Source organism: Indolivaga alginatilytica, from assembly GCF_003201355.1.
GTDB lineage: Bacteria > Bacteroidota > Bacteroidia > Bacteroidales > Dysgonomonadaceae > Dysgonomonas_A > Dysgonomonas_A alginatilytica.
Window position 1 is genome coordinate 1 of record NZ_QICL01000016.1, and the last position, 57671, is coordinate 57671.

The 57671-nt window shown below is 37.2% G+C and carries 49 protein-coding genes and 2 pseudogenes (1 of these 51 running past the window's edge); 27 read left to right on the plus strand and 24 right to left on the minus strand.

Features of this window, described 5'->3' with window-relative positions; translation table 11 throughout:
* Nucleotides 1-216: 216 nt before the first annotated feature.
* From CLV62_RS12455 to CLV62_RS12500, 10 genes and pseudogenes are all read right to left on the minus strand, one after another.
* Complete coding sequence (locus CLV62_RS12455; RefSeq protein ID WP_110311117.1) at nucleotides 217-1374, minus strand: hypothetical protein; 1158 nt, start codon at nucleotides 1372-1374, stop codon at nucleotides 217-219.
* 74 nt (nucleotides 1375-1448) lie between these two features.
* Nucleotides 1449-2336 carry a HEPN domain-containing protein gene (locus CLV62_RS12460; protein ID WP_110311118.1) on the minus strand — a complete coding sequence of 296 codons (888 nt, stop codon included), beginning with the start codon at nucleotides 2334-2336 and terminating at the stop codon, nucleotides 1449-1451.
* Between the two features lie 13 nt (nucleotides 2337-2349).
* A complete protein-coding gene (locus CLV62_RS12465) occupies nucleotides 2350-4416 on the minus strand; it encodes a tetratricopeptide repeat protein (protein ID WP_110311119.1) in 2067 nt (688 codons plus the stop codon).
* Between the two features lie 239 nt (nucleotides 4417-4655).
* Entirely contained in the window at nucleotides 4656-7046 is a 2391-nt protein-coding gene (locus CLV62_RS12470) for an exopolysaccharide transport family protein (protein ID WP_110311120.1), read from the minus strand.
* 30 nt (nucleotides 7047-7076) lie between these two features.
* A complete protein-coding gene (locus CLV62_RS12475) occupies nucleotides 7077-7841 on the minus strand; it encodes a polysaccharide biosynthesis/export family protein (RefSeq protein WP_110311121.1) in 765 nt (254 codons plus the stop codon).
* Nucleotides 7842-7843: 2 nt separating this feature from the next.
* The gene (locus CLV62_RS12480) at nucleotides 7844-8623 is read right to left on the minus strand and encodes a polysaccharide biosynthesis/export family protein (protein WP_110311122.1); all 780 of its coding nucleotides are present in this window, start codon (nucleotides 8621-8623) and stop codon (nucleotides 7844-7846) included.
* A gap of 5 nt (nucleotides 8624-8628) precedes the next feature.
* On the minus strand, nucleotides 8629-9192 hold the full coding sequence (gene def, locus CLV62_RS12485) for a peptide deformylase (RefSeq protein ID WP_110311123.1): 564 nt from the start codon (nucleotides 9190-9192) through the stop codon (nucleotides 8629-8631).
* On the minus strand, nucleotides 9189-9620 hold the full coding sequence (gene ruvX, locus CLV62_RS12490) for a Holliday junction resolvase RuvX (protein WP_110311124.1): 432 nt from the start codon (nucleotides 9618-9620) through the stop codon (nucleotides 9189-9191). The genes def and ruvX overlap by 4 nt, the downstream gene beginning before the upstream one ends.
* A gap of 134 nt (nucleotides 9621-9754) precedes the next feature.
* Nucleotides 9755-10486, minus strand: a pseudogene (gene lptB / locus CLV62_RS12495) (LPS export ABC transporter ATP-binding protein); the annotation flags it as partial.
* 58 nt (nucleotides 10487-10544) lie between these two features.
* The gene (locus CLV62_RS12500) at nucleotides 10545-11564 is read right to left on the minus strand and encodes a branched-chain amino acid aminotransferase (protein WP_110311125.1); all 1020 of its coding nucleotides are present in this window, start codon (nucleotides 11562-11564) and stop codon (nucleotides 10545-10547) included.
* A gap of 321 nt (nucleotides 11565-11885) precedes the next feature.
* On the opposite strand from CLV62_RS12500, the gene CLV62_RS12505 reads away from it, so the two are divergent.
* From CLV62_RS12505 to CLV62_RS12585, 17 genes and pseudogenes are all read left to right on the plus strand, one after another.
* Nucleotides 11886-12236 carry an NADH-quinone oxidoreductase subunit A gene (locus CLV62_RS12505; protein WP_050708458.1) on the plus strand — a complete coding sequence of 117 codons (351 nt, stop codon included), beginning with the start codon at nucleotides 11886-11888 and terminating at the stop codon, nucleotides 12234-12236.
* Entirely contained in the window at nucleotides 12227-12790 is a 564-nt protein-coding gene (locus CLV62_RS12510) for an NADH-quinone oxidoreductase subunit B (RefSeq protein ID WP_110311126.1), read from the plus strand. Before CLV62_RS12505 ends, CLV62_RS12510 begins: the two co-directional genes overlap by 10 nt.
* Nucleotides 12791-12903: 113 nt before the next feature.
* Nucleotides 12904-14532 carry an NADH-quinone oxidoreductase subunit D gene (locus CLV62_RS12515; protein WP_110311127.1) on the plus strand — a complete coding sequence of 543 codons (1629 nt, stop codon included), beginning with the start codon at nucleotides 12904-12906 and terminating at the stop codon, nucleotides 14530-14532.
* A 147-nt stretch (nucleotides 14533-14679) separates the two neighbouring features.
* The gene (nuoH, locus tag CLV62_RS12520) at nucleotides 14680-15801 is read left to right on the plus strand and encodes an NADH-quinone oxidoreductase subunit NuoH (RefSeq protein WP_110311128.1); all 1122 of its coding nucleotides are present in this window, start codon (nucleotides 14680-14682) and stop codon (nucleotides 15799-15801) included.
* Nucleotides 15802-15803: 2 nt separating this feature from the next.
* A pseudogene (locus CLV62_RS12525) lies at nucleotides 15804-16274 on the plus strand (4Fe-4S binding protein); the annotation flags it as partial.
* A 193-nt stretch (nucleotides 16275-16467) separates the two neighbouring features.
* The gene (locus tag CLV62_RS12530) at nucleotides 16468-16968 is read left to right on the plus strand and encodes an NADH-quinone oxidoreductase subunit J family protein (protein ID WP_110311130.1); all 501 of its coding nucleotides are present in this window, start codon (nucleotides 16468-16470) and stop codon (nucleotides 16966-16968) included.
* A 100-nt stretch (nucleotides 16969-17068) separates the two neighbouring features.
* On the plus strand, nucleotides 17069-17407 hold the full coding sequence (nuoK, locus tag CLV62_RS12535) for an NADH-quinone oxidoreductase subunit NuoK (RefSeq protein ID WP_110311131.1): 339 nt from the start codon (nucleotides 17069-17071) through the stop codon (nucleotides 17405-17407).
* A gap of 127 nt (nucleotides 17408-17534) precedes the next feature.
* Complete coding sequence (gene nuoL, locus CLV62_RS12540) at nucleotides 17535-19472, plus strand: NADH-quinone oxidoreductase subunit L (RefSeq protein ID WP_110311132.1); 1938 nt, start codon at nucleotides 17535-17537, stop codon at nucleotides 19470-19472.
* A 58-nt stretch (nucleotides 19473-19530) separates the two neighbouring features.
* Nucleotides 19531-21000: a complex I subunit 4 family protein gene (locus CLV62_RS12545; RefSeq protein WP_110311133.1), complete on the plus strand. Its 1470-nt coding sequence runs from the start codon at nucleotides 19531-19533 to the stop codon at nucleotides 20998-21000.
* A 12-nt stretch (nucleotides 21001-21012) separates the two neighbouring features.
* Nucleotides 21013-21507 (plus strand): hypothetical protein, encoded by a 495-nt coding sequence (locus CLV62_RS12550; RefSeq protein ID WP_110311134.1) that lies wholly within the window; start codon nucleotides 21013-21015, stop codon nucleotides 21505-21507.
* 112 nt (nucleotides 21508-21619) lie between these two features.
* A complete protein-coding gene (locus CLV62_RS12555) occupies nucleotides 21620-23053 on the plus strand; it encodes an NADH-quinone oxidoreductase subunit N (protein ID WP_110311135.1) in 1434 nt (477 codons plus the stop codon).
* A gap of 228 nt (nucleotides 23054-23281) precedes the next feature.
* Nucleotides 23282-23992 carry a MotA/TolQ/ExbB proton channel family protein gene (locus CLV62_RS12560; protein WP_110311136.1) on the plus strand — a complete coding sequence of 237 codons (711 nt, stop codon included), beginning with the start codon at nucleotides 23282-23284 and terminating at the stop codon, nucleotides 23990-23992.
* A 51-nt stretch (nucleotides 23993-24043) separates the two neighbouring features.
* Nucleotides 24044-24451, plus strand: coding sequence for an ExbD/TolR family protein (locus CLV62_RS12565; protein WP_110311137.1), 408 nt, complete (start codon nucleotides 24044-24046; stop codon nucleotides 24449-24451).
* A 205-nt stretch (nucleotides 24452-24656) separates the two neighbouring features.
* Nucleotides 24657-27347, plus strand: a complete 2691-nt coding sequence (locus CLV62_RS12570) for an outer membrane beta-barrel protein (RefSeq protein WP_110311138.1) — start codon at nucleotides 24657-24659, stop codon at nucleotides 27345-27347.
* A 266-nt stretch (nucleotides 27348-27613) separates the two neighbouring features.
* Entirely contained in the window at nucleotides 27614-28069 is a 456-nt protein-coding gene (locus tag CLV62_RS12575; RefSeq protein WP_110311139.1) for a DUF3836 domain-containing protein, read from the plus strand.
* A gap of 114 nt (nucleotides 28070-28183) precedes the next feature.
* Entirely contained in the window at nucleotides 28184-28621 is a 438-nt protein-coding gene (locus CLV62_RS12580; protein WP_110311140.1) for a DUF3836 domain-containing protein, read from the plus strand.
* A gap of 29 nt (nucleotides 28622-28650) precedes the next feature.
* Nucleotides 28651-29067 carry a DUF3836 domain-containing protein gene (locus CLV62_RS12585; RefSeq protein ID WP_110311141.1) on the plus strand — a complete coding sequence of 139 codons (417 nt, stop codon included), beginning with the start codon at nucleotides 28651-28653 and terminating at the stop codon, nucleotides 29065-29067.
* Between the two features lie 67 nt (nucleotides 29068-29134).
* Here the strand turns inward: CLV62_RS12585 and CLV62_RS12590 are convergent, their stop codons facing one another.
* Nucleotides 29135-30430, minus strand: coding sequence for an O-acetylhomoserine aminocarboxypropyltransferase/cysteine synthase family protein (locus CLV62_RS12590; RefSeq protein ID WP_110311142.1), 1296 nt, complete (start codon nucleotides 30428-30430; stop codon nucleotides 29135-29137).
* A 110-nt stretch (nucleotides 30431-30540) separates the two neighbouring features.
* Nucleotides 30541-31488 carry a cysteine synthase A gene (cysK, locus tag CLV62_RS12595; RefSeq protein WP_110311143.1) on the minus strand — a complete coding sequence of 316 codons (948 nt, stop codon included), beginning with the start codon at nucleotides 31486-31488 and terminating at the stop codon, nucleotides 30541-30543.
* 314 nt (nucleotides 31489-31802) lie between these two features.
* Between cysK and CLV62_RS12600 the strand changes: the two genes are divergently transcribed.
* The 4 genes from CLV62_RS12600 to CLV62_RS12615 all read left to right on the plus strand — a co-directional run bounded on the left by CLV62_RS12600 (nucleotide 31803) and on the right by CLV62_RS12615 (nucleotide 37131).
* Nucleotides 31803-33092 (plus strand): UDP-N-acetylmuramoyl-tripeptide--D-alanyl-D-alanine ligase, encoded by a 1290-nt coding sequence (locus CLV62_RS12600; protein WP_110311144.1) that lies wholly within the window; start codon nucleotides 31803-31805, stop codon nucleotides 33090-33092.
* Between the two features lie 107 nt (nucleotides 33093-33199).
* On the plus strand, nucleotides 33200-33994 hold the full coding sequence (locus tag CLV62_RS12605) for a S1/P1 nuclease (protein WP_170120054.1): 795 nt from the start codon (nucleotides 33200-33202) through the stop codon (nucleotides 33992-33994).
* A 100-nt stretch (nucleotides 33995-34094) separates the two neighbouring features.
* A complete protein-coding gene (gene typA / locus CLV62_RS12610; protein WP_110311146.1) occupies nucleotides 34095-35894 on the plus strand; it encodes a translational GTPase TypA in 1800 nt (599 codons plus the stop codon).
* Nucleotides 35895-36063: 169 nt separating this feature from the next.
* Entirely contained in the window at nucleotides 36064-37131 is a 1068-nt protein-coding gene (locus CLV62_RS12615; RefSeq protein ID WP_146212736.1) for a hypothetical protein, read from the plus strand.
* A gap of 78 nt (nucleotides 37132-37209) precedes the next feature.
* Here CLV62_RS12615 and floA read toward each other — a convergent pair whose 3' ends face one another.
* From floA to CLV62_RS12630, 3 genes are all read right to left on the minus strand, one after another.
* The gene (gene floA / locus CLV62_RS12620) at nucleotides 37210-38202 is read right to left on the minus strand and encodes a flotillin-like protein FloA (RefSeq protein WP_394337206.1); all 993 of its coding nucleotides are present in this window, start codon (nucleotides 38200-38202) and stop codon (nucleotides 37210-37212) included.
* A 13-nt stretch (nucleotides 38203-38215) separates the two neighbouring features.
* Nucleotides 38216-38722 (minus strand): NfeD family protein, encoded by a 507-nt coding sequence (locus CLV62_RS12625; protein ID WP_110311149.1) that lies wholly within the window; start codon nucleotides 38720-38722, stop codon nucleotides 38216-38218.
* A 98-nt stretch (nucleotides 38723-38820) separates the two neighbouring features.
* Complete coding sequence (locus CLV62_RS12630; RefSeq protein WP_110311150.1) at nucleotides 38821-40239, minus strand: tetratricopeptide repeat protein; 1419 nt, start codon at nucleotides 40237-40239, stop codon at nucleotides 38821-38823.
* Between the two features lie 681 nt (nucleotides 40240-40920).
* Here CLV62_RS12630 and CLV62_RS12635 point away from each other — a divergent pair.
* From CLV62_RS12635 to CLV62_RS12660, 6 genes are all read left to right on the plus strand, one after another.
* Nucleotides 40921-42822 (plus strand): glycoside hydrolase family 35 protein, encoded by a 1902-nt coding sequence (locus CLV62_RS12635; protein WP_110311193.1) that lies wholly within the window; start codon nucleotides 40921-40923, stop codon nucleotides 42820-42822.
* Nucleotides 42823-42967: 145 nt separating this feature from the next.
* Complete coding sequence (locus CLV62_RS12640; protein ID WP_110311151.1) at nucleotides 42968-43651, plus strand: O-methyltransferase; 684 nt, start codon at nucleotides 42968-42970, stop codon at nucleotides 43649-43651.
* Between the two features lie 92 nt (nucleotides 43652-43743).
* Nucleotides 43744-44304, plus strand: coding sequence for a cob(I)yrinic acid a,c-diamide adenosyltransferase (locus tag CLV62_RS12645; protein WP_110311152.1), 561 nt, complete (start codon nucleotides 43744-43746; stop codon nucleotides 44302-44304).
* Nucleotides 44305-44365: 61 nt separating this feature from the next.
* Nucleotides 44366-44587, plus strand: a complete 222-nt coding sequence (locus CLV62_RS12650; RefSeq protein ID WP_026626020.1) for a DUF2795 domain-containing protein — start codon at nucleotides 44366-44368, stop codon at nucleotides 44585-44587.
* 154 nt (nucleotides 44588-44741) lie between these two features.
* Nucleotides 44742-44993 carry a hypothetical protein gene (locus tag CLV62_RS12655; protein ID WP_146212737.1) on the plus strand — a complete coding sequence of 84 codons (252 nt, stop codon included), beginning with the start codon at nucleotides 44742-44744 and terminating at the stop codon, nucleotides 44991-44993.
* Between the two features lie 100 nt (nucleotides 44994-45093).
* Complete coding sequence (locus tag CLV62_RS12660) at nucleotides 45094-45978, plus strand: DMT family transporter (RefSeq protein WP_110311154.1); 885 nt, start codon at nucleotides 45094-45096, stop codon at nucleotides 45976-45978.
* Between the two features lie 84 nt (nucleotides 45979-46062).
* Here CLV62_RS12660 and CLV62_RS12665 read toward each other — a convergent pair whose 3' ends face one another.
* From CLV62_RS12665 to CLV62_RS12705, 9 genes are all read right to left on the minus strand, one after another.
* Nucleotides 46063-49044 (minus strand): golvesin C-terminal-like domain-containing protein, encoded by a 2982-nt coding sequence (locus CLV62_RS12665; protein ID WP_245904085.1) that lies wholly within the window; start codon nucleotides 49042-49044, stop codon nucleotides 46063-46065.
* A 63-nt stretch (nucleotides 49045-49107) separates the two neighbouring features.
* Nucleotides 49108-49929 carry an N-acetylmuramic acid 6-phosphate etherase gene (gene murQ / locus CLV62_RS12670; protein ID WP_110311155.1) on the minus strand — a complete coding sequence of 274 codons (822 nt, stop codon included), beginning with the start codon at nucleotides 49927-49929 and terminating at the stop codon, nucleotides 49108-49110.
* Between the two features lie 238 nt (nucleotides 49930-50167).
* Nucleotides 50168-51010, minus strand: coding sequence for an ATPase (locus CLV62_RS12675; protein ID WP_110311156.1), 843 nt, complete (start codon nucleotides 51008-51010; stop codon nucleotides 50168-50170).
* Entirely contained in the window at nucleotides 51007-52176 is a 1170-nt protein-coding gene (locus CLV62_RS12680) for an acyltransferase family protein (protein WP_110311157.1), read from the minus strand. Before CLV62_RS12680 ends, CLV62_RS12675 begins: the two co-directional genes overlap by 4 nt.
* Before the next feature lie 28 nt (nucleotides 52177-52204).
* On the minus strand, nucleotides 52205-53431 hold the full coding sequence (locus CLV62_RS12685) for an exo-beta-N-acetylmuramidase NamZ family protein (RefSeq protein WP_110311195.1): 1227 nt from the start codon (nucleotides 53429-53431) through the stop codon (nucleotides 52205-52207).
* Nucleotide 53432: 1 nt separating this feature from the next.
* Nucleotides 53433-55298, minus strand: coding sequence for an MFS transporter (locus CLV62_RS22045; RefSeq protein WP_110311158.1), 1866 nt, complete (start codon nucleotides 55296-55298; stop codon nucleotides 53433-53435).
* Nucleotides 55299-55310: 12 nt separating this feature from the next.
* On the minus strand, nucleotides 55311-56051 hold the full coding sequence (locus tag CLV62_RS12695; RefSeq protein ID WP_110311159.1) for a phosphodiester glycosidase family protein: 741 nt from the start codon (nucleotides 56049-56051) through the stop codon (nucleotides 55311-55313).
* Nucleotides 56052-56097: 46 nt separating this feature from the next.
* On the minus strand, nucleotides 56098-57402 hold the full coding sequence (locus CLV62_RS12700) for a SpoIID/LytB domain-containing protein (RefSeq protein WP_170120055.1): 1305 nt from the start codon (nucleotides 57400-57402) through the stop codon (nucleotides 56098-56100).
* A gap of 107 nt (nucleotides 57403-57509) precedes the next feature.
* Nucleotides 57510-57671 carry the end of a DUF4922 domain-containing protein gene (locus CLV62_RS12705; protein WP_394337207.1) on the minus strand. Its footprint extends 774 nt past the window's final position, so the window shows 162 of its 936 coding nt (coding positions 775-936); the start codon falls outside the window, past its right edge; it ends in the stop codon at nucleotides 57510-57512.

Sequence of the window (57671 nt, forward strand, 5' to 3'; positions counted from 1 at the left end):
CTAAGATACGTAAAATCAAGGTCTTTTCAAAATGAAAAATCACTTATTATCAATAAATTACCTGATTTATTGCTCTTTTTTTGTCATGTACTGAGCAAAAGTGACACTTTTTACCCGCTTTTTATCCTGCCCCTACAGCCAAGTTCATTGTTACTTTTTTGAGTGTTTTTTATACTTAAAGCCTTTGTTAATAGATAAAAGCGCTTTAGATGCTGTTTAATAAATTTCTTTGTGCATTATTAACGGCATAACCTTCTCATTAAAATTGTCACGGTTAATTCCAATAAGTTTTTCAATAGAAATAAAATAGTTATCATCTCCCTGTCCGCAGTTCAATAGTTCAATGATTCCCTCAGTTCCTTTTATCCGTTCTATTTCATCACAGATAACCCCTGATATAGTTGATTTGGGGGATATTCGTTCCGAGTAACTGAAAAAACGTGGATTACTATTAAATATATCCAATAATGTTTCACTGGGATGATCTTTAAGGTATTGTCGCAATTCAAGTATCAGATCACTTTGATTGGGTATATATCCGTTTATATCCGTGTAATATGCATCTCCCCATGTATACGCTAATCCTTCCTCTGCGGTAACATTACGTTTATCTCTTATTTGGTAAGCATACATATGCAGTGCATCATGCGAGAAATCTTCATTTCCTCTGACGACGAATAATGTGTTGGGATTGACAATATATCCCCGATTAATGATACCGTTATTCCCATACTCATAATCGACCCCCAAAAGGTTAAGAGATTCCTGATAATTATTTGTTACATAAACTTTGTAGTTGATTATAGGCAATCCGAATTTTGATGCCATAGCTCTGTTCTTTTGTACAAAATTAGATGCACGTTCCATGTTTAGGTTGTCAGGATAATAAAAAGTTATCTCATCAATATCCTTTGATTTCCATGACCTTGTTCTATGTTTCAATGGTGTTGAGAATACAAATTTTCCGTTGTTTTTTGTTGCAAAGAATGTATATATACCATAGATGGCAGGAGGAACAGAATCGTTCTGCGATTTACTGTAAGCCAGTGTAATATTATAGTCGTCACTTGCTGTTAGTTTATAGATATTAAGTATTTGCGGATGCGGATAATTGGATGTGGTATCGGGTCTGGTAATCCATCCCAGACTCTTGAAATAATTCGTGTTGAAATCAATATCCCGATTGTCAAGTAAATTTGTGGGAATATTTTCGTTTGCGATACCTTCAAAGAGTGTGTTCAATAAAGTTATGATTTCATTCTTTACCGAATCAGGTATTTCGGAATATAAATTCTCAGGGGTATAAAAATTTTGTTGTGAATAGCTTCCAAAGCTAACGAAAATAAGCAAAATAAGAGTGTATATCTTATTCATAATTAGTTGGTTAATGTTGATCCGTCAAGGTTATATTAAGATGAAAGGTTATTAATTAGCTCTATTTTAGCCTTTTACTCCATTTCCCCATATTCTTTGATCTTCTGTTCACAAATACGTTTGGTAATATCTCTCAGTAGTTCTATTTTCGGGATCAAAGTATCTATATCGTCTTTGGTGACTACAAAATCGGGGTCGTATCTGCCGTTTACATAAGCAGCTTTGACAAGCTCGAAAAGGCGTTTTTCTTCGGGTGTATCTTGTGGAAAGACTTTTATAAACTCATGAGAATATTTCTTTACTGAGTTTAGTAGTTTAGTGAGATTATGTTGTTTTGGATTTTCTAATGTAAAAACCAACCGGATAGCATATATATAATTTTCACAAGCTTGATGTAGCATAAAAGAGGCTGTTCTATATTCTTTTATACCATAATTGAATAATGTGTTTTGGATAAAAACATCTCCGCTATGATATTTATCATCGAAATATTCTTGAGCTTGTTGCTTTATTTCTTCAAAACTAAGTTTGCGTCTTCGGGCAAGCTTGTGTTTTCCGCTATCATATAATACAACACCTTCTTGTTTTATTTGGGTGTAAAAATACCTACCTTCTTTCAGATATTTGTTCAGCTTTTTCATATCATCGCTGATAAACTGAACGGGTGGTTGCCTATCGGGGTCTTTCGCCCTGTCATAATACATATCTTCCACATTGCTGAGAGCTCTGATTGCAACACCGTCCGAAACTCCACTTGTTACAACCAATATATCATAATCGCTTACATAGAACTGTATTTTGCCAAACTCATACTTTTCATCATATGCCACATAATCATTACGGGCATAACTACCGAAAAGGATTATCATTTCGGTCTGTTTGATCCGTGTCAGGATAGATTCAACAATATAATGCAAATCCCGCTGATTGGTAGATGGGAGATGTGATATAGACTTTTTCATCCGATCAGTTTATTTATTCGGTCATTCTTTTAATGATACTATATGCACTTACCATTCCCAGTTCACCTGCTTTGCGGAGATCATCCAGACCTCGGTCGGTATCCTTTACCTGCAATCTGCTTAAGCCCCTGTTATAGTAAGCCTCACTAAATTCAGGATCGCGACGCAATATCTCGTTATAATCAAGAATTGCTGATCTGAAATCTTTTTGCATCGATTTTATTTCGGCTCTGTTGTAATAGGCAAAAGTAAAATCGGGAGATAACTCTATAAGCTGGTCGTAACTTTTCAGAATAGATTCATATTCGAGTCTCGAACGCATAGCTTTCGAATCTGCATCCGAATTTGTTCCTGATGTGGTAGTCACGGATTTGTCTGCTCCGAGTTTCATATTGATACTTAATTCCGACTGAGGAGCCTGATTGTACAACTCAGGGAAAATATCTTTGGATTTTAACTGCTTGGTGTATGCCACTGCCAAATTAAAATAGGCAAGTGTAAACTTAGGATCGATGACTGTTGCTTTTCTGAAATCTTCAATCGCACTGTTGAAATCCTGCACCAGCATATAATCGATACCTCTGGCAAAATATAAGATTGCTTTTTCCGGTTGTTCATCAATCAATTTCGAATATTCGTTGATAGATGTAAAATGTGTTGCAATCTGTGCACTATCCAATGCTACTTCCTGATTCGTAATAATCAGTTTTCTGCTGAGAATATTTTGTTTATTGAGGTTCTCAAGATCTTGGTTGTAGTGGATGAATTTTTGCAAATCATTCACTTTCTCATAATACGATACAATGAATGTCGGAGCCAGTTCAGTATTAACTTGCTTGTTTTGAACTTTTCCACGGGTTTCACTATTGTATTTGCTCTTTTCTTCCTCTTCCTTGTCTGCTACAACAAGCAGGTTGAACTTGTCAATCGTTTTATCCGATTTCTCCCTCGTTTTATCCGACTCTTTGTCTTTTCCTGCAAATGCATCTTTCTTGGTTTGTTCTTCTTTTCGTCGGGCATACAGATAATCCTGTTCCGCATTGCGTAAATCGTTTTGTTTACGTTTAATCTCGGATCTCAGATAAAATCCCTGATAGAAATCAGGATACTCTTTCAATACTATATTTATGTCGTTCAATGCACCTTTTATATCACCGATATTGTTTTTCAGTATACCTCTGTTCATATAAGCAATGAAGTTGTCAGGCTCGTTTTGTATAACAAAGTCAAAATCGGCTATCGCTTTATTGTCATCTCCAACCTGAGCACGTAAAAGAGCCCTGTTGAAATGTGCTATGTGATTCTTAGGTTCTATATCTACCACGTGATCATAATCTGCCATCGCTCCTCTCAGGTCGTTCTTGTAGTATTTGGTAAGCCCGCGGTTGATATAATTGCCCGTTATCATAGGATCGAGCTTTATGGCCTCATCAAAATCGGTAAGGGCTTTCTCGTATTCCTTCTGTGCAAAATAGGTGGATGCACGCATAGAATAAGCAGGAGCAAAATACTTGTCTTTGTCAATTGCCTTGCTGTAACTTTCTAAAGCCTTAATGGTATCGCCTCTTTCCAGATACAAACTTCCACGGGTTAATATCCCCTGTGTATAATTCGGATTCGTTTGAACCAATCTGTCCAAGTTCTTTTCGGCTTCGTCATAATCTTTCTTTTCGATATTGACTATACCCATATTTATCAGGATAAATTTATCATCCGGATTATTTTTGAGGCTTACTTTATAGTCTTCTAAGGCTCCGTCGTAATCTTTTTGATTCTGACGGGCATCAGCACGTAGTTGATAAGCATTGGTGAAAAAGGGATTTCGCTCGATACATTGCGAGCAATCTTCGTCCGCTCCTTTGAAATCGTCAAGATAATATTTGGCAACCGCTCTGTAGAAATAGGGTTCGGCCAGATATGGTTTCGATTTGATTACCTGATTAAAGTATTGTATTGCAAGGATATAATCCTCAAAATACAATGCATTACGTCCGATTAATGTAACTCTGTCTGTGTTAATCTGTGCAGAGAGTATTATCGACTGAAAGAGCGTAAAAAGTATTAATAGATATTTCTTCACGATTCTATAAAATGTTAAGGTCACAGACCTATTTATTGCTTTGGCAAGTATAGTTAAATAGTTACAGGTTGCAAGTAGACAAGTTGCGAACAGACAAGTTTTGTTTACTTATCAACCGGTTTGCTTATTTACTAAAAACGATCATTAAATACTTGCTTTTACTTATTCAAGGCAAATATATAAATTCTATGTATATAAACTAAAAGAGAGGCATTTGAAGCCTCTCTTTTTATATATTTTTATTTTTCAAAATAGTCGTCATGGTAATACGAGTTCCGTTTCAGGTAGTAGGATTTATCACCGTAGTACCTCGATGTTCCATAATATCCCTCTCGTCCTTTTACATCATTAAAGACTAATGCAGCATGTTCTAAGCCGTCATTACGCATCTGGCTGACAACACTCTTGAAAAAGGCCTTGTTCGTTTTACCTCTGCGGACAACAAATAGAGTTGTATCCACATATTTCGATAGGATATATGCATCGGAGACTAACCCTATGGGGCTACAGTCTACTATCACATAATCGTATTTGCTCTTCAAATGATCTAGCAGATCCTTTGTCTTTTTAGTTTTAATTAACTCACTCGGATTCGGAGGCAATGTTCCTGCCGTAATTACATCAAACTCATATTCGGGGTGAGTTATCGTTATTTCATCCAGAGTAACCTGTCCTATCAGGTAGTTCGACACTCCTTTTTTGCTTTCTATACTTAGTAGTTTTCCTACTGAGGGACGTCTTAAGTCAAAGTCAATTAAAACTACCTTCTTTCCGGTTAATTGGTATACCGAGGCTATATTTCCTGCTATAAATGTTTTACCATCGCCGGGTTCGGCAGATGTTATCAAAGTCGAGATACCCGTTTCTTTCTGGGCTATATACTCTATCCTGATTCGCATATTCCGAAACGATTCGGCAAAGCTGGATTTAGGGAAGTTTTTAACCAGAGTTGTTGAACCCGAAGAGGAGAGCTTCTTAGATATATTTTCGATAGTACCTATTACCGGCAGACCCGATAGGCGTTCGCAATCTTCTTTGGTCGATATGACAAGATTAAATATTTCCTCTTTAGCAATCACAAACAGTAACGGCAAACCTAATCCGATAAAAAAGTAAAATGTGTAATTTTTCCTTTTTTCATCTCCATTTACAGGGCCTCCTTTTTGTCTGGGTGCTTCCATTATAAAGTTATCAGGTATGTTAGATGCTTTCTGTATTGTGGCCTCATACCTTCTTTGTCTCAAATAGGTATAATAAGCATCATTTACCTGATATCTTTTTTCGTAGCGGATATATTCCCGCTCCTGAGCAGGCAGAGTGGCCATTTTATCCTCAATTTCTTTTGTGTTATTGTCTAAGCTTTCTTTTTTATTTTGTACTCGATCCTGAAGAGCTCTTAGTTCTTCAAGTATGTTAATTCTTAAATTTGTTAAAGACTGCTCACTCTTTGCATACATAGGATGTGCACTTCCCATGCTTGAGAGTTTATTTACCAGATTGTTGTATTCGCCTATCGACCGTGCTAATTTAGGCTCATTTAATCCTAAAGCTGTAGGGTCTATAAGCTCTGTTTTGTTTAATATAGAATTACTGATTTCATCGGTGAGCCTTAGTATTAAATCTTCTTGAGCTTTAACCTCTCCGATCGATTTCATAACTGATTCCAACTCAACCCGACCATCAGACTTTGTTATTCTATATAATCCGGTCTCATCCTGAAAATCCTTGAAAATTATTTCCGATTGTTGCAATGAATCGGCTATGATTCCCATCTGTTTGTCTATAAAGGCAATTGTTCTGTCGGCAGCTTCGTTTTTCAATGTTAAATTATACTCCTCAAACTCTTGCAATAGTGCACGTAAGAAATCAACATCCTGCGCCGGGCTGCTTCCGAATATAGATATACCTAATGCGGTAGAGCCGTCTCTAACCAAGCCGGATGATATTCTGCCCGAATAACGTCCGATTAGTTCTTCCTTGGACACAAATCTAAAGCTGAAAGGTTCAAAATTTGGTGCAAATCGAGGAGATTTGGTTATTTTTATATAAAAACGAGGTTCTTGAACAAATTGGTCATAAGGAACTTCCATAGAGAATGGCTGCGTTGTTTCCGACCCCTCATAAAAAATTCTGCATTTTTCACTGTTTATGGGTTCTATTTCGAAAACAATACTATATGCACTGGGTGCAACGTATTTGGCCTCAATTGTTACAGGAGTTACTCCATACCAGTTTTCAACTTTAAATTTGCTTTTCTTAAAGTAATCCACTCGCATTTGCGGTAACTTGGCAACGGCACGAACAACCATATCGTACGAATTGAGTAGCATTTGCTGATTTATCGAGTTCTGAACCAGCGTACCCAGCTGAACAGATCCGATTGCAACTCCCGCGTTTCCCCGGCTTTCCATCATAAGAACTGCTCCCGACTGATATAATGGTGTCCAGCTCTTGTTCTTGATATAGGCATAACCTAAAAAGAGAGCTAATGATAAAGCAAATAAATACCAGTATTTAAGTATTCGATAGAACCATAAAACAAAATCAAAAGTAAATTTTGTCTTTGCTTGGACTTCATCAAAGTATGGGTCTGTGCCAAAGTCGGCTGGCCTGTTTATATTTTGTTCCATGATTTCGTAAAATCCTTAAATTATATTGGTTTAATTTAGTCGATTGGAAATAGCTATTATTGAAAGTACAGCAAATATTGGAGCTGTTATTGTTGTGATCAATCCTGTGACAGAAGTTATGCGGAAGAAAGCTCTTTTACTGGTTGCATAATAAATCATATCATTCGGTTTGATATAGTAAAATTCAGATTCGATAATTGATTCGGCTCTCAGGTCAAATTCTTTTATGATTGATCTTCCTGTTTCATCAAGCCGTATGATTTTTACTTTCTCTAATTCTAAATCCGGGCCTGGTTTTCCATTTATAGCCAACGCCTGAAATATAGTCATATTATCTTTATATATTTCTCGGCGTCCATTCTGTTGACTTGAAACAATATAATAGTAATTATTGTTCAAAAAAACCTTAACCTGAGCGTCGGGTATAGCTTGTCTCATTTTATTCTGAATAACGTCTTCTGCTTCAGGAATTGTTAGTCCAAGAATTTGAACTTCTCCAAAAAAAGGAATTGAGATGTCTCCTGTTTCGACTATCGCGTAAGTTGCTCTGTTGCCTCCTATGCTAGTTGACACAACTCCATTGAACACATCAGAAAAATCTTTATTGCTCGTTAGTATCGAACACGATATCTCATCATTTATTTGAAGTTTATAATCCTCAAAAGGTTTTGCTGCGTATAGAGGGCCTTTATCTTGCAATAAATTGGTCGTTTTTGGTGATGTACACGAGCTGTGTAATACCATTGTTAATCCAATAATTAAGCAATAATAAAAATATGTGAATTCTTTTTTCATTTTTATAATCTTGAAATTAAAGCTATTAATCCGGTTATTGTACCGAGAAGTCCGACTAAACCTAAGACTCCGGTGAAAGAGGTTATACGTCCGAAGAAGAATGTATTGGTTTTTTCCGATACATATATAACGTCATTCGGTTGTATGTAGTAGTATTCTGAATCAACGATGTCTTTAGATCGTATATCAAAAGTTTTGACTTCTGTTCCATTGGGTGTCTGTCTGATAATTTTGACTTTCTTATGGTCTCCGAAAGTCTTTATAGGCCCTGTCATTGCCAACGCCTGAAATATCGTAAGCTTAGGGAGGTTCATTGCAACTCTGCTTTGTCCGGCTTCCCCGAGTACACTAAAGAAACGGTTTTGTAAGTTTAATTCAATCACGATGTTAGGTGAAAAGGTGGAAAACCGCTCTTCTATAATCTTTTTTGCTTCGTTCGTGGTGTAACCTTCCACTAAAATTTTACCCAAATAGGGGATTTTGACAGTTCCATCTGAGTAAACATTCAGGACATTCGGACTCGTTTGACTTGAAGAGGCACCGCTTATTCCTGAAGATTGATTCACGATATATACAGCAAAGAGTTCTCTCATACTTTCATCAAGTGTATATATCCGAAGTACAAGTTGATCTCCTATGATGATCTTATAATCATTGTTCAGATTTACATCGATAGGATAGTCCTTCTTTATATCTTGAAGAAGATTAGTGTCTTTGGGCGTAACGCAGGAGCTCAACAGAGATATTATAACTATTTGCAATAATAGCAGTTTAATTTTCATAAGTCTCAAGGTTTGTTTTGAATAGCTTTTGTTCTGTAAGAGCAATTTACTCGCCCTTTTATAAGATTATTTAACTTCGATTTTATTAATTGTTTTCTGATACCTGAGATTTTATCTATAAATAGTTTGCCCTCTATATGATCATATTCATGTTGGATACAGCGTGCAAAAAAATCTGAGTATATCTCTTCATGTTCAACGAAATTTTCATCAAAATATTTGATTTTAATCGTTTCTTCTCTGGGAACACTTTCATTGATACCTGGAATACTGAGGCATCCTTCCTGAACAGATGTTATTTCTCCGGTCCTTTCAATAATCTCAGCATTAATGAATGCTTTTTTAAATCCGTGATATTTTTCATTATCTTCAGCCAAGGGTTCTAAGTCAACAACAAAAAGACGGATATCCAATCCTATTTGTGGTGCAGCTAATCCGACTCCATCTGCATTGTACATTGTTTCGAACATGTTTTGAACAAGCTCACTTAGATTTGGGTAATCTTTTTCTATATTGTGAGCCACTTTTCTCAATACCGGTTGACCGTAGAGATATATTGGAAGTATCATAAATTCTTATTTTTGTATGTAAGACTTTCCATGTAGTCTTGTAATATAATAGTTGCACTAATTTCGTCAATAATCGCTTTGTTTTGACGGTCTTTTTTTTTCATCCCACTTTCGATCATCGATCTTTGAGCTATTACAGAAGTAAAACGTTCATCGTAATATTCGATAGGAATGTGGGGAAACTGAGCACCGAACTTTTTCACAAAGGGTTCTATATGCCTCATGTTTTCGGAAAACTCATTGTTCATTTGTTTAGGCATGCCGATAATTACATAATCGACAGGCTCTTTTCCGAAATAGTCTTTTAAATATGTTAATAGTGTATGAGTTGGTACTGTTGTTAGTCCTGTTGCAATAATTCTTAAGGGATCTGTGACAGCTAATCCTGTACGTTTTGTTCCATAATCTATTGCGAGTAATCGTCCCATATTGAAAGGCAAAGATATAAAAAAATATTTTCCTTTGAATGAAATCAGTTAAATGCTTATAAAAAGAGGTCAATACCGCCCTCTATAATATCGGATACTCCGGTTTGAGGAGTGTCCGATTCTTTTAGATGCTCAAAACTTCTACGTTTTAGCTGGAAGTCCCGACCTAGATATTTTTCTCTTACTATTTCGTTTTCGGCCAATTCTTGGGCTGTGCCTTGAAATAAGACTTTACCCTCGAATAACAAATAAGCACGGTCTGTGATACTTAGGGTCTCATCTACATTATGATCGGTGATTAGAATACCAATATTTTTGTATTTTAATTTTGCTACAATCTCTTGAATGTCTTGTACGGCTATAGGGTCTACTCCCGCAAAAGGTTCATCGAGCATAATAAACTTGGGGTTTATGGCGAGGCAACGGGCTATTTCGGCACGTCTTCTTTCCCCCCCCGAAAGTCTGTCTCCCAGATTTTTACGGACTTTGTGCAGTCCGAATTCAGAAATAAGACTTTCTAGTTTTTCTTTTTGATATTCTTTAGATTGTCCTGTCATTTCCAGGACTGATTTGATATTGTCTTCTACTGTCAGTTTTCGAAATATAGATGCTTCCTGCGCCAGATATCCGATTCCGTTTTGAGCACGTTTATATACAGGGTATTTCGTTATCTCCTGATCATTGAGGAATATACGTCCCTGATTCGGCATAACTAATCCTACAGTCATATAGAATGTTGTAGTTTTACCAGCTCCATTTGGACCAAGTAAACCTACAATTTCTCCTTGCTTAACTTCTATTGAAACATGATTGACGACCGTTCGGGATTTGTATTTTTTCACCAAGTCCTCTGTTCGTAATATCATTTGTGATTGCTCTGGCTGCATTAATTTAACCTATTGATTCGTGAAATAGTTAAAATACTTATTCAAGTATAGTGACCCAATTGTGTGTGTCGGGCTCATCTCCGTATTGTATTGCTCTCAGTTTATTGTAAAGAAGAGTGGATACCGGTCCGGCTTGTCCGTTTTTAACAAAAGAGTAAGATTTGTTTTCTTCTAAATCATCAATTCTTTCAACCGGACTGATTACTGCTGCTGTTCCACAGATGCCGGCTTCTTCGAAAGAACCCAATTCGTCTTCGGGTATTGGTCGTCGCTCAACCTTCATTCCTAAATCCTCGGCCAATTGCATCAGGCTATTGTTAGTAATAGATGGAAGTATCGAAGTTGACTCAGGTGTTATATAGGTATTGTTTTTTATAGCAAAAAAATTGGCGGGTCCACCTTCGTCTATATATTTTTTCTCTTTAGGGTCTAGATACAATACTGCTGAGTAACCCATCTCGTGGGCTTTGTGGCCGGCAGTTAAACTTGCGGCATAATTTCCGCCTATTTTATAAGTGCCCGTGCCTAATGGTGCAGCCCTGTCGAAACTTCTGAAGATAACAAGAGGGGTTGGTTTGAATCCTTCTTTGAAGTAAGGACCTACAGGGGTTACGAAAACTACAAATAGATATTCGGATGAAGGCTTTACTCCTACTTGTGGACTAATACCTATTAGTAGAGGGCGTATATATAAGGCTGCTCCACTTTCGTAAGGTGGAACAAATTTTTCATTGAGTTTGACTGCTTTGAGAACCGATTCTTCAAAAACCTCATTGGGAAGTTCCTGCATCATAATACCTCGGCAAGAAGACTGCATGCGGAGAGAATTTTCTCTCATCCTGAAAATTCGTATTTTACCATCCTTGCCTCTGAATGCTTTTAATCCTTCAAAGGCCTCTTGACCATAATGCAGGCAAGTTGCAGCCATGTGAAGTTCGATTGTTTCGGATGAGCTTTCTGTAGGAGTGCTCCACTTTCCGTCTTTGAAATAGCTCCGAACATTAAAGTCGGTTTTTAAATATCCAAAAGATAAATTTGCCCAGTCTATTGTACCCATATCTTAGTATTCTATTAATAATGTCTGTAACCAACAATAATTTAACCCGCGTGTTTTATTTGTGAGTATTCGCAAAAGTACAATTTTAGTTTATTAGTTGATTGTTTTAGTTTAAATATTCTTAAAGATTAATCTTGATTTACATATATTTCGGATAGTTATAGATTGAATCTATGAAAGATGTACTTTTGTGGGTATTTATTTTGTTCATTAAAAAAAAGACTTACTTTTGCATCGATTATGACAAGTGCAGTTGATACTTTTGCCCGTCATTTGTCTTTTCGATCTTATAATGTATAGCCTTTTTGAATAATCAAGTATATGAATTCTGCTTTATTTTTAGTTGTTTTTGTTACTGGACTGCTTCTGGTTTGTGCCGGTTTAGGGATGGCAATTTTATTGTCTCCCAGTTCTTTTAATGCGCAAAAGGGACAAGCGTACGAATGTGGTATCCCAACAAAGGGAACGTCTTGGATGCAATTCAGGGTGGGTTACTATTTGTATGCGATACTCTACTTAATGTTTGATGTGGAAGCTATTTTCTTATTTCCCTGGGCTACTGTAGTTCGGGATTTAGGTATGGCAGGATTGTATAGTATATTATTTTTCTTGTTGATTCTAGGTTTAGGATTAGCTTATGCCTGGAGGAAAGGAGCATTGCAATGGAAGTAAAGAATGTATATATAAAAGGAATTCCTAACGAAGAATTTCGTGATAACGAGTATCTTGAAGATTATGTAAAAGAACTTCAGGCGAATGGAGTCGGAATAATTGTCGGTAAGTTAGATGATCTTATTAATTGGGGTCGTTCAAATTCAATCTGGCCTTTGGCCTTTGCAACCAGTTGTTGTGGTATCGAATTTATGGCAACAGCAGCAGCAAAATACGATATAGCACGTTTTGGAATGGAAGTTACCCGTAATAGTCCCCGTCAGGCAGACTGTGTTGTGGTAGCCGGAACTATTGTACATAAAATGGCTCCACTTTTGAAGCGTATATATGATCAGATGGCTGAGCCTAAATATGTAGTGGCTATGGGTAGTTGTGCTATTTCGGGCGGACCTTTCATCGACTCTTACCACGTGGTAAAAGGAATTGATGAATTTATTCCCGTAGATGTGTATATACCCGGTTGTCCTCCTCGTCCCGAATCGTTGCTTTATGGCTTGATGCAATTGCAACGTAAGATAAAACTGGAACGTTTTTTATTTAAAGTGAAAAAATAAATTTGATTGCCCATATCTGTTATTAACAAATATGGATAATCGATTAACTATAACCGGCTATAGCCACGCTTTTACCAAAGTAATAAAAAGGTCTGAGGCCTTATAAGTGATCAATGGAGAATATCAAGAATTTAATCTTAAATACGGTACCTGAAGCAGTTATTGAAGACAAGAAGGTCTTGACTGTGACTGTAGAGTCGGACAAACTGCACCACTTGGCAAAAACGTTACGTTATAACGCCGAGTTTCCTTTTGATTTTCTTGTTCAATTAACAGGGGTCGATAGAGGTGAAATGTTAGGTGTTAACTATTTGTTGTCATCTTCTAAGGATGTCTCCGTAGAGATACTTCTAAAGACAAGTACTGCTGATAGGGTTAACCCTTTATTGTATACAGTTACCGATCTTTGGGAAACTGCCGATTTTAACGAAAGAGAAGTGTATGCTCTATTAGGGATAAGATTTATAAATCATCCTGATATGCGTAAATTTTTCCTGAATCAGGATTGGAGAGGTTATCCTTTAAGGAAAGACTATGATGCTGATCCGGCGTTAAATCCTGTTACGGTTGAAAGTAAGGATATGGTTGATACTGCTCCTCGTATCTATGAAACGCCTCAAGGTTTGAAGGAAGAGGTTGTTAAGGTATTTGAAGACGATGATTATATTATAAATATTGGACCGCAACACCCTTCTACCCACGGTGTAATGCACTTTAGAGTAGCCTTAGAGGGTGAAATCGTGAAGAAGATTGATGTTCATAGCGGTTATATTCATAGAGGTATAGAGAAGTTAAGCGAAAATCTTACTTATCCCCAAATACTACACTTTACAGACAGACTAGATTACCTTTCTTCCAATATTAACCGTCATGGTTTGTGTATGTGTGTGGAGAAAGCCGCAGAAATAGAAATTCCCGAAAGAGCACAATATATCCGTACTATTATGGATGAATTGAATCGTATTGATTCTCACCTGATAGCATGGGGTACTCTGTGTATGGACCTGGGGGCTACTACTGCTTTTATTTATGGAATGCGTGAGCGTGAACGTATCCTCGATATTTTTGAGAAAACATCGGGCGGTCGTCTTATAATAAACTATAACGTTGTCGGTGGTGTAATGTTCGATATACATCCCGATTTTCAGAAAGACATCAAAGCTTTCATTCCCGAGATGAGAGAACGTCTAAAAGAATATGATAAACTGGTTACAGGCAATCCTATTATTATTGGTAGGTTAAAAGGAATTGGTATTTTGTCAAGAGAAGATGCTATTTCTTATGCTGTTACCGGACCTGCGGGTCGTGCTTCCGGCTTTGCTTGTGATTTGAGAATACATCATCCATATGCTTTATACAATAAAGTAACATTTAAGGAGGTGATTCGCCACGAAGGTGATTCATTCTCCCGTTACTTAAATCGCTTGGATGAGATTGAACAATCTTTACAAATATTAGAACAATTAGTAGACAATATACCTGACGGAGATTTCTTGGCAAAAGTAAAAGCTATTATAAAATTGCCTGAAGGGGAATATTCACAACGAGTGGAAGCTGCTCGCGGAGAATTCGGTGTCTTTATTGAAAGCCGTGGAGATAAAACTCCTTATCGTTTGAAATTCAGATCACCATCGATGGCTCTGGTTTCTGCAATGCCAACTCTTTGTGCAGGAGAAAAACTTTCGGATCTAATCGGTATTGGTGGATCGATGGATTATGTGATACCCGATATTGACCGTTAAAGGTCGTACCTTTTGTAGAGTCGGATTAAGTATATGATCCTATTTAATGATACATTTTAAGTTATAACAAATTGTAGTTGTTATACTAGCCAAAGCAATAAAGAGGTCTGAGACCTTTAATAGATTAGTTATTATATTTAAAGATATATGTTGGAACTTTCACGTTTGACTGCCTTAATCGATAGCTTACTTCGGGAAACTTGGGGATTATCCGAGTTTTGGGTATTATTTATCGAATTTGTATTGATAGGTGCTGCTTTATTGACAGCCTATGCGGTATTAGCTTTAATCTTAATTTATGTAGAACGGAAAATTACCGGATTCTTTCAATGTCGTTTAGGACCTAATCGCGTTGGGAAATATGGTATGGTGCAAAGTGTTGCCGATATGGTTAAGATCCTTTTGAAGGAGATTATTCATGTTGACAATGTAGATAAGTTCCTTTTCTATGCTGCTCCATTCTTTATGATTGTTGCTTCGATGCTGACATTTGGAGCCATCCCTTTCGGGCGAGGTTTGCAAGCTGTCGACTTTAATATCGGAGTATTCTACATTGTTGCAGTATCATCACTAGGTATTATCGGGGTTCTGTTGGCAGGATGGTCGAGTAACAATAAATATTCGATGATTGGTGCTATGCGAAGCGGGGCGCAGTTTATCAGTTACGAATTGTCTGCAGGTTTTGCTTTGATAACGATGGTTGTACTATCGGGATCGATGCAATTTTCTACAATAATCGAAAGCCAAACATATTGCTGGAATCTATTTAATGGGCATATTGCCTCGGTGATAGCATTCGTTATATATCTTATATCGGGACACGCCGAAACAAACCGTGGACCTTTTGACTTACCGGAAGCTGAATCGGAACTTACAGCAGGATATCACACCGAATATTCGGGTCTGCAATTCGGATTCTTCTATTTGGCTGAATATTTGAATATGTTTATTATTGCAGCGATTGCTACAACTGTTTTTCTTGGAGGGTGGATGCCTATTCAATTAAAAGGGTTCGATGGATTCAATGAAGTAATGAATTATATTCCTTCTTATATATGGTTCTTTGGTAAAGCAGGATGTCTGGTATTTCTAAGCTTATGGGTTAGATGGACATTCCCTCGTTTACGTATCGACCAATTATTGAATCTTGAGTGGAAGTACCTGTTGCCTATTAATATGTTTAACCTACTGCTTATGGTAATTATCGTACTAGCAGGTCTAACATTAGAAGATATATTTCCTAGTATATTTAAATTTATAGCTGAATAAAGATGAGTTCTGTATCACAATATTTTAAAGGTTTATTTCAAGGTATTGGTGCCCTGCTTACGGGTATGTCAGTAACTTGGAAGGAGCTATTTACTAAAAAGATCACACAACAGTATCCTGAGAACAGAGCTACTTTGGTTATTTCGGATCGATTTCGTGGAGAGTTGGTAATGCCTCACGACCAAAATAACGAGCATGCTTGTACTTCTTGTGGCATCTGTCAGATGAATTGTCCGAATGGAACAATCGTAATCAAGTCTAAGACAATCGAAACAGAGGAAGGTAAAAAGAAGAAAATTCTTGATGAATACTACTACAATCTGGGTTCTTGTACATTCTGTAACTTATGTGTGTTGACTTGCCCTTCGGATGCTATCAAATTTGATAATACATTTGAAAGTTCGGTATTTACCAGAGGTAAGCTGAATATGAAATTGAATCATATTGGATCGAAACTTCGTGAAAAGAAAAAGCCAGAGCCTAAACCTGTAGCAGAGAAACCTGCTGCGGTCGAAACCCCTCCGGCTGAATCTAAACCAGCCGTTGCTCCATCTGCACCGGTAGAATCAGAAAAGAAAGAGAATATCATAAATCAGGAAAGTGCAGACAATGCAACTTCTGATAATGTAACAAAAGAATAATAATCAAAATACGTAAAGGTTGATTATGGCAGAGTTTATTATATTTGGTGTGTTAGCAATTGTAATTGTCGTATTTTCATTACTGGCAGTTACTACTCAAATGATTATCCGTTCGGCAACTTATTTGCTGTTTGTGTTGATAGCAACAGCAGGTCTGTATCTGTTGATGGATTATCAGTTTTTGGCAGCAGTGCAGGTGGCGGTATATGCAGGCGGTATTATGGTCTTGTATATATTTTCGATCTTATTGACTAATGATCCCGGTGTGGAAGTGAAATACGAAAAACCCGGTCGAATGATATTAGCTGCTCTTGTGGCAGTAGTCGGTTTAGGCATTTGTGGTCATATTATCTATTATAACGTTTCTCGCCTTTATACTTATGCGGATTCGGCGATAGACATGACTCAATTGGGTACAACTATGATGGGTACTGAGAAATATCAATACCTACTTCCTTTCGAAGCTATCAGTTTATTGCTGCTGGCTTGTATAATAGGTGGTATTATGATTGCCCGTAAAAGATAAAATAGTAAACAAGATGACAAGTAAACGAGTAAACAAGCACATAAGGATTAATCCGTCAACTTGTAAACTCGTCAACTTGTAAACTAATTAATATACAATTATGAATGAATTTCTAGTAGAAACCTTTTCCGTTCCCATGGAAGCATATTTGACAGTAAGTACACTTATGTTTTTTATTGGGGTATATGGTTTTCTGTCTCGAAAAAACATGTTGATGGTACTGATGTCAATGGAATTGATGCTGAATGCCGCAGACTTGAATTTTGTGATTTTTAACCGGTTTTTATATCCCGGTCATTTCGAAGGGCTCTTCTTTGCTCTGTTCTCTATCGCTGTAGCCGCTGCAGAAACAGCTATCGCTATTGCCATTATCATAACTATATATCGCAACGTGAAGAGCGTATATATAGATGAGAACATAACAAATATGAAACATTAATAAGGTCGCTGACCTAATTTTAAATAACAGTAGGTATCTATGCAATATTGTTCAATTATGACTAGCAGTTGTACTTATACTTACCAAAGTAATAAAAAGGTCTGAGACCTTAAATAACGATATAGATATGTCTTATACATTATTAATCATCGTACTACCGGCAATCATGTTCCTTATATTGGGACTGTTGGGAGGTAAAATGAAACCAATCATTGCCGGAACTCTCGGTACCTTGTCTCTGGCAGTTATGACGGCATTGTCGTACTTTACTGCTTATGAATACTTTTTCAGAATAGGAAAAGGTGCTTCGGGAGCCTACGAAACATTAATGGCTGTTGAGCCTTACCAATGGTTGAAGTTTACAGACAAATTGCATATCGATTTGGGAATCATGTTAGATCCTATTTCGGTGATGATGCTTGTAGTTATTACTACAGTTTCGTTAATGGTGCATATATATAGTCTCGGCTATATGAAAGGAGAGAAAGGTTTTCAACGTTATTACGCTTTTCTTTCTCTGTTTTCTTTTTCTATGTTAGGATTGGTAGTTGCTACTAACATCTTTCAAATGTATATATTCTGGGAGTTAGTGGGAGTTTCTTCTTACTCACTTATCAGTTTCTATTATACTAAACCTAGTGCGGTGGCTGCTTCTAAGAAAGCATTTATTGTAACTCGTTTTGCAGACTTATTCTTCCTTGTAGGTATACTTATATTGTCATATTATTCGGGAACATTCGACTTCCAAACTTTAACTGCTTTGGATGCTCCGTATTTATCCAGTTTTGTGGGAGCTTCGTTCTTAGGGATATCAGCTTTAACTTGGGCAATGTTATTTATATTTATGGGTGGTGCCGGTAAATCGGCAATGATGCCTTTCCATATTTGGTTACCCGATGCGATGGAAGGACCAACACCTGCTTCGGCACTGATCCATGCTGCAACGATGGTTGTTGCAGGGGTATTTCTTGTAGCACGTTTATTCCCTATATATCTTTTCGGTGCACCTGAAGTGCTGACCATTATCGGTTATGTTGGAGGTATAACCTCTGTGTATGCTGCTATAGTGGCTTGTACACAGACGGATATTAAACGGGTATTAGCCTTCTCTACAATTTCTCAGATTGCATATATGATCACAGCATTGGGAGTATCGGGTTACTCCGGTCACGATGGATTAGGTTATATGGCATCTATGTTTCACTTGTTTACACACGCATTCTTTAAAGCATTGCTGTTCTTAGGTGCAGGAGCTATTATTCATGCGGTGCATAGTAATGAAATGGACGATATGGGTGGACTGAAAAAGTTCCTGCCTATCACACACATTACATTTCTGATTGCTTGTCTGGCTATTGCGGGTATCCCTCCATTTTCGGGATTCTTTAGTAAAGATGAAATTTTAGCTGCGGCTTTACACCACGATAAATTCTTGTTTGCATGTTTATTCTTAGGTGCAGGTCTTACAGCATTTTATATGTTCCGTTTGTATTACAGAATATTTTGGAATGATACTAACAAGCATTACCACCATGCTCCACATGAGGCAGGTGCAACAATGACAATTCCATTAATCATATTAGCAGTATTCTCGGTGTTCTCGGGATTTGTTCCTTTTGCCGATTTTATATCAGCGGACAGAATGCCTTTTGAAGCACATATCGATATGTCTGTGGCTATTTCGAGTGTACTGGTAGCTCTTCTTGGTATTGGTATTGCAACTGCAATGTATTTCAAGAAAACGGATATGCCTGATAGAGTTTCGAATGGAGTCGGAAACTTTTACAAATGGGCTTATCACAAATTCTATTTCGATGAATTGTGGTTGTTCGTTACACGCAAAATAATATTTAATTGCATATCTAAGCCTATTGCTTGGTTTGACCATACTATTGTTGACGGATTTATGAATGCCTTGGCTTTTGTAACCAATAGCACTTCCGATAAAATCAAAGGATTGCAATCGGGAAGAATACAACAATATGCCGGCGTTTACTTGTCGGGAGCTTTAGTTATTGTTGCCGTGTTTGCGTTCTGTTTAGTATGTTATATCTGTGGTTATTAAGTAAACTAGTATACCTGTCAACTTTAAATAGGTCTATGACCTCTTAAATTATAAAACAATGAATATTCTTTCATTATTTGTCCTGATTCCCGTTCTGATGTTAATTGCATTTATTCCATGCAGAAATATCAAGCAAGTAAGAACTGTTGCTGTCATTGGAACGGCTATTGAACTTATTTTTTCGGTGGTTTTCTTATTTATGTTCCTGGGAGCAAGAGAAGCTGACCCTTCAAGTGCCATGTTATTCCAATATGATGTAGTTTGGTTTAAAGCACTCAATATTCATTATGCTGTCGGAGTCGATGGTATATCGGTATTAATGTTGTTACTTACTGCTATCATCATGTTTACCGGAGTATTTGCTTCATGGAATATGGATCCGCTGCCTAAAGATTTCTTTATGTGGCTTACTTTGCTTGCCGTGGGAGTATACGGATTCTTTATTTCGTTGGATATGTTTACTATGTTCTTTTTCTACGAAATAGCTTTGATTCCTATGTACTTATTGATTGGTCTTTGGGGAACAGGAAAAAAAGAATATTCGGCAATGAAATTGACCCTGATGCTGATGGGCGGGTCTGCTTTCCTTTTAGTAGGTGTATTTGGTATTTACTTTAATTCATCTGCAACGGGCGAATATACATTCAATATATTACAGATTGCTCAAAATAGTGCTATTCCGGTAGAAGCTCAACGATGGATATTCCCATTGACATTCTTAGGGTTTGGCGTACTTGGAGCATTATTTCCATTCCATACTTGGTCTCCTGACGGTCATGCTTCGGCACCTACCGCAGTATCAATGCTTCACGCAGGGGTTTTGATGAAACTGGGGGGATACGGATGTTTCCGTATAGCCATGCATTTGTTACCCGAAGCTGCAAATGAACTCTCTTGGATTTTCTTAATCTTAACAGGTATCAGTGTAGTTTACGGTGCGTTTGGTGCTATTGCTCAAAACGACTTGAAATATATTAATGCATACTCTTCCGTTAGTCACTGCGGGTTGGTATTATTCGCTATTCTGATGATGAATAATACCGCAACTACAGGTGCTATCATGCAAATGCTTTCTCACGGATTGATGACAGCTTTATTCTTTGCATTGATCGGTATGATATACGGACGAACTCATACCCGTGATATCAGACAGTTAGGTGGATTAATGAAGATCATGCCTTTCCTATCGGTTTGTTATGTGATTGCCGGTTTGGCTTCATTGGGACTTCCGGGGTTGAGTGGATTTGTCGCAGAAATGACTATATTTGTTGGATCATTCCAACATCAGGATATGTTTCACAGGGTGTTAACGATAATGGCATGTTCGTCAATTGTGATTACTGCTGTTTATATACTTAAGGTTGTTGGGAAGATATTATATGGTCCAGTCGTAGACGATCATCACTTGGAACTTACAGACGCAGTTTGGTATGAAAAAATTGCAGTTGTAGGTTTAGTTCTAAGTGTTGCCGGAGTGGGATTATTCCCCGGATGGATCTCTGATTTAATCCATACATGCTTACACTAAACATTAAACAACATGAAAAAGATCGTTAAATTATTTTTCCTTATTGCATTTATCACAGCATCAGCTTTAGCTTCTGCTCAAAGTTTTACTTTAGCTGAATTAGTTGATTTGGCTCCAAACGGAGATGAGTATTTTTCGAATATAGTAACAGCAAAAGGGTATAGTAATCACGAGGTTGGGGCAAGTGCCTTGTCTAATAATTACACTTATACCAATTCGGAAAATTCGAAAATAACATTAATTACACCTTCTTTTGATAGTGATGTAAGAATGGTTTCTTGGGAGTTTAAGACTGTTGCATCTTATAATGCTTTAAAAAGCGAATTGGCAGCGAGCAAGTACAAACTGACAAATACCGAGAGAAGAAACGGAGGCAAATATGTTTCTCTGTTTTATTCGAGACCGGGTATTGAAGTTATATTGACAACTGATAAGACGGTTGACCCTAACGGTATTTATATCGCATCGGTAAAGTACACCAATGCTGCTAAATATATTGTAAAATAAGGTCTGAGACCTATTGTCGATTTTGTAAAATTCAGAATAACGCCTGATAAAATTGGAAAATAGGGTGTAATTACCATTTTCCTATACTCAAACAAATAAAGATATTGAAGAAATGAATTTGAGCAATTATTTGTTGATGAAGCCTGAATTATCGCTGATCGCGGTATTTCTGTTATTGATCTTTTATGATTTGTTTGCTTCGGACAACGCAAAAAAGTACTATTTTCCTATAGCCTGTTTGCTATTCCTTGTGCATACTGTTTACTGTTTCTTTATAAGTAAGGATGTTCTTACTGCTTTTGGGGGAATGTATGTTACTGGAGCGGCTCAAATAACGATGAAAAGTGTACTGAATATAGGTGTATTCCTTATATTCCTGCAAGCTAACGAATGGTTGAAAAAGCCCGAATCGATATTTAAACGCGGTGAATTCTTCATGCTTACGATACTAACCTTGTTGGGTATGTATCTGATGATTTCTTCAGGAAGCTTTATGATATTCTATATTGGTCTAGAGATGGCTTCCTTACCGGTAGCAGCCTTAGTTGCTTTTGATAAATACAAGAACAACTCAGCTGAAGCAGGAGCTAAATATATCTTTAATGCGATATTCTCATCTGCCATTATGGTGTTTGGTATCTCTTTCCTTTATGGAGCATGCGGAACATTGTATTTCGACGATATGTTTCAAAGTATCTACTCATCGCCATTAATTATTATGGCTATGGTATTTTTCCTTTCAGGCTTGTTTTTCAAAATCTCATTGGTTCCTTTCCACTTATGGGCACCCGATGTTTATCAGGGGGCACCAACCAATGTTACTCTTTATTTGTCAACCATATCAAAAGGTGCAGCAGTATTTGCCCTTATGATTATCTTATACAAAGTATTCCCTGCATTAGCAGGAATATGGCAGCCTATTATCTGGATTCTTATTTTATTGACTATAACAATAGGTAACTTATTCGCCCTAAGACAAAAGAATTTGAAGCGTTTGCTTGCATTCTCTTCTATTTCTCAGGCTGGATACATCATGTTAAGCGTATTTTCGGGATCATCGGCAGGAATGTCGGCAACTATATTCTATGTATTCGTTTATGTTTTCTCTAATCTGGCTGCATTTGGAGTTATTTCAGCTATTGAAAATAAAACAGGCAAAGTGAATATGGATGATTATAACGGTCTTTACCTTACCAATCCTAAATTGGCTTTGGTAATGATGGTTTCAATGTTCTCCTTAGGAGGTATACCATTCACCGCAGGATTTTTCAGTAAACTGTTTGTGTTTATGGCTGCAATGGAATCGGGTAATCCTTGGAATACAGTATTGGTATTTTTGGCATTGGTAAATACGGTTGTATCCTTGTATTATTATTTACTTGTGGTAAAAGCGATGTTTATCAATAAGAACGATTCTCCTATTGAAACATTAAATACAGATAGTTATTTGAAAATTTCATTAGTAGCTTCGGTTGTTGGTATCTTCTGTATTGGAGTAATTAATTGCTTCTACGAGTATATTAATACAGTAAGCTTTGGTTTTTAACAATATTTGTTCAAAATAAAACTAATTCGATAAATACTTAGTCTTAACTTTGTATTTATCGAATTAGTCGTTTATACCTCTTCTGATTTCTAAAAGAGGCACGACGTTAGGTGTTCTTTAATAGCAGTAAGCATAGTATCTAATATAACGTTATTCAGTGTAACAGTCAGTAATACTTGTCTTACCAAAGTAATAAATGGGTCTCAGACCTTAATCTGCTTTTGATATATGAATTTATTTATTTTACTACAATCAGTAACTACAAATCTGGAACAAGTAGCACCTGCACCGGCTGAAAATTACTTCAGTTTGATACTTAAGGGAGGTTGGGTCATGTTGCCTATTGCAATTCTTTCAATTCTTGCTGTTTATTATATCATTGAACGGACTTTGATTATAAAAAAAGTTGGTAAATCCGACTCAATCTGGCAATCGCGTATAGTTGAACTTATCTCTGAAAATAAGATCGAACAAGCACTTAAATTCTGTTTTGATAAGCCTTACATCTTAGGAAAGGTTATTTCTGCCGGATTAAAAGATAAGGAAGATTCTATTGCCGAAATCGAAGAAACGATGGAAGTGGAAGCTCGTCAACAAGTGTCGAAGTTAGAAAACCATATGAATTATTTAGGAATTATTGCGTCTATAGCTCCCATGTTAGGATTTTTAGGTACTATCTTTGGGGTAATTAATATTTTCTACAATATCTCTCAGACTGCCGATTTAGATATAGCAACTATTTCGGATGGTCTATATCAAAAAATGATTTGTTCGGGAGCCGGCTTACTTGTAGGTATCGTTGCTTATGCAGGCTACTATGTTTTAAATGGGAATATAGACAAGATTGTAACTAATCTGGATAGAGATTCAAATGAAGCATTAAGAGCTATCAGATTGTATAAAAAGAACCAGAATGCTATTAGTCTTTTAAAGGATTAAATACAATTCTGAAAGCAATAAAAAGGTCTGTGACCTTAACAGCCAAAAATTATGAAGATTCAACGTCGTAAAAATAGAGCCGCAGAAGTTTATACAGCATCCTTGAATGACATTATGTTTTTCTTGCTGTTATTCTTTCTCATCGTTTCGACGATGGTTACTCCTGCTGCCATACGGGTATTGCTACCCAACTCGTCGACTGCTGAAAAGGTAGCGACTAAAAAGAATATCAATTTGATTGTAACTTCCGATCTTACTTATTATGTAAATGATAAGCAAGTGCCTTTTGAAGCTCTTGAAGGAGAATTATCCACTGTAATAGGAGAGCGTCATGAAGAAGATGATATTAATGTTCTTTTACAAGCAGATCGTGCTCTTAATCTACAAGATATAATCAATGTAATTGATATAGGAAATAAGCTTCGAGTAAAGATGGTACTCTTTACTCAAAAGGATTAAGTACAATAAGCCGATTGCGGTTTTACAATATAGAAAAGAAGGGCTATCATAATAGAAGCTCTTTTTTTTCGTTATATAGCTGAGACATACATACTGTAAAATAGCCGTTTTTGCCTTCTTGGGCATAGCATATTTTACTTATTAGTAATAAACAGGTTTACGATCAAGAGCATCAGGTAAACCTTTATAGAAAACGAAATATTCATTGAGAAGCCTTTATTGTCTTTTTATACTTTTATGCATAACTATTGTTTCTTATGCCCAGTCTGTTACAGGTATAGTCCGTGACAGTCTGCATCATGAACCTATTAGTTATGCATCTGTGCGTATACTCAATGTTAATGATAGTGCTTATATCACAGGGGCGGTTACAGCTTCTAACGGGAAATTTACCATCAATCAAATTAAAGGAGATTATATCATCGATATCTCCTATGTGGGGACCAATAGATATATCCGCAAAATCAGCTTAGAAGGAAAAGAAACTCTTGATTTGGGGACTATCTATTTGGGAGAAGCTTCTTATTTGTTAGGTGAGGCAGTAATAGTTGCTCCTGTGCCCGATATTGTTGTAAGAGGAGATACCATAGAATATAATGCTGATGCCTATAGGGTGGGAGAGGATGCCTTGCTGTTGGATCTGGTTCGAAAGATGCCGGGCATTGATATTACTTCGGATGGAAAACTGATGGCTAATGGCAAAATTATTACTAAAATTCTAATTGATGGAAAAGAATTTTTTGGTAATGATATTGATTTGGCATTAAAAAATCTGCCTGCTTCGATGATAAATAAATTGCAATTGTTTAAGGAGCAATCCGAGATGTCGCGAGTAACGGGCTTTAATGACGGAAATGCAGAACAAGTTCTAAACCTGACAGTAAGAGAGGCGTTGAAGCAAAGTGTATTTGGAGAAGGGCGATCCGGTTATGGTAGTAATGGTCGATATTCCAATAAACTGAATGCTCATTATATGATGGACGATAACCAATATTCGTTGATTGGAAATCATAAAAATATCACGGATGATTTTGAATATAGTGGAGCTTCCAGTCAATACGATGGTATCACTAAAAATAGTGAAATCGGTTTTAACTTTAATGCTCTAAATAGTGACAAGGTTAATGTCGGAGGAAATTTACATTATGATAATAATGATAATGTATTCAAGATGGATAGTAATACGAAGACTTTCATTGAAACAGGTAATCGGCTGAGTACCCAATCGTCCGAGACCCGAAGTATAAAAAGAGATTTATCTCTTGGCTTAAATATGAAATGGAATCCCGATTCGGTAACAACTATTTATGCCCGAATGAATGTTAATACAGGAACAAGTGACGATATAAGGAACAGTAATTATTTCTCATATGTTCAAGGCATACAAGATACAACAACTGCATGGACGAAATATAATACAAAGGGTGATACGCATAACTTGAATGCTTCTTTTATATTCGGACGTAAGTTGAATAGCGCTGGACGAAATATTAGCTTTAGCTTGAATGGGGGAATCCGTGGCGGAACAAGCAGGGGTACTAACTATTCTCCGGTTTTTTACCATGCTTCCAATAAAACAACACTTATAGATCAGGAGTTGTCTATTGACAATACGGGGAATAGCTGGGGATTTATAGCTTCATATGTTGAGCCGATAACCAAGCACAATTCGATAAAGGTGGCTTATTCTTATCGGCGAGATTATTCGGATAGAAACAGGCTTACTTTCCGTCGTGATGGAGAAGGGGAGTATACTGTTGTGGATACTGCTTTTACGAGGCATACTACGTCTCAATATACCACTCAGAGAATGAACGTAGGATTTCAATCGGCAATGAAGAAATATGAATACAATATCGGCTTTAATGTTGACCCTTCAACTTCTACTTCGAAGACGATGATGCAGGATTCTATCATTGAAAATCAGAAGCAGACTGTGGTGAATTTTTCTCCGACCTTCAAATTTACATATACACCACAGAATAATGTAACTTTCGACTTTGATTATTATGGATCTACAGAACAACCGACATTAAAGCAGATATCAGCAGATACTATTATACTGGACGCTCTTAACCGAACGTATGGGAATCTTGATTTAAAACCAAGTTTTGACAATACAGTGAGTTTGTATTTTCAGAAATCGAATTACGAGAAAGGTTCATTCTTTATGATCACCGGTGGAGGTAATTATATTGTGAATAAAATAGTTGATTATAATACGATTGATGAATTCGGGAACGTCGAAAGCTCGTATCGCAATGTCAACGGTAATTGGGGGTTAAATGGGGGAATCATGTTTAATACTCCGTTGAGAAATAAAAAGTTCACAGTAGATAATAGTTCTTTTGGTTATTTCGTTCGTAATATAGGATTTTCGAATGGAGCCAAGAGTGTTACCTATAATTTGACAATGAGCGAAACCTTTTCTGTAAACTATCGGTCTGATAAGTTCGAGCAGCGTTTACAAGCTAATATCTCCTATAATATAACAAGAAATAACCTTCCTAATCAGGAGGGAATGAATACTGCGAATTATGGACTCAAATCATCTACTTTGATGAAACTTCCTTATGATTTTGTTATTCAGAATGAGATGAGTTTTATCTATAACCAAGGGTATGCTGAAAGTTTCCGAAAATCGGAGATGCTATGGAACCTGTCTATTGCCAAGCTTTTCTTGAAGAAGAAACAGGGTACAGCCAAGTTTCAATGCTATGATATTTTGGATGACCGTAATAACCTGATGCGTGTTGTTTCAGGAAACTACATTTCAGATACGAAGACTAATATGATCGGGCAATATTTTATGTTTAGTTTGGGTTATCGATTTAACATAACAAATAAAGCTGCTCGAAATTCGACTGATACTATGGGGGTAGATGATTATAATTGATTCGGATATAAAAAAATAGAATAAAGAACATTCCCTAAACGGATGCTGATTGTAGAATCGGTGTCCGTTTTTTTTATATCTGTAATTCTCCGAAAATATTTAATATGTAAAAATAAATACTGTTGTGTGTAAATAAATTTTACAGATCCGGATATCCTGTAAAAAGTGTTGTGTTTTGATTATCAGATGATTATTTGTCTTGGCACGGCTTTGGCATTATATATAGTAGAAACGTAAAAAATAAAAACAAATAAATATACAACATTATGAAAGCAACAATTATCACACTAGCAGTAGCAGCATTATTATCAGTAAGCAATTCTTTTGGAAGCAACACAATCTATAAGAGTGTTGAGACTAACGATCAGGATCGTACTACCACTACTACTGTTTGCCAAGGAGAAAGCGAAAAGTACTTATCACCAATTAAAAGATATGTTATTGTATCAGACTCAAATGGTAATCCGGTAGAAAAGAAAATATATGAGTGGAGCTCGGATAATCGTAGCTGGGTAGCTATCCAAAAATATAATTATGATTATAATGCTGATGGCAAATTACTATCTCTTTCTTTTACCGAATGGAATAAGATTACTGCTGCTTGGGCAGAAGATGTACAATTTGCGATGTATATAAATGATGCAAATGAAGAAAACCTTTCTGTAAATTATTTAGATACTAAAATTACTTCAGAAATACACTTAGCACATTACTCATATTAATCAATCTTATCGGATACCGGTTGAGAAATCGGTATCCGATTAAAAAAACTGAAACAACTGTAACCAATCACTAAAATAATACGTCTTAAATATAAAGCAAATAATAACAAGAATATGAAAACATCAATTATTACAATAATAGCAGCTTTTTTGTCAATCAGTACTTCTTTTGGAGGCAATACAATACACAAGAATGTAGAAGGCAGTAAAGAAGAGGGTACTGTTACAACAACGGTTTATAATGGTACCGATAATACAGGCTTGATTCCCTTTAAGCAAACGGTTTTTGAATATAATACAGATAAGAATCTGAAAGAACGAATCTCTTATAAATGGGAGTCAAATACACAACAATGGCTTGTAGTAAGTAAATATAAATACGAATACAATATAAGCGGCGAGTTGATTAATATTTCATATATGTCATGGAATGAATCTTCTAAGTCTTGGAACAAAGATGTTCAGTATGCCATGTATATTTATGATAAGAGCAACGAGTCTTCTCCTATAAAATACTTATCAGTAACAGATAGTAAGAATAAAAAATATTAACTGTATAACAATCAAATAATAGTAGGATCATGAAAGCAATAATAGGAACTTTAGTAATCGCATTCTTTTTATCAATAAGCAATTCTTTTGCAGGTGATAAATTATATAAGAATGTAATTGATAATAAAGAAAAGCGTACAGTAACAAGTACTGTTTGTAAAGGAAAAAACGATATGAATCTGGTTCCATTAACCGAGTGTGTGCTCCAGTACAATGCAGATGGAAGTCTTAAGGAAAGAATTTCTTATAAATGGGAGTCTCATAAAAAAGCATGGATTGCTCACCAAAAATATATGTATGAATATGATAAGGGAAGTCTTACAGCCATATCATATGTTGAGTGGAATAAATCGACGAAAGCCTGGGGAAACGATATTCAGTATGTAATGTATATATATGATTCGAAAACGGATTTACTGACTGTAATCAATAGTTCACAAAAGTAAGGTACTCCAATAAGGTTTATCCGGTTAAAATAAAAAGAGACGTAAAATTTACGTCTCTTTTTATTTGTTATATTTTTTTGAATGCTTGATCCAAGTCTGCCTTGATGTCTGCTATGTTTTCTATTCCGACAGAGATTCGTAATAATCCGGGAATAGCACCCGTTGCAATCTTATCTTTCTCATCGAGTTGTTCGTGAGTAGTTGCTGCCGGATGTATGATCAATGATTTGGCATCTCCCACATTGGCTAGATGACTGATCAGTTCGAGACTGTTGATCAATTTATCTGCTTGCTCAGCACCGCCTTTTACTTTGAAGGACAATACTCCTCCAAAACCATTCTTTAAATATTTTTTGGCAAGGTCGTGATATTTGCTACTCTTCAATCCCGGATAGTTCACATATTCCACTTGTGGATGTTGTTCTAACCATTCGGCAATTGCAAGCGCATTATCCACATGACGTTCTACACGCAACGAGAGTGTTTCGAGACCTTGTATGAGTAACCATGAGTTGAGGGGACTGATTGCGTTACCCCAGTCTCTCAATCCTTCTACACGAGCTCGTATAATGAAGGCGATATTACCAAATGGGCTGTTGGCGCCAAAAGTATCCCAGAATACTAATCCGTGATAACTGTCTGATGGTTCTGTGAATTCCGGAAATTTGCCATTTCCCCAATTGAATTTTCCACTATCGATAATTACCCCACCTAATGATGTTCCATGTCCGCCAATCCATTTGGTTGCGCTTTCTACAACAATAGTTGCTCCGTGTTCCAGTGGACGGAATAAGTATCCGCCTGCACCAAAAGTATTATCTACAATAAGAGGGATGTTGTGTTTATCTGCAACCGCAGCTATTGCTTCAAAATCAGGGATATTTAAATCGGGATTTCCTATTGTTTCAAGATAAATAGCCTTGGTATTATTGTCTATCAGTTTCTCAAACTCTTCGGGAGTATCATTGGGTGTGAATTTTACTTCTACACCTAAACGTTTGAACTGGTTTTTGAATTGATTATATGTACCACCGTAAAGATGTGAAGTCGAAACGAAATTATCTCCGGCTGAAACAATATTATTAAGAGCTATAAATTGAGCCGATTGACCTGATGATGTTGCTAAAGCAGCTATACCACCTTCTAAAGCAGCTATGCGTTTTTCGAAAACATCAGTTGTCGGATTCATTAAACGGGTATAGATATTTCCGAATTTTCTCAATCCGAATAAATCTGCACCATCTTGTGCATCTTCGAATACATACGAACTTGTTTGATAAATGGGTACTGCACGCGAATGAGTCGTTGGATCTACTACTTGTCCTGCATGTACTTGGAGTGTTTCAAATTTATAGGTGCTCATAAATGATATTGTTAAATGGATTATGAAAGATAGAGAGCTATTTTTACATAGCTCTCGGGTATAATATAGTACACTTTATTGGTTGCAATCAAAGGTCACAGACCTTTTTCTTATAATGGATATTCTTCGAAAGAATAAAGAACAGTCGATAAATAACGCTCTCCTGTATCAGGTAGTATTACTACTATGTTTTTACCTTTGTTCTCGGGACGTTTTGCCAATTCTGCCGCAGCGTAAACTGCTGCACCTGATGAAATACCAACTAATAAACCTTCTTCTCTAGCCAGAAGTCTGCTGGTAAGTATAGCATCATCGTTCTTTACTTGAACGATTTCATCAACTACCGATTCATCGTAAGTTTTAGGGATGAAACCTGCACCTATTCCCTGTATCTTGTGAGGACCGGGTTTTCCGCCTGATAATACAGGTGAATCGGTTGGCTCTACAGCTACAATTTGTATTTTAGGATTACGTTGTTTCAAAACTTCACCTACCCCGCTTACAGTACCACCTGTTCCCACACCGGCAACAAAAATATCTACTTGTCCGTCGGTATCTCTCCAAATTTCTTCGGCCGTAGTTTTACGATGAATAGCAGGGTTCGCAGGATTTTCGAATTGTTGAAGTATAACTCCGTTAGGAGTACTTTCTTTCAACTCCACAGCCTTTGCAATAGCTCCTTTCATTCCATCAGGTCCGGGAGTTAAAACAATATTTGCACCAAGAGCTTTCAATAAGTTTCTGCGCTCAATACTCATCGTCTCAGGCATTGTAAGAGTCAGTTTATATCCTTTAGCAGCTGCAACAAAAGCTAAACCTATTCCGGTGTTTCCACTGGTTGGCTCAATAATAACACTATCAGCTTTTAATATTCCTTTTTCTTCGGCATCTGTAATCATTGCAAAAGCAATTCGATCTTTTACACTTGATGCGGGATTAAAATATTCTAACTTTGCAATGATTTTTGCATTGATATTGTGATTTTTTTCGTAATTTGATAGCTCCAATAAAGGCGTGTTACCTATCAGGTCTGTAAGTTTTTTTGCTATTTTAGTCATGACCAATATATTTTTTTGTTTTATTATTAATTAATACAAAATTACGTGCTTCAAACCATAAATAAAATACCATAAATGGGGTATTTTTGCAAAGTATTTATATAAGCGAAAGATACAAAATAATACTAAGTTTTTAATGCTACATTATAAGCAATTATAGTAGCAGATTAGACTTAATATCAGCCGAAATAAAAAAAAGGTTTCAGGCCTTAAAAAATTTAAGGAAGATTATTGCTTTTCAGGTCAACAAAATTGATTGCTGAGGTGTTCCTTATCAAGCATAAGTTTTATTTATTACAACATATACGCAATTTATGGAAATATCTCAATTGTACGAAATATTTAAACAATATCCGTCAATAACTACCGATACGCGCAATTGTGCGAAGGATTCTATTTTCTTTGCTTTGAAAGGTTCCAATTTTAATGGAAATCTATATGCAAAAAAGGCTTTGGAGCTGGGTTGTAAATATGCAATCGTAGATGAAGCCGAATTTGCCGACGAGTCTCAAAATATATTTTTAGTGGATGATTGTTTAACTATGTTACAGCAACTGGCAAGTTTTCACCGTAGTAAATTATCTATTCCCGTAATAGGTGTGACCGGAACTAATGGTAAAACAACATCCAAGGAATTGATAACAGCAGTGCTTTCTCAGGAATTTAACGTGTTGTCGACTCATGGTAATCTGAATAATCATATCGGGGTGCCTCTTACTCTCCTGAAGATGACTAAAGCGCATGAGATAGCTGTTATCGAAATGGGAGCTAATCACGTGGGTGAAATAAAAACACTGGTAGAAATAGCTCGACCTAACTATGGTCTTATCACTAATGTTGGTCGTGCACATATCGAAGGTTTCGGCTCATTTGAAAACATTATAAAAGCAAAAGGTGAACTTTATGATTTCCTTCGGGAACAAAAAAACAGTAAAATATTTATAGATAATGATAACCCATACTTAAAGAATATATCTGAGGGTATAGCCACAATAAGTTATGGCAATGATGATTCTCTTTTCGTTTGTGGAAGGGCGGTTTCAAATGATCCATACTTAAGTTTTGTGTGGAAATTCTCTAAGAATGATCACATTGTGAAAACGAACTTAATAGGTGAATATAATCTTTCGAATGCATTGGCTGCTGTTGCTATTGGTAAATATTTCGGAGTGAAAACAGCTAAAATATGCAAGGCTATTGAAGAATATGTTCCCAATAATAATCGTTCACAATTAAAAAAGACCGAAAAAAATACATTGATCATAGATGCCTATAATGCAAATCCGACCAGTATGGGTGCTGCTTTGCAGAACTTTACGAAAATGGATGTTCCTAACAAAACTCTTATTTTAGGAGATATGAGGGAGCTTGGTAATGATAGTGAGGCAGAGCATCAAAAGATAGTTGATTTTATTGCTTCAAATTCTATTGATAATGCCTTTTTTGTAGGAGATAATTTCAGCAAGACAAATACAACTTACCCTTGTTTTGCAACGTTAGACGATTTTACAAACTTCCTGAAAGCAAATCCGATGGAAGATCGCTTTATTTTAATTAAAGGGTCAAGAGGTCTTCAACTGGAAAAATGTGTAGATTTGTTGTAATTTTCGAATAATTTAAACTGTTCGTTACTTGGTTTAATAATTAGTAGCTAATTAATTATTGTCTTACCAAAGTAATATAAATGGGTCTGTGGCCTTAAATGTCTGATATGAAGAAGTTTTTAATAATTAGTGTTCTTGCGGTTTCTATTTTATTGCCATCTCAATTATTGGCTTGGGGGATGACAGGACATAGAGTGGTGGCTCAAATTGCCGATCAGAATATTAAATCGGGTACACGTAAAAAGATTAACCGGTTGCTAAATAATATGCCTGTTGCATATTGGGCAAATTGGCCTGATTTTATTAAATCGGATAAAACCGGAGAGTATGATCATACTCATACCTGGCACTATGTGAATGCTCCGGGCAATTTGTCAAAAGAAGATTTTGTGGCTTATATCAAGAATATTGAGCAAGATAATATCTACAAAGAGATCCCTAAATTGGAGCAGATTATAGCCGACAATGTTTCGTCTGTTGAACAAAAAAGAGTTGCACTCTATTTCCTGGTGCACCTTATGGGGGATGCACATCAACCTATGCACGTGGGTCGTGAAGAGGATCTGGGAGGTAATCGCATTTCTGTATTGTGGTTTAGTGATAAAAGTAACCTGCATTCTGTTTGGGATGGTAAGTTGATTGATTACATGAAATATAGCTATACCGAATATGCTAATCTGTTGAATACTATATCTAAAGACAAGAAGAAAGCATTGGAGGCCGGAACATTGGAAGATTGGTTGTACGAATCCCATTGTCTGGCTAATGAAATTTATTCGTCAGTAAACAATGAAGATAGATTGTCTTACGATTATGCTTATAAGTATACTGATGTTGTAGAATTACAACTGCAACGAGGCGGTTTACGATTGGCTGCTGTTTTAGATCAAATATTTCGATAAAGAAATAATCATTATAAACGAATTAAATATCGACAGTATTCTCATAGAATGAGAAGATTGTCGATATTTTGTTGTATCTTTGCAGCCTCAAAAAATAGGTATGCAAAATATTAGAAATATCGCGATTATCGCACACGTTGACCATGGCAAGACTACAACGGTAGACAAATTGTTACTTGCCGGGCAGCTTTTCAGGGACAATCAGACTGCGGGTGAATTAATTCTAGACAATAACGACTTGGAGCGAGAGAGAGGAATAACTATCCTTTCCAAAAACGTTTCGATAAATTATAAAGGAACCAAAATCAACATTATTGATACTCCGGGTCACGCTGACTTTGGTGGAGAAGTAGAACGGGTATTAAACATGGCCGATGGCTGTTTATTACTGGTTGATGCCTTTGAAGGTCCAATGCCTCAAACTCGATTTGTACTTCAAAAAGCAATCGAAATAGGCTTGAAGCCCATTGTTGTAATAAACAAAGTAGATAAACCCAACTGTCGTCCTGATGAAGTGCACGAAATGGTTTTCGATCTAATGTTTAGCTTAGATGCTACAGAAGAGCAACTTGATTTTCCTACAATCTACGGTTCAGCTAAAAATGGCTGGATGTCGAATGACTGGAAAACTCCTGCGGAAGACTTTACTGCATTGCTTGATGCTATTGTAGAGCATATTCCTGCTCCCGAAATTCTACAGGGAACTCCTCAAATGTTGATTACATCACTTGATTATTCAAAATATGTAGGTCGTATTGCTATCGGACGTGTACATCGTGGAGAGATAAAAGAAAACATGGATGTTTCTTTATGTAAACGTGATGGTACAATTGTGAAATCTAAAATCAAAGAACTGAATGTTTTTGAAGGTTTAGGCAGAGCTAAAGTTTCGTCTGTGCAATGTGGTGATATCTGTGCCTTGATTGGTATTGAAGGTTTCGAGATTGGTGATTCTATTGCAGATATTACTAATCCTGAACCACTGGATCCGATTGATATTGACGAACCAACAATGTCGATGTTGTTTACTATAAACGACTCTCCATTCTTTGGTAAAGACGGTAAATTCGTAACATCTCGTCATATATATGAGCGATTGATGAAAGAATTGGACAAGAATCTAGCTTTACGTGTAGAGCCTACCGAAACTACAGATTCATGGATCGTATTTGGTCGTGGAGTATTACACTTATCGGTACTGATCGAAACAATGCGTCGTGAAGGATATGAGCTTCAGGTTGGACAACCTAAGGTTATTATCAAAGAAATTGATGGCGTGAAATGCGAACCGATTGAACAACTTACAATAAATCTACCAGAGGAATATTCAAGTAAGATTATCGACCTTGTAACTCGTCGTCGTGGTGAGTTGACAATGATGGAATCGAAAAACGAAAGAATATTCTTGGAATTTACAATACCTTCGAGAGGAATTATCGGTATCAGTAATGCTGCTTTGACCCTTTCGGCGGGAGAAGCTGTTATTGCTCACCGTTTCTTGGAATTCCAACCTTGGAAAGGCGATATTGAAAAACGTCAGAATGGTTCTATTATTGCAAGTGAATCGGGTAATGCTTTTGCTTATGCTTTAGATAAGCTACAAGATAGAGGACGTTTCTTCATCGAATCTCAAACCGATATTTATATGGGTCAGATCGTAGGAGAACACTCAAAAGAAGGCGACTTAGTTGTAAACTTGACTAAATCGAAGAAACTTACCAACGTACGTGCTTCGGGAACTGATGATAAAGCTAAGCTTGTGCCTGCTATTATTTTCAGTTTAGAAGAATCTCTTGAGTATATCAAAGAAGATGAATATGTAGAGGTTACACCATCTGCAACTCGTCTGCGTAAGATATATTTGGATGAAAACGAACGTAAACGTTTTACGAAGAAATAAGAAGATTTAAAATCTGATATATAAAAAGCCTCTGAGATAAACAATTTCAGAGGCTTTCTGTTTTTTTACTATTATCCTTGAATATGTAAGCCAAAAGAGTTCCACAATATCTATAAATTGGACTACCTTTGTAGACTTTCGAGTACAGAAACAAATGACAACACCTGCTATGAAAAAGCTAGTATTATCCCTGCTCATTATCTTGTTTGTAGTTAATGGATTCGCACAGAATAATGTAAATGTCGATAATTATCGTTTTAACTTTACTTATCGGGCATTACCTTCAAAGCCTTTAGCCCCAATGTTTTTTTATTACGGAACTCGTATTAATGTGCCTAATAGTGTTGCGCGAGTTATCGATATGGATGCTTTGTATGATCAACTCAGAATTGAGGGACAACGTAGAACCGATGATGCAAAGCCGGGTGATGTGGCTGTAAATCTGGATATGGGCTTTGTTGAGATTGTAAGTAGTGATGTGAAAGAAAGGGAAGGTGATTCGAAGGATAAGGACGGGCAAAAGCGAGGCAGAGACAAAGATAATAAGTATTACTGGATGGTGATAACTTATACTTTCGAATCGAAAGTTGTTGTAACTAAAAATGGAAAAAATATAGAGTATTATCCTCTATATTACAGAATTAATACACTGACTTATCAAACAAGGGAATTTAGTTCACGCAGGGACTTGTCGGAATACTGGAAAAATAACAGAGAAAATCTGAAAGAGGCTTTTGCCCGAGATTTGGCAACTTCTTCTGTGAACAGAGCTACTGCGCGAATTTCCTCTCTGTATGGATTTCCTACAACCAAGTCATCAGATATAATAAAAACGATTAATGAAAAAAAGCATCCGGAGAATACTCCCTTTCGGGCGGCAGGTGATGACTTGAAATCAAAGCTGGAAATGATGAATGCTAATACTCCGATGATGGAAGAAGATGTTGCTGGTTTGATTGATTATTATATGGGTATTCTTGACAGATACACTGATCCGAAATTGAATGCTGATATTAGATTGCGTTATGCTGCTTTGTACAACTTGTGCAAAATATATTTATACTTAGAGCAACCTGAGAATATAAAGCAATATGCAGACTTAATTCTGGAGAATGGATATGATAAAGGGGATAGTAAGAAAATGAACGAGGCAGCTCAGAAACTTACAGGATTGTTTAATTCTTCGAATATAATAAAAACGAGACATTTCGATCCTGATATATTTTTTGAAGATTAATTTCTGATTCGATATAAAAAAACGAAGGCTGATTGTTTAAATACAATCAGCCTTCGTTTTTTTTAATAAGGTTGTTTCTTATTTTTTATCTGTTTTACCTCCGCCTGAGTTACCTGTCGGACGTGCGATAGAGTCGCGCATATCGGTATCCGCTTGGATATTTTGCATTTTGTAATAATCCATTACTCCTAAATTTCCATTGCGAAGAGCTTCTGCCATCGCAATTGGTATTTGAGCTTCTGCTTCTATTACTTTTGCACGAGCTTCCTGAGCTTTTGCTTTCATCTCTTGCTCTAGAGCTACAGCCATCGAACGGCGTTCTTCCGCTCTTGCTTGTGCGATGTTTTTATCGGCTTGTGCTTGGTCGATTTGAAGTACTGCCCCGATATTCTTACCTATGTCGATATCCGCAATATCAATAGATAGAATTTCGAATGCTGTTCCTGCATCCAGACCTTTTTTCAAAACAAGTTTTGAAATAGAATCGGGATTTTCAAGTACTGATTTATGACTTTCGGATGAACCGATAGATGATACTATACCTTCGCCTACACGAGCTAAGATTGTTTCTTCACCTGCACCACCGACTAACTGTTTGATGTTGGCACGCACCGTTACACGGGCTTTAGCGATCAACTGAATACCATCCTTAGCAACCGCGGTTACGGGAGGGGTATCGATTACTTTTGGGTTTACCGACATTTGCACTGCTTGCAATACATCACGTCCGGCAAGGTCGATAGCTGTTGCCATTTGAAATGACAGGTCGATATTTGCTTTTGAGGCAGATACCAGTGCATGTACTACCTTTTCGACATGTCCGCCTGCTAGAAAGTGAGCTTCGAGTTCGTCACGGGTAATAGTTCTAAGACCGGCTTTGTGGGCTTCGATCATAGCATATACAATAGTGCGGGGCGGTACTCTACGTAATCTCATCAGAAATAACTGAACGAGCGATACGCGTACGCCGGCCGAAAGGGCATTGATCCATAAAAAGAATGGAACGTAGTAGAAAAAGATGAGTAGAAGCACGAATGCTGCTAATGCAATTGTAACTACGAGAAATGGCATAATTATAAAATTATTAGTTAATACTTGTTTGATTTTCTGATTGTGGTACAGATTGTACCAGAACGCTTGATTTTTCTATTTTTACGATTTGCACGTTTTCCCCTTCGTCAATAAATTCGCCGGTAATAGATTTTACTTCTACGATATATTGATTGTCGAATTCGGCTTTACCAATCGGATTGAGACGAGATAAGGTAATCCCTGTTTGTCCAATGTTCAGCTGTAGGATTTCTGTTTGGTCTACAGTCGCATCTATATCGGTTTTAAGTGCAATATGGCTCAAAGCATTTGATTTGAGTATAAATAAAAAAGCCGCGACGGATATTATAAGATTAGCTGCGATGGTGATATAACCCGCAGTTTCGCCTATATAATAGAATGCATATGCAATACTGCCTATTAGCATAAGTCCGCCTGCAATACCTGCTATTGTTATGCCGGGCAATAGAAAAACTTCTGCTGCCAGAAGACCAACCCCTAGTATGATCAGAAAAGCGATGATGATAATTTCAACTGTCATATATTAATTTTAAGAGCGTTTTTAAGGTCTTAGACCTTTTTTTGTTACTTAGGCAAGAGCAATGTTAGCGTTGTTTAAGCCCATATAATGTTGAGGAATCACTGTAGGGCTTTTATCTCTTCATTACGAGCTTTGATATCTAAGTCCTGAACTTCTTTATAAAGCTGAGCTTGTCTGTTTTCCAGATTCTGAATTACACTGGCTAAAGTCGATCGTTGATTACCTGATACGCTTATGTATTCGGTTCTCTTTGCGTCTAAATCTTTCTCTGTTGATTCTAATGCTTTCCTTTTCTCATTAGCCTCAAAATATAGATTCCGTGCAGTTGAACTTTTGAAATCGGCATATGTGTTGTACGTATACCTGTCATTGATTACAAATGTAAAGTCCGAAACCTTTTTTTCAACTACTGTATTTTCTTTTCTGGCTGCAGCTATCAGGCCCGAATAATTTTTGCCCGGTCTCCATGTGCTCTTGATAGATGCTATTTTGGCTCTGTTTTCTTTGTATATCTCATCGTCACTTTCCACTAACTTTACTTCTTCGTTCGGGATAAAGGTGTATACACACACTCTGCCCTCGGGTTGAAAACGATCAGTAGCAAACCATCCTATGCCTTTCTCTTCATCGAATACATAAAGATAGTCATTTGCTGTTGAGTTAAAGGGCATATTGAGTAATTCGGGTGTCAGATAGGTATCATTATTCAGATTATATCTGGTTACATAGATATCATAGCCTCCCAGTCCGTTTTCGTCTTCACCTGCAAAATAAATAGTAGAACCGTCAGTTAAGACAAAAGGATAGTTGATGCCGCCTGTAAGCCCTAAGTTGTTATTTGATATTTTCTTTTCGTTACCATAACCGTTGAGGAGTTTGTCCATCGAAAAGAGACTCATTCTATTGTTCGCCGGTTGTCCAAAATATATCTTCGAGCCTTTTCCATTCGTGTAGACTGTGGATTCTATTCTTGTATTAGCTTCGAAAACGTCATTAAATGCTGACAGGGAACCTGCATCAGAAGACAATTTATATGCTGATAAAAAAGCATTTTTACTCACAATCAAACTGTCGATAATTTGTATGTCTTCAGTTCTGGATATTGCTCTCTGTAATTTATCTAAATATTGGTTGCGGGTGGCTAAGGTTGTTTCCTTCTCTTTCGGTCTGGCCTTTGTATAACGCTCATATTGTTGTTGGGCTTCACTAACTCTATATTGTCTGATGTAAATATCTCCCAGATACAAATACGATTCGGGTAAATTTCTTTTAGCTGCTATCAATAAATATTCTTCGGCTTGTTTAATGTTTCCTCCTGTTTCAAAGAGGCATACGCCCAGCCAAAGGTTTAGCGACGGATCAGTCGGTTTGTTGCTATGCTCTCTCTCAAATACAGGTAAAGCTTTTGCGAAATCGTTATTTTTATAATCTAGTTTTGCCTGAGCCAAATCTTTAGCAGTTTGGGCATTTAAGGTGAAGCACAGGCAAAGTGATATTATCAGGCTGATATATTTCATATGTGATATACAGTTGGTAAAATAGTAAGGCTATAGACCTTTTTATTGCTTTGGTAAGTATAATAGACAGAATCTCTTATAATCATAAAATATAGCAATAACTATCTTAAATTACTTAATTAATCAAAGATAAAAATAATCTCCGAATGGTATCTACTTTGATAGTTGTTTTTAAGGAAAACCGATCAAAATGATTGATGAAAAATAAGAAGCATTATTATTCACAATCTCGATTATCAGTTGGATGATTTTATCTATCCATGTAAGGATAGATTATCAGTAAATAATGATATTATGGAGTCTGACCTGCGTTTCCGCCTCTATCGGTAAACAGTCAAAAGGGAAAATAAAACTCGTGGAAAAAGTGTTACTTTTGTTACCTTTGTAACTTTTTGAATCGTTAGTGTTTGATAAATAGTGGATTAGCGATATCCTGAAAGTGACACTTATCAGTCACCTTTGTCACCTTATTGATTACTTTTGTAAAGAATGTCACCTTCTTGGAAATAAATTTCGTTATTCATTAAAAGTGCTGTAATTTTATACCATTCAAAAAAAAGAACAGAATACCGATTTCTTAAGGTCCCAGACCTTTTTGTAGCTTTGCAAGCATAACAGCCAGAGATAGTTATACTGATAAAATATTGCATTAAATATTAAATGTTACTTAATATAATAACCATGAATAAAAAAACGATTTTCTTTTTGTTAACCCTTTTTCTGATAAGTCCCTTAATAATGAATGGGCAAGCAAAACATACTTTTGAAATTAAAGATGGCAATTTTGTCTATGATGGAAAGCCTGTTCAAATTCATTCCGGAGAAATGCACTACGCCCGAATACCTCATCAGTATTGGAGGCATAGACTTCAGATGTTAAAAGCAATGGGGCTAAATGCAGTTGCAACTTACGTTTTCTGGAATGCGCATGAACCTCAACCCGGTCAATGGAATTTCGAAGGGGATAATAATCTGGCAGAATATATTAAAATTGCAGGAGAGGAGGGATTGATGGTTATCTTGCGCCCCGGACCTTATGTATGCGCAGAATGGGAATTTGGCGGTTACCCTTGGTGGCTCCAAAACGTGGAAGGAATGGAAATCAGACGGGATAATCCTCAATTCTTGAAATATACAGAAATTTATATCAATAGATTGTTTAAAGAGGTTGGGCATCTTCAAATAACCAAAGGAGGTCCTATCATTATGGTTCAGGCTGAAAATGAGTTTGGCTCTTATGTAGCTCAGCGTAAAGATATTCCTTTGGAAGAGCATCGGGCATATAATGCAAAGATTGTCGCTCAGTTGAAAGCTGCAGGATCGGAAGTACCTTTCTTTACATCGGACGGAAGTTGGTTGTTCGAAGGAGGCTCTACTCCCGGAGCTTTACCTACAGCTAATGGCGAAAGCAATATTGCCAATTTAAAGAAAGTAGTTGATCAATATAATGGAGGAAAAGGCCCGTATATGGTTGCTGAATTTTATCCCGGATGGTTAGCTCATTGGGCTGAACCTCACCCCAAAGTGGATGCTTCGAAAATAGCAAGACAGACTGAGGTGTATTTGAAAAATGATGTGTCGATCAATTATTATATGGCTCATGGTGGAACCAACTTCGGGTTTACAAGTGGTGCTAACTATGATAAGAATCACGATATTCAACCCGATTTAACGAGTTATGACTATGATGCTCCAATAAGTGAAGCAGGTTGGGTAACACCTAAGTTTGATTCTATTCGGAATGTGATTAAGAAGTATGCACAGTATGATATTCCGGAAGCTCCAAAACAAATACCTTTGATTGAGATTCCTTCAATCAAATTGACGAAGGTGGCTGATGCTTTGAATTTTGCGAGGACGCAGGAAAAAGTGGAAAATCCGAAACCGTTAACTTTTGAGCAATTGAATCAAGGTTACGGATATGTTCTTTATTCGAGACATTTCAATCAACCTATTAGCGGGACATTGGTAATAACAGGTCTGCGCGATTATGCGATTGTATATGTGAACGGCGAAAAAGTGGGTGAATTGAATCGTTATTATAAGAATTACTCAATGGAAATCGATATTCCGTTTAATTCCTCTCTGGAAATATTGGTCGAAAATATGGGACGAATCAATTATGGCGCAGAGATTGTTCGCAATAATAAAGGTATAATAAGTCCTGTTCAGATCAGTGGTATGGATATTGAAGGGGAATGGGAGATGTATAAACTACCAATGGATGAAGCTCCCACAATGGCTAAAATCGGTAAATCAGAGGCATTGGATAACCTCCAAAGTGATAATAGTAGGGCTAAATTGGAGGGAAGACCTGTTATTTATGAGGGAACTTTCAATTTGAGTGAGACAGGCGATACTTTTATTGATATGTCTGCTTGGGGTAAAGGGGTTATCTTTATAAACGGTAAAAATATTGGAAGATACTGGAATGTTGGTCCTCAGCAAACTCTATATATACCCGGAGTCTGGTTGAACAAAGGAGAGAATAATATTGTGATCTTCGAGCAACAGAATGATGAGTTGAAAAAAGAAGTGAAGACAGTAAAGGTTCCAATCTTACATGACTTGAAAGGTAAATAAATTCAATTGATAAGAGATAGGACAGAAAATAGAGTATATCAGACTAAAGATATTACTCTATTTTTTGTTTTTTTGAAGGTTAGTCGTCTTTTGAGTTTTGATTGTTGCAATAAGATTCTATTTTTGTGGAAATTTATTAAACCGTATGCCTAAAATATTTCGTTTGTCAAAAGCCGGAGTGAGATTGTTGTTCAAAGTACGACATCATAAAGGGCATGGCATACACTCTCCTTTTGTTTTCAACTTTATTACCAGAGTGATCGAGGAAAAAACACCCTATCATGCTTATGAAGATGTTCGTAATTGCTTGAAAGATTTTCCGGTTTTATCTTTTCAGGAGAATAAGACACATCGTCTATTATTCAAAATTGTTAATTATTTCAATATAAAGCAGATTCTCGAATTGGGAGGTGGCATAGGTATTCATTCTTTGTACATGACTGCGGCAGCTTCGGATATTGAATGTTTGAGTGTGGAGCTTACCCCATCTAAATATAATCAGGCTCAAATGCTTTATAATGAGTGGAATCATAATATAATACAATCAGAAGAGCAATTTCCTTTAATAAACGGGAAAAAAGATTGTATCTTCGTGAATCTTAAAAATTACAATGCTTCTCATAATGAGTTGGTTATCTATTTGCTGTCTTTGGTACACAAAGATTCTGTAATTATTATTGATGGAATCCGAACAAATCGAAAGCTACAAACGTTATGGAAAATGTTAGTTCAACAAAATGACGTAATAGTGTCTTTAGATTTATTCCATCTGGGGATATTATTTTTCGATAAGAAATATTACAAGCGGAATTATAAACTCAGTTTTTGAAGGTCGCAGACCTTTTTATTACTTTGTTAATAGTAATAGAGAAGAATTAGTCATTGTAGAATATAGTAATAGATATTTAACATTACTTATTGATGAAAAAAAGTTTAGTATATACAAAAACAGGGGATAAGGGAACTACCGGCTTAGTTGGCGGTATGAGAGTGCCTAAATCGCATGTAAGGTTAGAAGCATATGGTACTATCGACGAATTGAACTCGTTCTTGGGATTGCTTATCTGTGAGATAAAAGAAGAAGATATTCTGAAAGTCCTTTCTTTTATTCAGCATAAATTGTTTACTGTGGGATCTTATCTGGCTACGGAGACAGAGGCTATTTCTCCGAAGGCTGCCAGCATTATAACCGATGAGAATATTGCATTGTTAGAAAAGGAAATGGATCGCATGGATAGCGAATTACCTCCACTCAGGCAATTTGTATTACCGGGAGGAAGTGAGGCTGCTGCCAGAGCTCATATTTGCCGCACGATAGCACGCCGTGGAGAGCGTTGCATCTATCGTGTTAAAGCAGATTATCCGGTAGAGGATAATATTTTAAAATTTGTAAATCGCCTGTCTGATTACTTCTTTATCCTTGCCCGAAGAGAATGTAATAAGAATGGAAAGGAAATTTTTTGGGATACTACTTGTTCCTAAAGAATATTCTGCTATTTTTGCCGAAAATAAAGATTAAGATAATTATAATAAATACATTACTATGTACTGGACACTAGAATTAGCATCGAAATTGGAAGATGCACCATGGCCTGCTACTAAGGACGAGTTGATTGATTATGCTCAACGCTCGGGTGCACCGTTGGAAGTGATAGAAAACCTTCAGGAGTTGGAAGACGAGGGCGAGATTTTTGATACAATCGAAGATATTTGGCCGGATTATCCAAGCAAAGAAGACTTTTTCTTTAACGAAGACGAATATTGATAATAAAAAGTGGTAAAACGCTTTAAAAAGAAGCGAATATAGAAGAGGGGAAAGGAAATTTATATTCCGTAGCCCCTTTTTTGTTTTTTATTATTATATTTAGAATTCTGAATGCTATACTCTAATTAAAGGTTTACTTTTTAATTTAAGGACTATGAGACAAACTAGATTTTTACTAACGAAGACGAATAATAAGTCGGGAGATAACCGCATTGTTTCAATGGTAAGTAAATTACTCTTTTACTCGGGTATTATGGTTCTTATGTCTGCACTTATTTATATGATTGGTAATCTTGCCAAAGCTGATTCATTTGTAAGTATATGGCTTGTTTTTGTGATAACCGGGGTGTTTTTCATCATATCAAGTGTTTTGATAAGTAAGAGTGGCTTATTTAAAAGATTATGATAAGCGAGTAACTTCGCCATTCCCTATATAGAAAGACTGTCCTTTGGGTGGTCTTTCTTATTTATATATTTTATCTTTGCCCGATCTCTAGAACTGAAAGATGAAACAGGCATTTATTAAGCTTCACTTATCCATATTAATAGCCGGATTCACGGGGATATTCGGTAAATTGATTTCTCTTAATGAGGGGGTATTGGTTTGGTACAGAGTTCTTATTACTTCCGTCGTTTTTTATTTTATTCTTTTGGTAACAAAGAACCTGCCAGCCATTCCAAAGCGTGAGATTATCAAAATCGGAGGAGTGGGTTTGCTGTTGGCTTTGCATTGGATATTTTTCTATGGAAGTATCAAAGCATCTAATGTATCCATTGGTGTTGTTTGCTTTTCGGCAGTCGGTTTCTTTACTGCTGTTCTCGAACCTTTGCTTAATCGTCATAAAGTGTCTTATAAAGAACTATTTTTCAGCTTGATTGCCGTATGTGGAATTCTGCTTATTTTTCAGTTCGATGTACAATATCGTATGGGGATTGTCTTTGGAATAATATCTTCGGCTTTTTGTGCATTATTTACCATTCTGAATAAAAGAGTTGGTGCCAACCACAACTCATCAAGCATGTTGTTATATGAGATGCTTGGTGGTTTTGTTTTTATGAGTTGTATTCTTCCGTTTTACCTCTATTTTATTCCTGTCGAATCACTTACCCCAAGTATACCCGATTGGATATATTTATTCTTGTTATCTACCGTATGTACTATTGGTCTGTGTCTTTTACAAATACAGGCATTAAAATATATTTCGGCTTTTACGGTCAATCTCAGTTACAATCTTGAACCGATATACAGTATTATTCTGGCTATCGTTATCTTTGGTGAAGCCAAAGAATTAGCTCCCGTTTTCTTTATCGGTTTAGGAATTATTATACTGTCTATTCTGCTACAGATGATTAGTGTTTCCCGTAGCAGAACAACTAAGGAAATTAAGTAATATAAAATAATTTAATGCTATATTTTAAAGTTATAACTAATTATAGTTAATCTACTTACCAAAGCAATAAAAAGGTCTAAGACCTTAATCCTTCCGAAACATAAAAGATAAAATACTTTTCATAAGATCGTTTCTTTGATCTTCCTCCTCAATAACTTCGAATGGAAAGCCAAGCACACACGTTTTGTAGTTTGTTTGCGAAGCTACCCCTGCGCTGAGGTTATTATCCGAATATCTGTAAATTGTATAACTGTTATCTCCAAGCGGTTCTAAAGCATCGGGTGCTTCTACGCCATAAGACTCGGTATTCGGCTTGTTGTAGAAATCCATTTGACCTTTAAACATCGAGAATGGAGATGCTGCATACTTTACATTGCCTGCTGTTGTTGCAGCCAGACCTACCCGCCATCTGTACTTTAAAACAGAAGAGGCAAAAGCTAGATCTTCATCCAGAACATTTTCACTGTTCCAAAGATCAGAACCTACAAATGCTCCGCTAACAAATATATTACCTCCTTGTCGGCAATAGACTGTTATTTTTGTTTGAAGTTCTTTAGGGAAAGTTTTAAAATCAGGAACAAAGTATCCTCTGCCTATATTGGTTTGTCTTTGTTTACCCAGAATTAAATTTACAAGTTGATATTTGGCAAGCTTGGTCTGTCCGTTAATAACAGCATCGCGACTGGAAGAGACGAAAGAATATCCGGCCTTAACGATTGACTTACCATGAAGGAACGGATAATCGAAAGTATTTCCTGCTACCACCGTTGTTTCATAATCGGAATTGCTGCCTCCAAAGCCGGGAGTATCATTACCCATATAGGGTATTGCACGGCGAAATTCGTATTGACTTCCTGTATAATTATATTGATTTTTGTCGGGTACTCCATGATCTATGGCGTCCAGAAAACCGGCAATACTGTCTTGAGCGGTAAAGCTTATAGGAGCTGATATACGATCGAATCCGTTCACAACAAGAACATTTCCTTTCTCGTTTGATTTTCTACAAACAGATAATATCTCTGAAGGAAAACTTTCACCTCCGTCATTAACTGCTGCTACTTTAAAGCTATAAATTTTGTCCTTTTCAATTGATACCTGAGCATTACTGTAAGGTACGATTTCCCCATTGTCAAAGTCTCCGTTATCAACACGCATATAAACAATATACTTTGTTGGTTTGGCTGTCGGTTCCGTACTGTCTAGTGTAGGAATCCAGTTTAAACGGACTTCGGTATCACCTGCAAATTCTAAACTGAAGCTGGTTACGGGTAATGGTTGAACTACATAGTCATAATCGTACTGATGAGCTACAAATTTCAGCATTCCCTTATAAACCGAACGGCTCACCATAAATTGAAATCGGGGATCAAGCCCATAACGCATATCGGCAAAGTTTTGATGTGATAACAATTCGAGTAGCATAGTAGGCACTTCGGGTACACGGGCTTCGCTGTAAGAACGGTTCCATATGGGACGGCGTGTCCATTTCGGTTCGTAATTCTGACGAATATCATTTATCACTTCATCCGTAATCATATCTGCCAGATGTCGCGAAGCCAGACGAGGTTTTCCGTTCTCAAATTTTTCATCGTTGAAGTGTGTCATACAAATACCTAAAGTTCCTATAATAGAATCGTTAGGTGTAGTTCCTGCATCGGAGTGAAAAGCCATTGCGAGATCGATAGGGATATTCAGACCTCCTTTTTCGGGCAAGACACTCGAACCTCCGGCAATATAATTTACCCAGAAACCACGACTCTGGAAATCATCCGAATAGTCGTTCTCTCCTGCTGTTCTACTATAAACTGTATCGGGAACACCTGCCCATTGCAACCAATAGCGCGAGCCTTCCGCATATCGGGGATAATTACTGATAGTCGGCTTATAGGTGATTGCATTGGTTTCGTTATTAAGCGGCACTCGGGCAATATTACCCATACCACCACCTATCTTAACAGCGTCGGCAGTGAGAACACGTCCCGATCTGTGGCTCCTGTTAGAAAGTACAACTTTGTAATCGTCATTCATGCCCTCTTCGAAACTAAAGTAGCCGAGAAATATCCATGTACCTCCTCCCATTTGTTGGTTTATCTTGAATTCGGTTTCTCCCCCAAGGTGGTACACTGTATAAAGGGCGTCATCGGTGCTGTTCTCTACGGTTTGGTAAGAAATATATACTCCGTACTTTCCCGTTTCGGGAATATTAGGTATCCATTCACAAAAGCTTTCTTTGCCTTTCGATATAGTTGGTATTTCTCTGAATGTTCCCATTTTAAAAGGATTCTCACCTGCCTGATAATTTCCTTTTAAGTTTGCAAATCCGGGAGTTTCGCCATCGTTCCACTTTTCTTTGCCTTTCTTCTCTTTGTATGTCGATTGGCTTCTGTTATGATCGTTGTCTATAATAATTTCATGCGATTGAGCATCACGCTCACGGGGTAACAATACATTTGCACCGGCATTTTCCAACATGGGTACAAGGTAGGGCAGTACATAACTTTGTGTATAAAGATCTTCTACCGTTTGGAATATTCGAGCCCGTTGCCATTGCCATTTGCCGAGCTTTTGTTCGTAGTACCAACCGTGACTTTGCCAAACTGCCAGATGATGCCCTTGTAAACCTCTGTCGGCTTCGAATGGACGGGATATATTTGTAATAAGAGGTTTATCCAGTTTGTTGGCGAATCGATCATTTAGAGATGAAGGTATATAGTCTTCAATTTTGTACTTATCGGAGAAGATAGCCAAAGAGTAACTTGCATATTCTTTAGGCAGGCGTTTTTTTACCTGTGCATAGATTGTAGCAACATTGTTCTTTCTGAAAGGTATGTATGACAGTTCTACCCCTGCATATATGTTGATCGTCTTTTTTACGAATCTTATAGAATCAATAGCTATTGGTTTTCCTGCTACTTCCTGGCGTGCAGCAGTAGTCAGATATTGACCGATGTTGGCTATTACATTTTTAGGGAGAGTTTGAGCATTGAGATCATGAATAGAAAAACATGAGATCAAAATAAATAGTAAGCTCACCGACCTCTTTATTATTTTGGAGAAATTCATCCTGTGCAGAATTTTAGGTTTGATTGATTAAAACGGATACAAGAAATATGAACATCTAAGACCTTACTTATGTTCTGCCCGATAAGCATCTACGGCACTTTTTACAGAACCATGTAATAAAAGTAGTCTGTTAGCTTCGTCATACTCCAGACCCAGTTCATCTATAATCATACGTGTACCCCGATCTACTAATTTGGCGTTCGACAGTTGCATATTTACCATGCGATTGCCTTTTACCCTGCCTAGTTTTATCATCGTAGCGGTAGTAATCATATTAAGAATCATCTTTTGCCCTGTTCCCGATTTCATGCGTGAACTGCCCGTTACAAACTCGGGACCAACAATCATTTCTATCGCTATTTCGGCTTCTTCTGCAATCGGCGAATCAGGATTACTGGCTATCGAAGCCGTCAGTATTCCATGTTTGCGAGCTTCACGTAATGCTCCTACGACATAGGGTGTTGTACCCGATGCAGCAATTCCTATCACTGTATCTTTCTCGTTGATGTTATGGGCTTGTAATTCTTTCCATCCCGCTTCAGTATTGTCCTCTGCTTTTTCTACAGGATTGCGTAAGGCAGTATCACCCCCTGCAATCAGTCCGATAACAAGAGTCTTAGGCATCCCGAAAGTAGGCGGTATTTCCGAGGCATCCAACACGCCCAAACGTCCGCTTGTACCTGCTCCCATATAAAATATGCGTCCGCCTTGTTCCATACGGGGTACAATCCGGGAGACTAGCTCTTCTATCTTAGGGATAGTTTTCTCTACGGCTAGGGCTACTTTTTTATCTTCGTTGTTTATGTCGGTAAGCAATTCTTTGACTGATTTCTTTTCTAAATCATCATATAAAGAGGATTGCTCGGTTATTTTTATAAAAGTCATACTATTCTTAGTCGTTTAAAAGGTAACAGATAAAGTGGCAAACGTTACAAAAAGTATACATTTCCACCTATTGGTTGTTACTTTTGTTGTCCTTCATTTTCAGTGGTTTATGTCTGAGAAGGTTACAAAGGTAACAAAAGTAACACTTTCTTGACGGTTTATTTTCACTTGCTTACTGATAATTGTTCCCTGTTTTTTATTTCGGCTGACCGTTGGCTACTCATTGATAGATAAAACATTATTCTAAATGAGAATGATATCCGATTAACCCTTCCATTGGAGATTGGGTTATTGTGCCAATCTCAATAGTAAGTTCGTTTGCCACTTCTCTCAATACCTTTTGATAATAAAAAGCAACCGATCCTGTCAGATGAACTTTATTATTCAGATAATCATATTGCATTATATTTCGAAGGAAAAATTCTTTAAAAGCATTGTATGACAGATTATATACCGTTTGATCCTCTATATTTTCGATTAGGAATACAGATAGACCAGCCAGAAAACGATTAGCCATAGGTTGTTTATAGACTTTGTCTAATATAATGGCAGGAGTCAGTTCAAACTGTGATAAGAATTTTTCTTTTAACCCCTCAGTCAGTTGATTTTTAAGGCATGCTCCCACGAGTAAACGCCCTAATACAGCTCCACTGCCTTCATCACCTAAAACATAGCCTAAAGGCGATACATTATTTACGATCTCTTGCCCGTCATAAAAGCACGAATTGGAGCCTGTACCGATAATAGCCGCTATACCTTTCTGATTACCACATAATCCTCTGGCTGCTGCTAATAAATCGCTACCCACATGAATGGAGGAAGTATTGATACTATCTGCAATTGCCAATCGGATAATCTCGTTCTTTTCGGGAAATGCACAGCCTGCCCCATAGAAATATACTTTATCAATGGGATAACCTGTTAGTTTGGGAGCCAAAGCAATTTTTAATTCTTCGCTGATCTCTTCGCGGCTGCGAAAGAAAGGATTCGCACCTTTAGTGTAAACCTGCTTTATTTTCTTTCCCTGATCTATCAAACACCAATCGACTTTAGTAGATCCTCCGTCTGCCAGTAATATCATATTTTTATATAGATTTTTCTTTTGTACAATATATTTCCGATGAACCAGTTTACGGCTACAAATAAGAGAGCGAAAACAAATGAGCTAAAGTAATCGCCCAAATATGGCTGGAGAATTACATTATATATAAATCCATGTAAGCTGATGGTTGCATCATCATATGCAAACGTAATATTACCTATTACAATGGATAATACTCCTGCAAGAACATATATAAACAACGGATTTACTCCGAATGATTCGAAAAATACACTCCAGCGTTTATGCCCTTTTATGTCGATAATCCAGATGAGTAATGCCAGAAAACTGGATGCTAAACCGCAAGTAACAAGCAAAAATGTAGGAGACCATATCTTCTTGTTGATCGGGCATCCATAATCTAACAGAAAGCCTGCAAATGTAAGTATAGTACCGAGTATAAATAATCGGGTAATTCTAACCTGATTGTCTTTTACTTCCATCAGTATTTTACCACAGCAGAACCCAACCAATACATGGCAAACTGCCGGAATCGTACTTAAAAATCCTTCCGGGTCGATAGCTATGCCTGCATCTTTATATACATGGTTTACTCCCAATATAGCCCTGTCTAACACTGATATTATATTGTTTTCGCTGAACTCGAAACCATTACCGAACAGCAAAAGCAGGAAATATGCAAATAAGGTAACAACAACGATATAAGGAATATATTTATGCTTCACGAATATAGCAACTAAGGAAGTAATACCGTATGCCAGAGCTAACCGCTGCATCACACCCAAAATCCGTATATGTTCCATATTAGTAATGGATTGGAAGAACCGTTCGAAAAAGCTCAGGTTGCTGTCCGATAAACTTCTGAAATTACTGAACGACAAACCGAACCAAGCCAAGCCCAAACCGATGAGAAAGATAACAACAGTACGCTTTATTATCTTCTGTACAGTTGCCCTGCTGTATTCGAAATTGAATTTACGAAGGGATATATAAGTCGAAATACCCATAATGAACATAAAAAAAGGGAAAATCAGATCGGTGGGAGTCAGTCCGTTCCATGCAGCATGTTGCAACGGTGCATAGATAGAACCCCATGATCCGGGGTTATTCACCAGAATCATCCCGGCAATGGTTATTCCACGTAAAATGTCAAGAGATAATAATCGGTTAGATGTTTGTTGAGTCATGGTCGGTTATATTTTAAGGACTCAGCCCTTATTTGTACATATAATATTTCTTGGATAACTTTTTAAAAGGTTCTACATCCTTATACCAAAAGTTACGGATATCTTCAAATTTATTGTTTTTTGCAAAGGTAAGCCTTACAAAGTTGCTGCCTGTCACTTTATCGAACATATCGAAGCGGGTTTTATCTGCATTTTCAAATACAGCTTTATCAGGATACAGGCGTGCTATTTCCTGCATAACGTAGAATTGAATTTCCGATAAGCGAGCTTTTTCGTAGTCCATAATATGTACCTGTACACCTTGTAGATGTTCTCCTTTACCTACCGAATAAAATGGTTTCAGATGTATCGGTCTGAATCTTATTCCCGGTAATTGGAGGGCATTCATCGCATAGGCAAATTCTTCCGCATTGACCCATTCGGCTGCAAACATCTGAAAGGGGATAGTGTAACCCACTCCGATAGACATATACCCCAATTCGCCTAATATACCCGATACGGGGTAGAAAAATGCCGAATGAGCATGAGGTATATGAGGTGATGACGGAACCCATTGCAATCCTGTTTGAGTGTAATCCATCTTACGTTTCCATCCCTTCATTTTTACAACCTGCAATTGACAAGGCTTATCTGTCATATTCTCTTTATTGAGCATTCTCGCCAGTTCGCCACAGGTAAGGCCATACAAATATGGAATCTTAAATTGGCTTACAAATGATATATATCCGTCCTCAACCAATCCGCCCTCTACTTTGATTCCGCCCAAAGGATTAGGTCTGTCGAGAACTATAAATTCAATATTGTTTTCGGCTGCGGCCTCCATGGCTACACCCATTGTGCTGATATAAGTAAACGACCGGCAACCTATATCCTGAATATCATATACTAAGACATCAATGCCTTTAAGCATTTCGGGTGTAGGCTTGCGTGTTTTCCCATATAGGGAATATACAGGTAATCCGGTCGAAGGGTCAGCCGAATTATCGACATGATCTCCTGCATGTACATCGCCTCTCACCCCGTGTTCGGGTCCGTAGAGAGCAACCAGATTGACGTTGGGGGCTTTGTGCAAAATGTCAATCGTAGAAACCAGATTATTATCTACACCTGTCGGATTGGTTATTAATCCGACCCGTTTACCTTCCAGAATCTTGAAATTCTGCTCTTTCAGAACTTCGATGCCTGTTTTTATTTTCTGTGCCTGTATACTAATTGTTACAAGACATAGAATAAGTATGGTGATTGCTTTTCTCATTTCATTCCTTTGTTTTTTTTCCGTAATTAGCATCTATTTTCAACAACGAGGCTGCAATGATAGGTATAATACTGCATACCATTACCCAAACAAAGAAGTGATTGTATCCCAGTAATTCCTGTAACCATCCTGCAAACATACCGGGTATCATCATACCCAATGCCATAAATCCCGTGCAGATGGCGTAATGGGCCGTTTTTTGTTCTCCATCCGCATAATACATCAAATAGAGCATATAAGCGGTAAAGCCGAACCCATAACCGAATTGCTCTATAAATATACAAATATTGATAAGTAGTAAATTATCTGTTTGGGAAAAACTTAGATAGACAAAGGTAAAACATGTTAACAGCATACTCAATGTCATTGGCCAGAGCCATCTTTTCAGTCCTCCTTTCGATGCCACTATTCCTCCGATGATACCTCCCATTGTAAGACCGATAATTCCGATAGTTCCGTATACCAAGCCGACTTCGCCTGTGGTGAGACCTAATCCGCCAATGTCTTTAGAGTCCAATAGGAAAGGATTGATAAGCTTCAATAACTGAGCTTCCGAAAATCGGAATGTCAGCATAAAAAATATGGCTGCCGCTGCTTGCGGTTTCTTAAAGAAGGACACAAATGTAGAAGTAAATTCTTTAAATATCGATTGGGCTGAAATGTGTTCATTGGCTTTATCGGAAGCTGGATGAGGCAGCATAAACCGGTGATAGAAACTAAAGAATACAAAAAGACCTGCTATCACGAAGAAGGTAATAGACCATGCAAAAGGAATATTTCCCGATAAGCCTTTATAAGACGCAGTACTTGCTTCTGTTAGTTTTGGATCGGCTTGAAAAATAATATATGCAGGCTTATTCCAGTTGTTTTTGTTGAAAGTGAGCCGTTCGCCATGTATCAGCGATATACTTTTGTCTCCATTGTTGAGGGTCGTATTCAAGATCATTTCCTTGCCTTCTTCGGGTTCTTTAGATAATCTTACCGAAGCTATGCCTATATTCCCTGCTAAATTAGAGGCTGTTGATTCCTGCCGATGTTCGCCGAATGTGTTTTTAATCCATAAACCTAAAGGTTGAGATACATAGGTAGTCCACCAACTATCGCTATCCTTATTTGCCGTTGTGTTTTTAGAGGACGAATGTTCCAATAGAATAAATCCGTTTTCCTGATTGAGAGTATTTACAGAATCAATAAAGGTCGATAAGCTATCTTTATTAATTCCTGCCGTACTTATTTCAATTTTGTCTTTATCGAGAATAAAACGGAGTTCGCCGTCTGTTTTTTGTGTTTCTGATGCCTGAGGAATATGTAGTGTCGTCTGCATATACTTAGGCGATGCATCAATGTGTATATTAACAGGTTCTACTCCCGATGTACTTTCCAGAAATCCGGCAAGTATAATCAATATGCCTTGCCCCATAATTGTGGCTACTCTGTAAAACGTGCTGCGAATACCCACATACATGGCTTGCTGATTGGTGTCGAGTGCCAGCATATAAAACCCGTCTGCCGCTATGTCGTGTGTGGCTGAACTGAATGCCAGTAACCAAAAGAATGCCAGTGTTGCCTGAAAGAAAAAGGGCAGGGGAATGGTAAAGGCAATGCCAGCCAATCCGGCACCTATAAACAGTTGCATAATTACAATCCACCACCGTTTGGTCTTTAGCAAGTCAACGAAGGGGCTCCAGAAAGGTTTTATAACCCACGGAAGATACAGCCAGCTTGTGTATAATGCAATGTCTGTATTGGATATGCCCATACGCTTGTACATAATAACCGAGATGGTCATTACTGCGACATAGGGTAATCCTTCTGCAAAATACAGGGTTGGAATCCATGCCCAGGGCGATTTCTTATTTTCTTTCATGGTTTTTTCTTTTCAGTTTGCAAGGGATTTGGTTATTCCGATAATCACCCCAAAGTTGCCATCCGTTTGTATCCAGTTTTTTTCGGGTAAATAAGTGCGTGATACATACCCGTCCAAATACAGTGCATCTTTACAACCCAACGATTTAAAATACATTGCGAAGTCATAAAAGTTTACTTTCGTTTTAGACATAGCAAAAACGATTTTATTGTCGGGTAAAATTCCAACACCATTGCGGATGTGTAAATTTGTTGACCCTTCTTTTAACACAGGATGTATATTCCCGTCGATTACTAACATAGGACCCGATTGGGTGGCATATTTTATATGTCCGTTACTCACAAATTTTTCAGTTTTACAGATCATAGGAGTATTATCGTCCGTAATATAGAAAATGCCATTCGGTTTTAAATAAAAATTACCCTTTCCCGAAGTTGTATCTATGGGATTTACAGTCTCGAAATTTTGGATAAAAAGCCCTTGTGGTGCATTCTCCGAATTATACATTCCCCCATTTACCGCAAACACAAGTTTTGAGTTTTTACTCTCAACAAACGTTTTTAAATTCTGAATACTTCCAGTAATCTTTCCGCTATCATTTTTCCAATAAAACGCAATATCATTTGATTTAAGATCGACTCGATAATCAATAATCCGCTCATCAATTGGCTTATCGTTGGGCGAAATCAAAACGAATCTGACTGCCGACAATAGCAGAATGAGTATTAAAAAGAAAAACTTATTGCGATTCATTATTTTAGATTAAGAGCCTGTCTGTTTTTTAATATGACATCATAGATCAATTGTAGCTTTTTTCGATAGTTGCCCCTATATAATAGTGCAATAGTATCTGGTCGTACGAATATCCTTTTTCTCCCATTACCGCTGCCCCTATCTGGCACAAGCCTACACCATGCCCCCAACCTGCACCGCTCAGGGTAAATTGTTTGCCCTCCCTTTCTACATAAAAGGCAGAACTGTAGAGGTGCGAACTAGATAAAATTCTACGTATTTCGAGTTCTTTACCTATAATCAGTGTCTTTTTTGACCCGATAATTTTTAGTCTTATAAGCCTGCCCGAAGTTCCCCGTTGTATGGGGATCAGTTCCTGTATAACTCCAAAATCGATACTCGAACGTCTCAATATAAGGGCGGATAATTCTTCCTGACTATAGGAAACTTTCCATCGGTAGAAATCCACTGTTTCCTGATCGTAATTATTAAGAACCTGACCCAATATTTTTTTATCCTGTGTATTGCAAAATGCCGAAGGACGGTTTTTTATCCATTTCAAAGCCTCCGTTTCTTTTGTCAGATCGGGTAAATCGCTTGTATTTGCATCATCCCGTAGTTTTACGAGATATGAAAATCTGGTATCTTCCCAACAATTCTGAAATTCTTCGACCGCACCACCGCAACATTTCGAGAAACGGGCGTCGCATATTTTATTTTCTGAAGTCAACACTTGTCCTCTCGTTTCTGCAATGGCTTGCTTCACAGTTTCGATATTCGAGGAGGCTCTTGTTATTCCCTGATAACGTTGGCAATGATCGTCTGCACAAACATCAAAATGTATGTGATCTTCGCGGTCGTACCATCTGATAAATTCGTTTTCGGTTTCTGTGAAAGACGAATATTCGGCATTGTCGGCTTTTATCTCTTTGTTTTTCTCTATTTGAGCCAGAAGCCAGCTTCGTGATATAACGGCATGTGCTTTCAGTAGCTCTAAAGATGCGGTAGCACTCATTTCGGATGAGATAACGCTCGTAAGATAATCTTCAATCTTGACTATATTGATAACTGTTATCTGATCGTCTTCAACAATAAGTTTCAATGCTCCCTGAAATTGCTGATCTTCTTTTCGTTCCCAATGGAAATTGACTCCTATAACCACCTCCTTTATAACGAAGGATGCTTTCTTATCTGTAGGCTCAAATAATAACTGATCGTAAAGCGCTCCGTTCCACAGGATTCTTCCATCCTGATAAGAGGCCGAATGCTCGCCCTTTGCCTCTTGTCCGAGACACACATAATCAGCATTAAAATTAAATGTGATGGCTTTATCTGATAAAATGCCAACACTTACACTAGGTTCTATCGACATATTTTATTCGTTTTTATGTTGTAAAGGTGTGGTTCTCCTCACCCATGGTTCGGTGTAGGGGTGAACCTATGTGTTCACCCATTTCGGGCAGACACATAGGTCTGCCCCTACAGCTCTATAGATTTTAGTTTCTCAATTATCTCGTTAAATTTCTTATCGGATATACAAATCTCTTTTAGAATAGCGATAATATCGTCTTTGTTTATTTTATTGAAATCTTTTTCAACGGGAGTGATAAATACACCTCCCAAATCTACCGAACCGGGGCT

Excerpts from the sequence above, each read along its gene's own strand:
- cysK (WP_110311143.1), bottom strand. The coding sequence starts at position 31,488 with ATGACTAAAATAGCAAAAAAACTTACAGACCTGATAGGTAACACGCCT.
- CLV62_RS12660 (WP_110311154.1), top strand. The coding sequence starts at position 45,094 with ATGAAACAGGCATTTATTAAGCTTCACTTATCCATATTAATAGCCGGA.
- nuoH (WP_110311128.1), top strand. The coding sequence starts at position 14,680 with ATGTTGGAACTTTCACGTTTGACTGCCTTAATCGATAGCTTACTTCGG.
- CLV62_RS12635 (WP_110311193.1), top strand. The coding sequence starts at position 40,921 with ATGAATAAAAAAACGATTTTCTTTTTGTTAACCCTTTTTCTGATAAGT.
- CLV62_RS12600 (WP_110311144.1), top strand. The coding sequence starts at position 31,803 with ATGGAAATATCTCAATTGTACGAAATATTTAAACAATATCCGTCAATA.
- CLV62_RS12700 (WP_170120055.1), bottom strand. The coding sequence starts at position 57,402 with ATGTCGATAGAACCTAGTGTAAGTGTTGGCATTTTATCAGATAAAGCC.
- def (WP_110311123.1), bottom strand. The coding sequence starts at position 9,192 with ATGATACTTCCAATATATCTCTACGGTCAACCGGTATTGAGAAAAGTG.
- CLV62_RS12510 (WP_110311126.1), top strand. The coding sequence starts at position 12,227 with ATGGAAGTAAAGAATGTATATATAAAAGGAATTCCTAACGAAGAATTT.
- CLV62_RS12645 (WP_110311152.1), top strand. The coding sequence starts at position 43,744 with ATGAAAAAAAGTTTAGTATATACAAAAACAGGGGATAAGGGAACTACC.
- CLV62_RS12615 (WP_146212736.1), top strand. The coding sequence starts at position 36,064 with ATGAAAAAGCTAGTATTATCCCTGCTCATTATCTTGTTTGTAGTTAAT.
- CLV62_RS12655 (WP_146212737.1), top strand. The coding sequence starts at position 44,742 with ATGAGACAAACTAGATTTTTACTAACGAAGACGAATAATAAGTCGGGA.
- CLV62_RS12470 (WP_110311120.1), bottom strand. The coding sequence starts at position 7,046 with ATGGAACAAAATATAAACAGGCCAGCCGACTTTGGCACAGACCCATAC.
- typA (WP_110311146.1), top strand. The coding sequence starts at position 34,095 with ATGCAAAATATTAGAAATATCGCGATTATCGCACACGTTGACCATGGC.
- CLV62_RS12560 (WP_110311136.1), top strand. The coding sequence starts at position 23,282 with ATGAATTTATTTATTTTACTACAATCAGTAACTACAAATCTGGAACAA.
- CLV62_RS12685 (WP_110311195.1), bottom strand. The coding sequence starts at position 53,431 with ATGAGAAAAGCAATCACCATACTTATTCTATGTCTTGTAACAATTAGT.
- CLV62_RS12545 (WP_110311133.1), top strand. The coding sequence starts at position 19,531 with ATGAATATTCTTTCATTATTTGTCCTGATTCCCGTTCTGATGTTAATT.
- CLV62_RS12625 (WP_110311149.1), bottom strand. The coding sequence starts at position 38,722 with ATGACAGTTGAAATTATCATCATCGCTTTTCTGATCATACTAGGGGTT.
- CLV62_RS12460 (WP_110311118.1), bottom strand. The coding sequence starts at position 2,336 with ATGAAAAAGTCTATATCACATCTCCCATCTACCAATCAGCGGGATTTG.
- CLV62_RS12580 (WP_110311140.1), top strand. The coding sequence starts at position 28,184 with ATGAAAACATCAATTATTACAATAATAGCAGCTTTTTTGTCAATCAGT.
- CLV62_RS12515 (WP_110311127.1), top strand. The coding sequence starts at position 12,904 with ATGGAGAATATCAAGAATTTAATCTTAAATACGGTACCTGAAGCAGTT.
- CLV62_RS12605 (WP_170120054.1), top strand. The coding sequence starts at position 33,200 with ATGAAGAAGTTTTTAATAATTAGTGTTCTTGCGGTTTCTATTTTATTG.
- CLV62_RS12505 (WP_050708458.1), top strand. The coding sequence starts at position 11,886 with ATGAATTCTGCTTTATTTTTAGTTGTTTTTGTTACTGGACTGCTTCTG.
- CLV62_RS12575 (WP_110311139.1), top strand. The coding sequence starts at position 27,614 with ATGAAAGCAACAATTATCACACTAGCAGTAGCAGCATTATTATCAGTA.
- ruvX (WP_110311124.1), bottom strand. The coding sequence starts at position 9,620 with ATGGGACGATTACTCGCAATAGATTATGGAACAAAACGTACAGGATTA.
- CLV62_RS12585 (WP_110311141.1), top strand. The coding sequence starts at position 28,651 with ATGAAAGCAATAATAGGAACTTTAGTAATCGCATTCTTTTTATCAATA.
- CLV62_RS12455 (WP_110311117.1), bottom strand. The coding sequence starts at position 1,374 with ATGAATAAGATATACACTCTTATTTTGCTTATTTTCGTTAGCTTTGGA.
- floA (WP_394337206.1), bottom strand. The coding sequence starts at position 38,202 with ATGCCATTTCTCGTAGTTACAATTGCATTAGCAGCATTCGTGCTTCTA.
- CLV62_RS12680 (WP_110311157.1), bottom strand. The coding sequence starts at position 52,176 with ATGACTCAACAAACATCTAACCGATTATTATCTCTTGACATTTTACGT.
- CLV62_RS12650 (WP_026626020.1), top strand. The coding sequence starts at position 44,366 with ATGTACTGGACACTAGAATTAGCATCGAAATTGGAAGATGCACCATGG.
- murQ (WP_110311155.1), bottom strand. The coding sequence starts at position 49,929 with ATGACTTTTATAAAAATAACCGAGCAATCCTCTTTATATGATGATTTA.
- nuoK (WP_110311131.1), top strand. The coding sequence starts at position 17,069 with ATGAATGAATTTCTAGTAGAAACCTTTTCCGTTCCCATGGAAGCATAT.
- CLV62_RS12590 (WP_110311142.1), bottom strand. The coding sequence starts at position 30,430 with ATGAGCACCTATAAATTTGAAACACTCCAAGTACATGCAGGACAAGTA.
- CLV62_RS12550 (WP_110311134.1), top strand. The coding sequence starts at position 21,013 with ATGAAAAAGATCGTTAAATTATTTTTCCTTATTGCATTTATCACAGCA.
- CLV62_RS12665 (WP_245904085.1), bottom strand. The coding sequence starts at position 49,044 with ATGAATTTCTCCAAAATAATAAAGAGGTCGGTGAGCTTACTATTTATT.
- CLV62_RS12480 (WP_110311122.1), bottom strand. The coding sequence starts at position 8,623 with ATGAAAATTAAACTGCTATTATTGCAAATAGTTATAATATCTCTGTTG.
- CLV62_RS12500 (WP_110311125.1), bottom strand. The coding sequence starts at position 11,564 with ATGGGTACAATAGACTGGGCAAATTTATCTTTTGGATATTTAAAAACC.
- CLV62_RS12475 (WP_110311121.1), bottom strand. The coding sequence starts at position 7,841 with ATGAAAAAAGAATTCACATATTTTTATTATTGCTTAATTATTGGATTA.
- CLV62_RS12630 (WP_110311150.1), bottom strand. The coding sequence starts at position 40,239 with ATGAAATATATCAGCCTGATAATATCACTTTGCCTGTGCTTCACCTTA.
- CLV62_RS12530 (WP_110311130.1), top strand. The coding sequence starts at position 16,468 with ATGGCAGAGTTTATTATATTTGGTGTGTTAGCAATTGTAATTGTCGTA.
- nuoL (WP_110311132.1), top strand. The coding sequence starts at position 17,535 with ATGTCTTATACATTATTAATCATCGTACTACCGGCAATCATGTTCCTT.
- CLV62_RS12695 (WP_110311159.1), bottom strand. The coding sequence starts at position 56,051 with ATGAATCGCAATAAGTTTTTCTTTTTAATACTCATTCTGCTATTGTCG.
- CLV62_RS12675 (WP_110311156.1), bottom strand. The coding sequence starts at position 51,010 with ATGATATTACTGGCAGACGGAGGATCTACTAAAGTCGATTGGTGTTTG.
- CLV62_RS22045 (WP_110311158.1), bottom strand. The coding sequence starts at position 55,298 with ATGAAAGAAAATAAGAAATCGCCCTGGGCATGGATTCCAACCCTGTAT.
- CLV62_RS12640 (WP_110311151.1), top strand. The coding sequence starts at position 42,968 with ATGCCTAAAATATTTCGTTTGTCAAAAGCCGGAGTGAGATTGTTGTTC.
- CLV62_RS12565 (WP_110311137.1), top strand. The coding sequence starts at position 24,044 with ATGAAGATTCAACGTCGTAAAAATAGAGCCGCAGAAGTTTATACAGCA.
- CLV62_RS12555 (WP_110311135.1), top strand. The coding sequence starts at position 21,620 with ATGAATTTGAGCAATTATTTGTTGATGAAGCCTGAATTATCGCTGATC.